41 protein-coding genes are annotated in these 50,340 nt (G+C 60.6%); 19 read left to right on the top strand and 22 right to left on the bottom strand.

The annotated features are described in order from the left end of the window. Positions 1-782: sulfate adenylyltransferase subunit 1 (locus tag AC1DYC_RS30750; protein WP_477411430.1), on the bottom strand; the 782-nt coding region annotated here is incomplete at its 3' end. A gap of 1,338 nt (positions 783-2,120) precedes the next feature. Here AC1DYC_RS30750 and AC1DYC_RS30745 point away from each other — a divergent pair. Further along, positions 2,121-2,870 (top strand): LuxR C-terminal-related transcriptional regulator, encoded by a 750-nt coding sequence (locus tag AC1DYC_RS30745; protein WP_477411429.1) that lies wholly within the window; start codon positions 2,121-2,123, stop codon positions 2,868-2,870. A gap of 146 nt (positions 2,871-3,016) precedes the next feature. Here the strand turns inward: AC1DYC_RS30745 and AC1DYC_RS30740 are convergent, their stop codons facing one another. After that, positions 3,017-4,084 carry a DNA-directed RNA polymerase subunit omega gene (locus AC1DYC_RS30740; protein ID WP_477411428.1) on the bottom strand — a complete coding sequence of 356 codons (1,068 nt, stop codon included), beginning with the start codon at positions 4,082-4,084 and terminating at the stop codon, positions 3,017-3,019. Between the two features lie 555 nt (positions 4,085-4,639). On the opposite strand from AC1DYC_RS30740, the gene AC1DYC_RS30735 reads away from it, so the two are divergent. Then, positions 4,640-5,227 (top strand): sugar transferase, encoded by a 588-nt coding sequence (locus AC1DYC_RS30735; RefSeq protein WP_477411431.1) that lies wholly within the window; start codon positions 4,640-4,642, stop codon positions 5,225-5,227. Positions 5,228-5,345: 118 nt separating this feature from the next. Here AC1DYC_RS30735 and AC1DYC_RS30730 read toward each other — a convergent pair whose 3' ends face one another. Further along, positions 5,346-5,588: a hypothetical protein gene (locus tag AC1DYC_RS30730; RefSeq protein ID WP_477411427.1), complete on the bottom strand. Its 243-nt coding sequence runs from the start codon at positions 5,586-5,588 to the stop codon at positions 5,346-5,348. 411 nt (positions 5,589-5,999) lie between these two features. Here AC1DYC_RS30730 and AC1DYC_RS30725 point away from each other — a divergent pair, with 411 nt between their 5' ends. The 6 genes from AC1DYC_RS30725 (at position 6,000) to AC1DYC_RS30700 (ending at position 11,747) form a co-directional block, all read left to right on the top strand. After that, on the top strand, positions 6,000-7,280 hold the full coding sequence (locus AC1DYC_RS30725) for an O-antigen ligase family protein (protein WP_477411426.1): 1,281 nt from the start codon (positions 6,000-6,002) through the stop codon (positions 7,278-7,280). Continuing rightward, entirely contained in the window at positions 7,228-8,157 is a 930-nt protein-coding gene (locus tag AC1DYC_RS30720) for an ATP-binding protein (protein WP_477411425.1), read from the top strand. The genes AC1DYC_RS30725 and AC1DYC_RS30720 overlap by 53 nt, the downstream gene beginning before the upstream one ends. Before the next feature lie 8 nt (positions 8,158-8,165). Beyond that, entirely contained in the window at positions 8,166-9,155 is a 990-nt protein-coding gene (locus AC1DYC_RS30715) for a hypothetical protein (RefSeq protein ID WP_477411424.1), read from the top strand. Positions 9,156-9,268: 113 nt separating this feature from the next. Then, on the top strand, positions 9,269-10,429 hold the full coding sequence (locus AC1DYC_RS30710) for a PqqD family peptide modification chaperone (protein ID WP_477411423.1): 1,161 nt from the start codon (positions 9,269-9,271) through the stop codon (positions 10,427-10,429). Further along, positions 10,426-11,421: a nucleotidyltransferase family protein gene (locus AC1DYC_RS30705; protein ID WP_477411422.1), complete on the top strand. Its 996-nt coding sequence runs from the start codon at positions 10,426-10,428 to the stop codon at positions 11,419-11,421. The genes AC1DYC_RS30710 and AC1DYC_RS30705 overlap by 4 nt, the downstream gene beginning before the upstream one ends. Positions 11,422-11,504: 83 nt before the next feature. After that, positions 11,505-11,747: a hypothetical protein gene (locus tag AC1DYC_RS30700; protein WP_328824793.1), complete on the top strand. Its 243-nt coding sequence runs from the start codon at positions 11,505-11,507 to the stop codon at positions 11,745-11,747. 178 nt (positions 11,748-11,925) lie between these two features. Here AC1DYC_RS30700 and AC1DYC_RS30695 read toward each other — a convergent pair whose 3' ends face one another. The 9 genes from AC1DYC_RS30695 to AC1DYC_RS30655 all read right to left on the bottom strand — a co-directional run bounded on the left by AC1DYC_RS30695 (position 11,926) and on the right by AC1DYC_RS30655 (position 26,573). After that, complete coding sequence (locus AC1DYC_RS30695; protein WP_477411421.1) at positions 11,926-15,369, bottom strand: hypothetical protein; 3,444 nt, start codon at positions 15,367-15,369, stop codon at positions 11,926-11,928. A gap of 140 nt (positions 15,370-15,509) precedes the next feature. Next, positions 15,510-17,015: a lipopolysaccharide biosynthesis protein gene (locus tag AC1DYC_RS30690; RefSeq protein ID WP_477411420.1), complete on the bottom strand. Its 1,506-nt coding sequence runs from the start codon at positions 17,013-17,015 to the stop codon at positions 15,510-15,512. 158 nt (positions 17,016-17,173) lie between these two features. Further along, positions 17,174-18,052 (bottom strand): sulfotransferase family protein, encoded by an 879-nt coding sequence (locus AC1DYC_RS30685; RefSeq protein ID WP_477411419.1) that lies wholly within the window; start codon positions 18,050-18,052, stop codon positions 17,174-17,176. 353 nt (positions 18,053-18,405) lie between these two features. After that, positions 18,406-19,779 carry a polysaccharide biosynthesis/export family protein gene (locus AC1DYC_RS30680; RefSeq protein WP_477411418.1) on the bottom strand — a complete coding sequence of 458 codons (1,374 nt, stop codon included), beginning with the start codon at positions 19,777-19,779 and terminating at the stop codon, positions 18,406-18,408. A gap of 130 nt (positions 19,780-19,909) precedes the next feature. Then, complete coding sequence (locus AC1DYC_RS30675) at positions 19,910-21,130, bottom strand: glycosyltransferase (RefSeq protein ID WP_477411417.1); 1,221 nt, start codon at positions 21,128-21,130, stop codon at positions 19,910-19,912. Positions 21,131-21,199: 69 nt separating this feature from the next. Next, entirely contained in the window at positions 21,200-21,640 is a 441-nt protein-coding gene (locus tag AC1DYC_RS30670; protein ID WP_477411416.1) for a GFA family protein, read from the bottom strand. A gap of 256 nt (positions 21,641-21,896) precedes the next feature. Beyond that, the gene (locus tag AC1DYC_RS30665) at positions 21,897-23,519 is read right to left on the bottom strand and encodes a nucleoside/nucleotide kinase family protein (RefSeq protein WP_477411415.1); all 1,623 of its coding nucleotides are present in this window, start codon (positions 23,517-23,519) and stop codon (positions 21,897-21,899) included. A 378-nt stretch (positions 23,520-23,897) separates the two neighbouring features. Then, on the bottom strand, positions 23,898-24,461 hold the full coding sequence (gene nusG, locus AC1DYC_RS30660) for a transcription termination/antitermination protein NusG (protein ID WP_477411414.1): 564 nt from the start codon (positions 24,459-24,461) through the stop codon (positions 23,898-23,900). Positions 24,462-24,476: 15 nt separating this feature from the next. Then, on the bottom strand, positions 24,477-26,573 hold the full coding sequence (locus AC1DYC_RS30655) for a GumC family protein (protein WP_477411413.1): 2,097 nt from the start codon (positions 26,571-26,573) through the stop codon (positions 24,477-24,479). Positions 26,574-26,987: 414 nt separating this feature from the next. Between AC1DYC_RS30655 and AC1DYC_RS30650 the strand changes: the two genes are divergently transcribed. From AC1DYC_RS30650 to AC1DYC_RS30625, 6 genes are all read left to right on the top strand, one after another. Beyond that, positions 26,988-27,452, top strand: a complete 465-nt coding sequence (locus AC1DYC_RS30650) for a hypothetical protein (RefSeq protein WP_477411412.1) — start codon at positions 26,988-26,990, stop codon at positions 27,450-27,452. Between the two features lie 399 nt (positions 27,453-27,851). Continuing rightward, on the top strand, positions 27,852-28,559 hold the full coding sequence (locus AC1DYC_RS30645; protein ID WP_477411411.1) for a Crp/Fnr family transcriptional regulator: 708 nt from the start codon (positions 27,852-27,854) through the stop codon (positions 28,557-28,559). Positions 28,560-29,112: 553 nt separating this feature from the next. Beyond that, the gene (locus tag AC1DYC_RS30640; protein ID WP_477411410.1) at positions 29,113-29,547 is read left to right on the top strand and encodes a hypothetical protein; all 435 of its coding nucleotides are present in this window, start codon (positions 29,113-29,115) and stop codon (positions 29,545-29,547) included. A gap of 65 nt (positions 29,548-29,612) precedes the next feature. Then, positions 29,613-31,358, top strand: a complete 1,746-nt coding sequence (locus AC1DYC_RS30635) for a type I secretion system permease/ATPase (RefSeq protein WP_477411409.1) — start codon at positions 29,613-29,615, stop codon at positions 31,356-31,358. Between the two features lie 9 nt (positions 31,359-31,367). Further along, the gene (locus tag AC1DYC_RS30630) at positions 31,368-32,714 is read left to right on the top strand and encodes an HlyD family type I secretion periplasmic adaptor subunit (RefSeq protein ID WP_477411408.1); all 1,347 of its coding nucleotides are present in this window, start codon (positions 31,368-31,370) and stop codon (positions 32,712-32,714) included. A 654-nt stretch (positions 32,715-33,368) separates the two neighbouring features. Further along, positions 33,369-33,623, top strand: coding sequence for a hypothetical protein (locus AC1DYC_RS30625; protein WP_477280030.1), 255 nt, complete (start codon positions 33,369-33,371; stop codon positions 33,621-33,623). 36 nt (positions 33,624-33,659) lie between these two features. Here the strand turns inward: AC1DYC_RS30625 and AC1DYC_RS30620 are convergent, their stop codons facing one another. Both AC1DYC_RS30620 and xseA read right to left on the bottom strand, forming a co-directional pair. After that, positions 33,660-34,778 carry a DmpA family aminopeptidase gene (locus AC1DYC_RS30620; RefSeq protein ID WP_477411407.1) on the bottom strand — a complete coding sequence of 373 codons (1,119 nt, stop codon included), beginning with the start codon at positions 34,776-34,778 and terminating at the stop codon, positions 33,660-33,662. Between the two features lie 69 nt (positions 34,779-34,847). After that, positions 34,848-36,458 (bottom strand): exodeoxyribonuclease VII large subunit, encoded by a 1,611-nt coding sequence (gene xseA, locus AC1DYC_RS30615; protein ID WP_477411406.1) that lies wholly within the window; start codon positions 36,456-36,458, stop codon positions 34,848-34,850. Positions 36,459-36,550: 92 nt separating this feature from the next. On the opposite strand from xseA, the gene AC1DYC_RS30610 reads away from it, so the two are divergent. After that, positions 36,551-38,764: a bifunctional diguanylate cyclase/phosphodiesterase gene (locus AC1DYC_RS30610; protein WP_477411405.1), complete on the top strand. Its 2,214-nt coding sequence runs from the start codon at positions 36,551-36,553 to the stop codon at positions 38,762-38,764. A 6-nt stretch (positions 38,765-38,770) separates the two neighbouring features. On the opposite strand, the gene AC1DYC_RS30605 is transcribed toward AC1DYC_RS30610, so the two are convergent. Further along, entirely contained in the window at positions 38,771-39,727 is a 957-nt protein-coding gene (locus tag AC1DYC_RS30605) for a LysR substrate-binding domain-containing protein (RefSeq protein WP_112561974.1), read from the bottom strand. Positions 39,728-39,962: 235 nt separating this feature from the next. Between AC1DYC_RS30605 and AC1DYC_RS30600 the strand changes: the two genes are divergently transcribed. Then, positions 39,963-40,253, top strand: a complete 291-nt coding sequence (locus AC1DYC_RS30600) for a DUF1127 domain-containing protein (protein ID WP_477411404.1) — start codon at positions 39,963-39,965, stop codon at positions 40,251-40,253. Positions 40,254-40,490: 237 nt separating this feature from the next. Here the strand turns inward: AC1DYC_RS30600 and AC1DYC_RS30595 are convergent, their stop codons facing one another. The 4 genes from AC1DYC_RS30595 to AC1DYC_RS30580 form a co-directional block, all read right to left on the bottom strand. Then, positions 40,491-41,522 (bottom strand): DUF937 domain-containing protein, encoded by a 1,032-nt coding sequence (locus AC1DYC_RS30595; RefSeq protein WP_477411403.1) that lies wholly within the window; start codon positions 41,520-41,522, stop codon positions 40,491-40,493. A 90-nt stretch (positions 41,523-41,612) separates the two neighbouring features. Continuing rightward, a complete protein-coding gene (locus AC1DYC_RS30590; RefSeq protein ID WP_477308869.1) occupies positions 41,613-42,986 on the bottom strand; it encodes a glutamate--cysteine ligase in 1,374 nt (457 codons plus the stop codon). Between the two features lie 143 nt (positions 42,987-43,129). After that, entirely contained in the window at positions 43,130-43,864 is a 735-nt protein-coding gene (locus AC1DYC_RS30585) for a 16S rRNA (uracil(1498)-N(3))-methyltransferase (protein ID WP_477411402.1), read from the bottom strand. A gap of 31 nt (positions 43,865-43,895) precedes the next feature. Further along, complete coding sequence (locus AC1DYC_RS30580) at positions 43,896-44,543, bottom strand: hypothetical protein (protein WP_477411401.1); 648 nt, start codon at positions 44,541-44,543, stop codon at positions 43,896-43,898. A gap of 87 nt (positions 44,544-44,630) precedes the next feature. Between AC1DYC_RS30580 and AC1DYC_RS30575 the strand changes: the two genes are divergently transcribed. Beyond that, the gene (locus AC1DYC_RS30575; protein WP_477411400.1) at positions 44,631-45,329 is read left to right on the top strand and encodes a type 1 glutamine amidotransferase; all 699 of its coding nucleotides are present in this window, start codon (positions 44,631-44,633) and stop codon (positions 45,327-45,329) included. A 275-nt stretch (positions 45,330-45,604) separates the two neighbouring features. Next, the gene (locus tag AC1DYC_RS30570) at positions 45,605-45,745 is read left to right on the top strand and encodes a hypothetical protein (RefSeq protein WP_006206855.1); all 141 of its coding nucleotides are present in this window, start codon (positions 45,605-45,607) and stop codon (positions 45,743-45,745) included. Here the strand turns inward: AC1DYC_RS30570 and AC1DYC_RS30565 are convergent. The 3 genes from AC1DYC_RS30565 to AC1DYC_RS30555 are packed head-to-tail and all read right to left on the bottom strand — an operon-like array spanning position 45,742 to position 48,507. After that, complete coding sequence (locus AC1DYC_RS30565; RefSeq protein WP_477411399.1) at positions 45,742-46,509, bottom strand: metallophosphoesterase; 768 nt, start codon at positions 46,507-46,509, stop codon at positions 45,742-45,744. The two genes, AC1DYC_RS30570 and AC1DYC_RS30565, sit on opposite strands and share 4 nt — an antisense overlap. 55 nt (positions 46,510-46,564) lie before the next feature. Further along, positions 46,565-47,701 carry an alpha-hydroxy acid oxidase gene (locus AC1DYC_RS30560; RefSeq protein ID WP_477411398.1) on the bottom strand — a complete coding sequence of 379 codons (1,137 nt, stop codon included), beginning with the start codon at positions 47,699-47,701 and terminating at the stop codon, positions 46,565-46,567. A gap of 8 nt (positions 47,702-47,709) precedes the next feature. Beyond that, positions 47,710-48,507: an FCD domain-containing protein gene (locus tag AC1DYC_RS30555; RefSeq protein ID WP_477411397.1), complete on the bottom strand. Its 798-nt coding sequence runs from the start codon at positions 48,505-48,507 to the stop codon at positions 47,710-47,712. A gap of 262 nt (positions 48,508-48,769) precedes the next feature. On the opposite strand from AC1DYC_RS30555, the gene AC1DYC_RS30550 reads away from it, so the two are divergent. After that, positions 48,770-50,092, top strand: coding sequence for a DUF3422 family protein (locus AC1DYC_RS30550; protein WP_477411396.1), 1,323 nt, complete (start codon positions 48,770-48,772; stop codon positions 50,090-50,092). The last annotated feature ends 248 nt before the right edge of the window (positions 50,093-50,340 follow it).

Here is a 50,340-nt window from a genome sequence, read left to right as displayed (position 1 = left end):
AAGCCGCGGAAGTCGAGATTGGGCCGGTTGACATACTGCACCGGAAACCGGAACGGCAATTCGACCGCGGCCTCGTCGACCGATACGGTTTCGAGATGCTCGATAAGCGACGGGCCGGAATACCACGCCGTCTTGTCGGAGCGGCTGGTGACATTGTCGCCATAGCGGGCCGACATCGGGATCGGCACGATCGTCTGGAAGCCGAGCTCGTGCGAGAACTGGCGATAATCCTCGACGATGCGGTCGAACACCGCCTGGTCGAAACCGACGAGGTCGATCTTGTTGACGGCCAGCACGATGTGGCGGATGCCGAGCAGCGAGGCGATGATGGAGTGGCGCCGGGTCTGGCGCAGCACGCCCTGGCGCGCATCGATGAGCACGATAGCGAGATCGGCGGTCGAGGCGCCGGTCGCCATGTTGCGGGTGTACTGCTCATGGCCGGGCGTGTCGGCGACGATGAACTTGCGCTTGGGCGTGGCGAAGAAGCGATAGGCGACGTCGATGGTGATGCCCTGCTCGCGCTCGGCCTCGAGGCCGTCGACCAGAAGCGCGAAGTCGATGTCGTCGCCGGTGGTGCCATGCTTGCGCGAATCGCGTTCGAGCGCGGCAAGCTGATCCTCGAAGATCTGCTTGGTGTCGGACAGAAGGCGGCCGATCAGCGTCGACTTGCCGTCGTCGACCGAGCCGCAGGTGAGGAAGCGCAGCAGCGACTTCTTCTCCTGTGCCGCCATGTATTCGCGGATGCCGTCGGTGGGGGCGAGGCTCTTGGCCACGTGGCGCATGGCTAAAAGTATCCCCCGCGCTTCTTGTCGAGGCGCAATTTCATGCGCTCGTCATCTCTGGAGATTAGCATGCCATCGCGTTCCATCACCGGCCGTACCTGGGTGAATAGCGCCTACTGCGGTGGAACAGGAACAGGTTAAGGATCGGCGTACGGCGGCTGTCATCCACGGCAGTCCGCCGCGCGATGCAATCCCAAAGGCGGCCCCGCAATATGCCAGGCGATCCGATCTCATCCCTGATGGGCATGGTCATCTCCAAGCCTATCACTAGCTCTTCATAACCCTCCTGCTCGCGGCTGTCTTCTCACTATCTGCGCTTCTGGGAGATCAGGTAAAGAGCGCGTCCGTGAAATGGTCCAATCGATGGGTCAGGTCCGCCTAACTCGAATTGCAAGGCTTCCTGTCATGAAGGCCCTGTGGCGAGGAGCCATCCCATGCCAATGACGCTGACTATCGTTGCTGCCAGCCCCGATGTTAAGCCCGTCCGCCGTGGGGCCAAATGCGACCCATTATGGGTCAGCACGCCTGGCACCGCAATTGCGTTGATAGGGTGTGGGCTAGGCGAGGGCCCGTCGTCTCGCAAATGGGGCGGCGGGCCTTTGGTCAGCGAGGATTTGGATGGAGCGGCCCGGCACCCCCTTGTTGGGATGGGCTAGGACACCGGGCCTAACCGACGGGCAGTTTGTGAGAAACCGCGCCGGGGGCTGGGGGACTATATGCGATCATCCCGGATATGTGCAAAGCATACGAACGAGGTACGGACGTGCGCTGGTCCCTGAAGGCCTGGGAAGTGGCGGTCTCCCTGCCAGCATAGACTACGAGCTCTTTCTGGTCCTGCGCGCATATCTCCTTTTGACCTACGACGATTTAGCTTCGAGCAGCATGGGCTGCGCCTAAGGGAGTGTGGACCGGCAGCGGTCAGTGCGGTTCCATAAAATTGCGGCCCGATTCCTCTCCGAATCGCAAGTTCGCACCACTGATGCCGAGACCTTCCGCATACACTTTTTGGTGTGGAATCAAGCCTGCACAATTCGTGGCTGTCAGGGGCTGATATATTAGCTAGCTAAGATATAATTACAAATTGTTAACCAGGATTAATGCGTCTTATCCACAGCATCGTAGTATGCCTTGCAGGTTGGGTTACCTCTAAAGGGCAGGGAAGCCATACGTCCGCGCGTTGGGGCGGCGTATGCCCTACTCCTTAAATCCATTCCTAAGACCTAGGCAGCCTGACACACGATAAATGAGCGTATCAGTTCACGCTGACAAGCTTTTGCGAGGGAGCCAAACCAAAAGGAGGAAAGGCAAAGTCAGCGGCGGAGAGGAGCAGGTAAGTCGATGGAACACCAAACTTCCGATTTTTCGAAGCACGCGACAAGACCGCTACACAACGGGCCGGACGCAAATGGCCTTATCAAGTCCGATCTAGAAGACGGACATCGAGGCGAAGGTCTTGTGATGATTGTGGACAAGCGAGCACTTGAGCGTGAATGCCTTGCCCGTGGCCTTGTCGAACACAATCCCACTTTGCGCGTTAGCGCGGTAGGATCGCTCGACGAAATCCAGCACACTGCCGGAGAAACGGAGCCGTCTGCGATCCTCATCATCCTTGGTTCCAGAAAGGTCTCCGACCCGACTAGCCGGGCGGAACTTACGCATTTCATTGCCGAGATTGGCGCCGTACCCGTAATCGTCGTGGTGGATTCCGACGAGCCGGCGGAGGTTCTCGCCGCACTCGAATGCGGCGCCCGTGGCTACATTCCCACAAGCGTGACGGTGAAGGTCGCTGCCGAGGCCATTGGTCTCGCTCGCGCCGGAGGAATCTTTGTACCTGCCAGCTGCGTGCTGGCGCTCCGAGAGCTCATCCACTCGTCCGCAAACGGTGCCCGTCCGCTCGCCGGTATGTTCACCATACGTGAGGCGGCGGTCGTGGAGGCGCTCAAGAAAGGCAAGGCGAACAAGATAATTGCCTACGAACTCAACCTCTGTGAGAGCACCGTCAAGGTGCACATCCGCAATATCATGAAAAAACTGAAGGCTACGAATCGCACGGAGGTAGCGTACAAACTTAGACAGATGTTGCTTTGAAGGCTGCCTCGATCGGTCTCGCCTGGTCTACCAGTACAACTGCTGGATGCGTAAACGGGCGGGACCAGCGGGTCGCCGTTCTGATCTAACAGAAGGTCGATCGTCTCGTCCGAGCCTTTCGCGAGACAGACACTCTCGGCGGGTGTTTAGGTACGTTCCCGGCCAACCGTCGTGGACCCTGCCTTCACCAGAAATCCAACGCTGCCCTCTGCGAGCTCCGCGCCCCGAAAAGCGGCTTCGGCGGCCTTCAATCCACCCGTCAGTCTGCGGACCATTGCAGCTGGTCCGAGTACGTCAGGTGGAAGGCCTGGCGGACCACCGGTAGGGCGCTTCGGTGGCCAGAGTCTGAGGCCGAAATAGCTGGCGGCCGAGCGATCGATCCCGCCACTGAACTGCACCAGCAGCGCTTGGCGCGAGTTCCGGGCAATACGGCCTAGGCTGTTGATGTCCATTGGTGGTTTGTGGGAGGGCGTCATCGCGACCACGATCACATCCCATGCATCGCCGGTCAGGAGCTCGGGGTGCGAAAAAACGCTTACACTGGCCCCACCCTCGCGTAGTGTATGCTCAAGGGATGGTGCACAGGGCGTGTCGCAGACGATGGCAATCCTCGCGGCACGTTGATCGACACCGGCATCGCCGAGCAAGATGCAGCATACCCGCGCGAACTCCGGCAGCAGGTCTATAGCTGGGTGGCTGAGATTGGGAGCGGCAACCTTGATGCCGGCCTCGTCACAGGCGTCGAAGTCCACGACGCCCGGCCGCAGCTCCCATGGTTCTGCCATCAGCGAAACAACTGCATGCGAGGGCAAGAGTTCGATGAGCGATCTCGAAATCGGCCCGACCTGGAGAGAGTAGGTAACGATGTCGACATCCTGCCATTTGCGGCTGTCGATGCGGTTCGCCACTTCAACGCGTTCGGCGACCTTGGCCTGTTTGGCAAATGCCAACGTAGCGTCCGCAGTTGCCGCGAAGCTCGGATGTCTAGAGGAGATGCGGGTGAGCGCAACGACACGTCTGGCATTGGCGAGCGCCGCCACTGTGGCGGTCACCGCCTGGTATCCTGTCGCGGCACCAACGACCACGGTGAGGCCGGAGAGATCGAGATCAAGCGAGGCTATTTGCTTGCGCACGATAGCAAGTACTCCGGCAATGTCGATTTCCGAAACATCAACAGCAAACGACTTTGCGGGAAAATCACGTGACGAAGGCATCAACCCAGGCACCACGTTGGGCGCTCCACAATATCGGATAGGACGGTGGTATCCTTTGAGCGATCAACTGCCTGCGGGGTCCTAAAGTGCGATGCATGTGTACTTCCTGCATTGACGGACGCCTAGCGGCCCTGCGCATTTAGCAAACGTGGTTCCTTTATATCCTATCCTTGCGAGAGCGTGACGGCCGGAACTTGGTTGGCGCTTTGACCTTATGATCGCCGAACGAATTAGAATCCAGTTCTGCAATACTGCCGAACCTGGCGATCTGCTACTGCAGCAAATGGATGCAGGTGATACGCCGTTTGATCAGAAGGCTTACCGATGTACGCCGCCGACGCGCCTATCAGGCAAAGGTGTAAAGAGCGCAGGGTATGGCGCTACCTCCTTTGCTTCTCTTGCCGACAATGACAAGCCACAGTGAAGTGGGCCAACATCAGCAGCATTTCTTGGTAAGAACCCGTGACAATCAGCGCATTCGATATAAAGCGCCGCAGGCCCGGCATCCGCATACGACAAACCGTCCATCCGCTTGGAGGCCGGCCCAAGAGGATGATGGACGTGTCTGTCGCATTGATCGCGCTTGTTCTCGCTGCTCCGGTGATGCTGGCGGTTGCCCTTTTGATATTGGTGACCGACGGGGGACCGGCGGTATTTTCACACACCCGGGTAGGTTTCAACGGCAAGCGCTTCGCCTGCTACAAGTTCAGGACCATGGTGGCCAACTCGGAGCGGGTTTTAGCCGACTATCTCGCGAGCAATCCCGAAGCCGCCAAGGAGTGGGAGCAGAATTGGAAATTCAAGAACGACCCGCGCATCACATTCCTGGGGCGTATTCTCCGAAAGTCGAGCCTGGATGAGCTGCCGCAACTCATTAACGTGCTGCGAGGCGAGATGAGTTGCGTCGGTCCTCGTCCGGTCGTTCCGGACGAATTGAAACGTTACGACTCCTGCGCGATCGACTACTTAAAAACCCGGCCGGGGCTAACCGGCCTGTGGCAGGTGACAGGCAGAGACGCAATGGACTATCCCAGCCGTGTCGCCATCGACAGCCGGTATGTGCGGGAATGGTCCCTATGGGCCGATGTCGTTATTCTCGTGCGGACTGTTTTCGCCGTGATGAAATTCGACCGTGCGTCTTGATGAGCGCGTCGCAAATTTCTGCCTTATGCTGTCGTCGTCCCAAAATCGCAGCGTGCTTTTGCGACCGCAACGGCGAACAGATGCGGCGCCGGGGCGGCGAAACGGCACCCGCAGACCGTCACTGCTCACGTGACATGCCTCGGCGCCAGACGACGCCAAGGAAGAGACCGAGCAAATAGGCGCACTGCAGAACGACAACGAGAAGTAGGATTGAAAGCAGGCGGTGCCAATCACTGCCAATTCCACCTGCAAGGGCGCCGCCTACGACAGTCACCGCGGTCATGATGATGAGCGCAGCTGCTCGAAAACGCAATCCCAGCAGAATGCCGATTACACCGACCGCGACAAGGCCCCAAAGCACGGCGATCTCCTATGGGTGGAAGACTCAGTGTGCCATATCCAAGTCTCCCACATCTGCGAATCGGCACCAACACTCAATCCGACCGCGCGGTCTCGCCGAAGCTCAATCAAGGGGCGGAAATCGCTGCAACTCCGCCGCTTGCACAAAAGGCGTAGAGCACCCTGTCCAAATGCCCCCTTTTCGCTCATTTCCTTGTCCTCCCGCCGAGCCTACGCTGCTTGTAAATAGGTATGCGGAGATTCACCCGCCATGCGGCAGCATGCAATGAAAATATAAGGCGCGCAGGGAACGCTGAGCCTATGTTTATCGGTGCTGCTACTCAGGACAACAAGGCGCTGGACGTTGCGCGTTGGGGCAGGGCTGTGTCGGCTCGAAGTTCCCGCACAATGCTTTCGGTGTGACATCTCATCTATGCTGCAGGCATTCGTTCTTTTGCTGATCGTGTCCATCTGGTTCCCTGGCGCAACGCGGATTGCCGGGACGGATGGCTCGCTTTCCTTCTTGCTTGCTCTGTTCTGCGCCCTCTTAAGCGTCGTTGCCTATGCCGAAACGGCAAGACGACTCCATCGGGTGGAAGCGACCTTGGCGACTGCGGTGCTGACGATATCCGCTTTCATCATCATCCTGTCCCTGCTGTCGATGCTCTACGCAGACAATCCGCTCAGGACGATGCGCGCGGTTTTCGCACAAGTGTTTGGTTTCGCGATTATTCCAGCAGTCGCAGCGATCTCCACGAGACGCAAAGGTCTCGTGGCAGTCGACAGGGTTGTGATGGCGATAGTCATTATGAGCGTTGTAACATCCTGTCTTGTCGCAATCGGACTAGGCGATGCCAGATTCGCCGATCGGGCCGAAGGCTATTTCAAGCACTCGAACCAGCTCGGGATCGCCTTGTCGGCCGGTCTGCCGCTCATCGCCGCGAAGATGGTCTCATCTCGCAAGCATCGAGTTCTTCTCTTGGGCTGCCTCGTCGCGGTGCTCTTGGGTTTGGTGAAATCGGGTTCAAAGACAAACTTCGTTCTCGGTGTGGCGGGGCTCGGTGCATTCTTCGGATTATATAGTATATATCTAATCAGAAGAAAGAAGAGTCCGATAAAAATAATAGTCGGAACCGTTGTTGCTCCGATATTGTTCCAAGTGAGTCTGATGGCATTGCAGTCCCTGAACCCACGGGCTTACAACCTTCTGGCTCTTCAACTTTCCGGAGGCGAGGCGCATTCGGTGGTATCGCGACAGCGCCTGTGGTCCATATCGATAGATCTCGGCCTGTCGCATCCGTTCATGGGAGTGGGGGCAGGGCAGCCGGTGGGCGATATCGCTCCCCATAGCCACAATTTGTTCATCGACTTCTTCAGAACACTGGGAGTGCCCGGACTCGCTTTGGTGTCGATCATGGTTCTCGTTGTCTTGGCATATCTGGTTAGCGCCGTCCTCTGCACATTGTTCGGCAATGACAAGGGGAGCGACCAGGCGGCGCAAGTGAATGTGATGGTGCTCGGAGCGTCGGTTTCCCTGTGGAACTACATCGTCGCAAACCAGATGAGCGATTCCTTCGGTCCATCAACTGCGGCCTTCTTCTGGCTGCCGTTGGCTTTGCTCATCTTCTACCGCGGCATGCAACGATCATTGCAGACTGGTCTTGAGCGTCCAAAGTTGTACGCGGGGATCGGGTCCCAACTATTTCAACATTGAGCTGTTCTTCAACCTTCCGAAAATCAGCTTTGACCAGAACCCAATGATTACGCACACAGGTCGCGACCTGACGGCTGACTTGCCGCCAAGCGTCGAACCATGCGCGCTTCAAACAGACATCCGATTTGTGGAATTCTTTGGTCTCCCCGGAATTGGAAAGACGACCGCATCCACCCTATTAGCGCAAGGCCTACGGCGGTGCGGCCCGTTGGTAGCCGATGTGCAAGTAGCGTGGGAGGCCAGAAATTTCATCGGCCGCCAAATCTATAGGATCGGTATTATTTCACGAAGATTTAGGGATCGTGAGTTTCGCTCCCTGTTCGCGCGAATTGCGCGCTTTGTCATCGAAAGCGGGCAATCATCAATTGTCGATGCAGCCAAAGTCATCTGGAATCTTTCGTTTGTGGTTGCCTATGTCCAAAGCGAGAGAGCAGAAAATAATACCATTGCTATAATGGATCAGGGTCTGTTGCAGGGGTTCTTGTCCATTTTGCTTAAGAGTCGGAATCGAGCAACATCCGAGAAGTGGCTTGATATTCTGTTCGCCATTGGAGTGCACGACATAGCTTTTGTCCATCTGCGCGGCGAACTCGGCGTGGCACGAGATCGACTTCAGAAAAGGGGCGATCGGTCCTCGCGGATGCAAAGGGCATCTCCTGACTGCGACTTTGATCTCTGGTTGACGGCGGACCGTGCTTGCCGCGAGATTGCGGCCGATCTTGAGGGGGGGATGGGAACGGAAGATCACGCCGGCGTACTGGCGGCGGTCGCCGTGGAAAGGTTCGCATCACCCGAAGACGTCGCCGAAAGGGTTCTCGATGCTGTGCTCCTGGCCTGCCTCGAACGGCATCGGCTGTGCGATTCGGTAGGTCAATGAGCACGAGCATGGATCGTCGTTTATTCATGGGCGTCGCCGGCTTGTATCCTGTGATCGTCCTGTTGCCCGGCTTGTGCCAGGCCCAAGGTGGCAACGAGTTCGTTCTGGCAGGTGAGTATGGCTTCGAACAGCAATTGATCCGGAATCTCCAGCCGGGAGCAACTATCAACGCTCGCAATGCTGCCTTCACAGTTGCCAACAGCAGAAACATCGATCCCAGCGCGATGATGGGCTGCGACGAGGGGCCGTTGCCGGTCAATCGGTATCCTGTCGTCATCCGCAACTGCCCCGGCGTTCACTTTGTCGGCGGACGTTTCGACGGCCAGGTGCCGCTAACATCCGATTGGCGGGACACCTACTGCAATAGCGCGGCTCTGCTTGTCAGGGACGGAACCACCGATGCGACAATAGAAGGTGTCCGTGCGCGCCGCTGCTGGGACGGCATTCGTTTTGCCGAGCACGCCGACGGCTTTCGTCTAAAAGGATGCTGGCTCAGCGAAATCAGGGATGATGCCGTGGAGAACGACTATCTCCTCAGCGGCATCATTGAAGACTGCCTATTCGACGGATGCTTCTCCGGGATCAGCCTGGATCCTGCGTCAAACGAACGGGACGGAACAGGAGAAACCGTGCGGATCGATGGATCCCTAATCCGTATGCACGCTTTTCTCTCCAAGGGCGAAATCACACATCAGGCGCCGATCAAGGCTGTCGATCAGTCACCCAGGTTGAGGATCACGGAATCGGTTTTTGCATTGGCTGCCGCTAACATGCGTGGGTTCCGTCGCCTGGAAAGAACATGGCGGCTGACGATTGAAAGTCGGGACAACGTGTTGCTGTGGCTGCCCGATGAGTCAATCCCCTCCGCATTGCCGCTGCCGCCGTCTGGTTTCAGATTTCTGACGGGCGCCAACGCCCGCGAATATTGGAACAAGGCGCATCTCCAGTGGATCGAGACACACAAGGACGTGGTTCGGTTCTCCGACGAAATGCTGTGAAAAAGTCGTAGCCGTCGGGCAATGATCATCCCTGCGAAGATCATCCGAACTGGGAAGTCTTGTGGCCCTTACAGGCAACCTGCCTTGCAACAACAGCTTGGACCATCACCGCCATGAACCAGCACGAGGCGATTGACAGAAACGTGGTGTCAGGCCCCGCCGATCACGGTCATGGGACGTTTGTAATCCAGGGGCGGTTGGCACGCGTCAGGGGCCAAAACATCCTATACAGCCCGTCCCGGCAGGCCATTTTCGCCATCAACGATACTGCTGCCGACATCTGGCGCTCTCTGGAAGAAGGCATGTCACCGCAAGCCATTTCGGCCGAGATGGCGTGCGTTGGCGTTCATAGGCTTGAGGCAGACAGGCATGTCGAGGCTGCGCTCGGGGATTGGCAGCGGCTGAACCTGATACGGCCGTTCGCGCCTTTGTCTGCTTCGTCAGCTCAAAAGGCCGTGAGCCAGGTGGTCGCCGTTGCGGGCCTCAACATACGCATCGTCTATCCGGCAGCCTGCGCCTTTCCCGCGATCACCGTGTTTCGGCACCTTGAGGTCCAAAGAGAGACTGCCGACGTTCTGCTCGAGGTGGTCGGGCATGGGGGGCGGGTCCATCTGCTGAGGGATGGCGAGTGGATTTTGTCCTGCTCCCTCGACGAGTTACCCGTCATGCTGAAGGGGCAATTGCTGACCGAGGTTCTGGATCACGGCGCCTATGAACTTGCTCTCCATGCGGCAGCGCTTTTCAGAAATGAACGCATCGTTCTTCTTTGTGGCAATCCGGGCGCCGGCAAGACAACGCTGACCTTGGCATTGGTCCATGCAGGATTTGGCTTTGCCGCAGATGATGTGACGCTGCTGGACTCTAGGGGGCATGGGATTGGCCTTCCGTTTGCCCCGGCAGTCAAGGCGGGAGCATGGCCGCTGCTGGCCGAGTACTGCCCCGACCTCGGTGCGGTTCCAGTCTGTCGCCGCCCAGATCGCAAGCGTGTGCGGTTTGCCGTACCCAAGGCGTTCGTGCCCTTGCCTCCCGCTCCCCTACCTATCGGCTGTGTGGTCCTGCTCCGTCGGCGTCGCGACTCGAAAGCTAGCCTGGAGCCGGTCGATCCAGCTCACGCATTGCGCGGTCTTCTTAACGGCGCGCTTGCACCCGGCGGAGAGCTGAGCGGCACCGCATTTGACGTCCTGGTCCAACTCATCGGATCGGCGCGAACCTATTGCCTGGCCTATTCGAGGCTTGATGATGCAGTACAACTGATCACGAAAGCGTGCCGATGATCAGCAGGGGCGTCGCGCTACAGGCGTTGGTCGCCGGGCTGCGCGGCAGTCCGACCGACCGGACCGATTGGCGGGCCGTGATTGCTCTGGCCAATCACACCCTGCTCACACCCGATTTATTCTCGTCGCTCGCGCGCGCCGGACAGACCCACCATCTTCCGCAGGACGTGCGCGAGTACCTTCAGTTCGTTCACGACTGCAATCGGGAACGGAACCTGCGCTTGCGTATCCAACTGCATGAAGCCGTTGCGGCTCTCAACAGCCGCGACGTCGTTCCGTTTCTGCTCAAGGGGGCCGTTCCCCTGTTCCTTTCGCCGGCCGGCCGGGTTCCCAGCAGGATGACGAGTGACCTCGATCTAGCCGTCGAACCGCCCGAAGAGACGATCGCCCGAACCTGTCTCGAAAAGCTTGGCTACGTCGATGTGGCGGGCGCTCGAGGCATGGCCCGCCAGCAGGACGCCGGCATGCTTGAGCTCCGGACGAGCCGGGCAAACGGCTTTGACCCCCCCAAGCTCGTTCAGCGAGACGGCCTTCGGGTGAAGATTCCGTCTGCTCAGTCTCGCGCCCTGCACTGGATGGTGCACGACCTTCTCAAGGAGGGAGATTATTGGCGCGGAAGGATAGATCTCAGACACCTTCATGATCTGGCCCGATTGGCGGAAAGCGACGGCGTGGACTGGACGGTACTGCAGGCATCCATGTCGGATCGAAGCGCCCGCAATGCGCTCGACACTCAGCTGCTGGCCCTGCACCATTTCTTTGGGACCAGAATCCCGGCAAAATGTGCACAACGCCCAATGGTCCGTTTCCAGCATTGGAGGCGCATCTTCACGGCGACCCACCCCATCATCGGCGCCCCGTTGCGGCTGGCCGGCAATTTGATGTGGGGCACATGGCGGTTTTCACGCGCCTACGGGTTGGCGCGACGTCGACCGTCCGACCTCTTGCGTCGCATAGCTCGCACACTCTTCAACCCTAGTACGAAAATCTAAGCCTTTTGGAGAACTAGTGCCCCCGTATCAGCAAGCCTAATGTGAAAGCTGTGAATTTGAGAAAGTTTGTGAAGAGGTCTGACATGTCAACTGAAAGCACAAAACGCTCGGAACGAACGCCGGAAACCCTGGTCTCGGAGGCTCAAGCGCGCCGTGAATTTCTCAAGAAGGCGGGGCGTTTTGCGGCGGTTACGCCGCCGGCTGTGACGCTCTTGCTCGGCACAAGCTTGAACTCCAGGGCGATTGCCAAATCGGGCGGCTCAAAGCCGGGCAATGGATGGGGAGACAAGAACCATATTCACGTCGGCCCTCCCGGCCAGGCGTAAGCTCCTGGAGCATCTTGGTCGCTGAAAACAGCGTCTTGAGGACATAGGGCTCCAGCCTTTTCATTTGGAAGCCCGGACCAGCCTCACATTGCATTGACATCATTCCGAACTGCAATCAGCGCGCCTTTCGGCCGGCGTGACGTGCGCCGAGGGATTGAGCCATCACGCCGTGCCGGTTTCAGACGAGCCAATCATTAAAATGGAATTCATAGATTTTGCCGTCGTTCTCGGTTGGGTTCGCGTCATTGTCCACGCCCCGATCGACGATATAGAGGCTCATATGGCTCGGATCGTCGCTGCTTGGCGCCAGCGCCAATCCGGCCGGTTTTTTCGCGTGGGCCGAGGAGATATCGAGCGTACCCAAAAAATCCCCTGTCGTTGTAACCATTGCCACTGAGTTGCGCGACTGAATGATATAGAGGAGATCGTTGACCGGGTCATACGCGATGCTTTCATCACCCGGGGTTCCCAGCGCAGAAGCAGAAAAACTCGTCACGATGTCATCGCCGCCCGTACTCGCGACGCCGTCGAATTTGCCGTTCTGACCCGGTGCGACGGTGTAGATGTTGTGCGTTGTGCCATCCGCGACATACAGGACGCCACGTTTGGTATCATAGGCAACGCTTTCCGGATCCGTGCTGCCGAATGCTGACGTCTTGAACGAGGTCACGATGTCGTCGGACGTATTGTAAAGTCCATCATTGCCGGGGTTCAGTTCGTACACGCTCTTGGTGCCGGTATCGTCCGCGAAGAAGAGATGGTGGTTAGCAGGATTATAAGCGATCCCGGCGGGCTCGTCGGAGAAATTGATGGTCGTGAGTGTTCCCACCAGATTGCCGCCCAGGGTCGTTTGGTAGAGATTCTTGCCGGTAAAAATGGACATCTCCTCCACTTCGCTGTCGGCAACAAGCAGCGTGCCCAAGTGGGAGATATAGACGATATCAGTGGGGTCGGGGCTCGGCGGCGACCACAGCGAAGTCAGGATAGTATGGGCCAGGGTCACCGACGTCGGCAGCTGGTGGGCCATGACGTTGACGTTGAAGGCATGGGTATCGATGCTGCCATCGGACGAGGTGGCCGTGACGGTGAGGGCGATCGAAGGCTCCGACGTCGCGTTGAGCGTGCCGGTACTCGAACGCGTTATGACACCCGTGCTTGAATTGATGGTGAACCGCGAGTCGCCGATGCTGTAGGTGACCGTCGAGCCGGCATCGGGATCCGTGGCCGCAGCGGTAATCCCGATCGCTGTGCCGGCGGCGGCGTTCTGGGCAATCTGGTTGCCGGCTGGGTTGGCATCCGGCGAGGAGTTGAAGACGACCGGCTCAGGGCTGTTGAGGACGGCGAGGCTGAAGGCCCGGTTGGCGGTGCTTCCGTCGGACGAGGTTGCCGTCACTGTCAGATTGATCGACGGCTGGGTCTCAAAGTCGAGCGTGCCGGTGGCTGAGCGCGTGATGACGCCGCTGCTGGAATTGATTGCGAAGCGAGAGTCATTGATGCTGTAGGTGACGGTCGAGCCGGCATCGGGATCCGTGGCCGAGGCGGTGATCCCGGTGGGTGCACCTGCCGCAGCAAGCTCCGCGATCTGGTTGGCGGCGGGGTTGGCATCCGGCGAGGAATTGAAGACGACCGGCTCAGGGCTGTTGAGGACGGCGAGGCTGAAGTCCCGGTTGGCGGTGCTTCCGTCGGACGAGGTTGCCGTCACTGTCAGATTGATCGACGGGTGGGTCTCAAAGTCGAGCGCGCCGGTGGCTGAGCGCGTGATGACGCCGCTGCTGGAATTGATTACGAAGCGCGAGTCATTGATGCTGTAAGTGACTGTCGAGCCGGCATCGGGATCCGTGGCCGAGGCGGTGATCCCAGTGGGTGCACCTGCGGCGGCAAGTTCCGCGATCTGGTTGGCGGCGGGGTTGGCGTCGGGAGGTGCGTTGAAGGCCACCGGCAGCTGGTTGGCCGTGACGTCGACGTTGAAGGCATGGGTATCGATGCTGCCATCGGATGAGGTGGCCGTGACGGTGAGGGCGATCGAAGGCTCCGACGTCGCGTTGAGCGTGCCGGTGGCTGAGCGCGTGATGACGCCGCTGCTGGCATTGATGGCGAAGCGAGAGTCGTCGATGCTGTAGGTGACGGTCGAGCCGGCGTCGGGATCCGTCGCTGAGGCGGTGATCCCGATCGCCGTGCCGGCGGCGGCGTTCTGGCCAATCTGGTTGGCGGCGGGGTTGGCGTCCGGCGAGGAATTGAAGGCGACCGGCTCAGGGCTATTGAGGACGGCGAGGGTGAAGACCTGGTTGGCGGTGCCTCCGTCGGAGGAGGTTGCCGTCACTGTCAGATTGATCGACGGCTGGGTCTCAAAGTCGAGCGTGCCGGTGGCTGAGCGCGTGATGACACCGCTGCTGGCGTCGATGGCGAAGCGTGAATCGTTGAGACTATAGGTAACGGTCGAGCCGGCATCGGGATCCGTGGCCGAGGCGGTGATCCCGGTAGGTACACCTGCCGCGGCAAGCTCGGCGATCTGGTTGGCGGCGGCGTCGGCGTCGGCCGGGGTGTTGAAGGCCACCGGAGCGCCGGATGCAGGCAGCAGATATTCGATGTGCAGCAGCGGAGCGCCGGTCGGCGAATATTCGTAGGAATCGGCCGTGCGCGTCCCGGTGCCGGTAACTATAAATGCCATGTCGTTGAGCGCCGCCCAGCCCGAGCGGTTGACGATCTCCTGCACGATCGTCGACAGGTCCGGCGAGCGCTCGGCCAAGCCGTGGGCGCCGACCGTGGTCCACGGGTCCGGCGTCCAGGCGGCGGACGCGTCCGTCGTCGCGCGTGAGGACACGTTGAAGCTGACGCTGGTGAAGGCGCTCGCGTCGTCGGCATCTTCGCCCTTGATCAGCAGCGAGGTCGCGCCGGTCTTTACCTCATTGGCCTGGAACTGGATGTAGGCGCTGGTGATGGTGGCGCCTTGCGGTATGTCGATGCCGGTGAAGCGGATGCCTACCGTCTGGCGGGTGCTGCTGTCATAGCCCAGTTCCAGATCGTTGGTGTTGGTTGAGATCGCGCCCGAGCCCTTCTGCTCGACATCGTCGCCGGCGGTCGCCACCCTTGTCTCGAAGATCGGGTCGATCGCACTGGAGCTGGTAGCGAGGAGGCTGCTGGTGGTGACCGCGGTGCGCGTCGAGACCGTGCCGATGTCAGCAAATGCCTCAGGGATAGTGGTGGTGGAGGTCAGAAAGCTGTCGGCGTGACCCTTTTCCACATTGTGCCACAACCCAGAGGCCTTCGCCGCAAGCCTGTCGAGAAGCATGCTGTCCAGATGAATGCCAAGTCTGGCTGCCGCCTCGGTGAGGCCAGTCAGTTTCAATCCGCCCTCGCTCCCCCATGCCGGCGTGATCCGATGCTCGGAGACGAGATCGAGCTGGTTTGCGGCGGGATCAAAGCTGGTGGTGTGACCGCCCTTGCCGGTTTCGGCACCGAGCCCATCGCCAAGCTCGGAGAGTACGCGCGGAGACTCGCTGCCGCTCGCTGATCCGCTTGGCTGGGTCCAATTGTCAATGTTCAGCCAGTCGAAGGCGTCGATGCCGAATTCCGTCATCAAGAGTTTCGCGTCACCCCAGGGAAGCTCAGGCAGTTTAGCCATGTTGGATTTCCTTTTCGCACTTCTCTCGATTAAATCCGGAATCGCCACGTGCCCGACGGGGCGTCAGTTCCGATACCCGATCGAGCATGGCGACGGTAACGCAGCGCACGAAAGCCGCGGCCCAAATGTTCTGTCGTGGACTAGTCAGTTGCCTTCTTCATCCTGGGCCAGGCGGGCGCCACCGCAGCGAGCAAGCGCAGCAATGATTGCCCGTCCCGCCCAAGAAACAGCGAGGGCAGGATCCAGCACAGCAGCAAGCCCCCGGCAGATGCCAGCAATGCCGTATCGATGAGCAGGGGAAGAGGAGATAGATGGAACTCGCGCAGCCATTCCACCAGTGCCCAGACTCCGGTTCCGACAACGCCCGCGAGCGCGAGCCCGGGCAGGTGTGCCACAAGGAAGTCCCCCCATGTCATCCCGGTCACGCGGAGGCTCAATTGTGCCATGAGCAAGAAGTTGATCCCGAAGGCCGCGCCGACGCCGAACGCCACGCCCTCGAGGCCCCAGAATTGCCCTATGAGGGAGCCGGCGAAGACGCCGATGGTGAAAACTGCCTGGCGCCAGGCGCGAGCGTAGACCGTTCCTGTTGCGCGCGATACGGAATCGCTGAGCTTGTAGCTCGTGCGGAACAGCATGCTGAACGCTAAAATCCGGAGCGGGTCGACTACCCCTATCCATCCCCGCCCGAGAATGACCGCAACCAACTCCGGCGCGACGATCGCCACGACCACACTGGCCGGCAGGACAAGCAGAGCGCAACCCGCGACTGCGCTGCGATAGGCACGCGCAAGCCGCGCGGGCTGCTCCTGGACCAGCGCCATGGTCGGGAACAGCACCCGATCAAGAACCTGCCCGACGATGACCGCGGGCGTCGTCATCAGTTGTGACGACAGGCCGTACAGTCCAAGTGCATCGGCGCCGAGCCATCGGCCCACGACAAGCCTGTCCGCTTGGGTGGCGAGGTAATTGCATACCCGGGCAATGGTGAACCCGCTCCCGAAATAGAGCAACTCGGTGATGGCGTGTCGCTCCAGCAAAGGCCGCATCGGATGTGGCTGGCCAGCGAGCAGCACGACCATGCGGATGAATTGCTGGATGAGGAGCGCGCCGACAAGGGCCCAGATGCCGAAGCCGAGCCAAGCCAGGATCGGACCGGCAACGACGTAGCCCGTCGCGAAGGCGCAGGCATCGACGAGCGCCAGCCAGCGGAATCGCAGCGCGCGCTGAGCTGCGGCCAATGCCACCATGGAAGCTCCTTGGAAAAGAAACACGAAGCAGATGGCACGAACGACCGGAGCCAGATCGGGGAGTCGAAGCAAGTCGGCAATTGCCGGTGCCATCGCCCAGACCAAAGCGGACACAAACAGGCCGAGGAGGCACGACATGGTAAAACCGACCCGAAGATGCCGCTCTTCCAGCACAGGTCGCTGGACGATCGCGGGGGTAATGCCAAGTCCCTGGAAGATCGCCGAAAACTTGATGACGATCAGCGCTGCGGAGTAAAGACCGAACTCATTGGGCGATAACAGCCGGGCCAGGATGAGAAGAGCGACAAGCTCCGCGACCGCGAGTGCACCCATGGACAAGGACGTCCAGAACATGCCCACGACACTTTGTTTTGCCAGCCCGCGCCTGTTGTTGCTCACGTCTGTCTCCACTCCTCGGCCCACCCAAACAGGGACCATTGCGTCGCCCCCTTGAGTCGCCGAGCGACGGCTCGGCGACGCGCCCGCAACGTCACGATCGCATTGGTCATGATGGGGCTCGGCCGCCGTGCCGACCGCCCGCGCCTTGCGCGCCTCACCTATTGAAGAAGCGACGGAATTTCGTAGCGATAGAACTCCATCTCATCCCGGACCTCTGGTATGATCGCCGTCAGGTCTTTCTTTTCGAGGCGGAGCCACTTCTGCTGGCGGCCGGGGTCAATCATCTCCTTGGCCTTGCGAGCGATATCGTCGGTGCAATTCAGCCCGCAATGTTCATAGATGCGGCGCAAGACCAACTCGGGATCCTGTATCAAATCCTCATAGCGAAAGGACAGCACGCGGCCGTTGCCCAGCTTCGCGAGATCTTCTCGAGCCCTTCGATTGCCACGCGCCCACTGGCGTGCGATCACCGTCAACTTTTCATGCTCCTTCAGATCCCGATCTATTCCATTGTAACGCGGCCCATAGACCGATGTGTATTTCCGTCCAAGCAGTCTTTTTGTGACTATCTGTTTTATAACATCTTTTGCGTAATAATGGATTTGTGTGACGGGAGTGATTTTCAAGAGGCGTATTAGTCCCTTGATAGACTTTGCCCGTTGCCACTTAAGCTCCATCGAGCTTATGTACGAAAATGGGTTCCGCGTAATATAGAGAAATATAGCCTCCGGGAAAATCTCGTGGACAAACGGCACGCGCAAGACGTTGGCAGGCGTGTTTTCCATGATTTGCCGGTCACCGTGCCGCGACTGATAGTCGAGGAACCGGCCGCGAATGTAACGAGCGACCCTATCGGTGGCATCGGTTTCGACGAATTCGTCATGACGCCGCGCCGGATCGGCGTATAGCCACAAGGTTTTTGGCTCGTACCAGGTAACGATGTCGGGGTGCAGCCCGATCAATTTTTGTGCAATTGTCGTCCCCGACCGGTAGTTGCCGATCAGAAAAATCGGAGGTTTCAGCTCTTTTTCTGTCATCACAAGTCTCCGTCGCTAAAGGGTGAGCCAGGATTACGCCGGTCCGCATGCCAAGCTGCGGATTGCACACGCGATGCGCGATCGGACGATGGGAGGGCGGCGACGGGCGCGATGTAACGTCTTGCAGAGCGCCGCCGCCCGGAGGAGGGATCCGCTCTGCTCCGTTTCGACATGGGAATTCGGCCGCCGGAGGCGGTTCCGACGACTGCCAGTGCTGTCCCAAAGATCATGTCAAAGTTCTGGAGATGAGATTCTTACCCGTCGGCCCGATCAAGACACGAAGCAGGAATGTTGCGGAGCAACAACGGCAGGCCTGCACCAAGCCGTGTTCGATGGGGCGCACCCCGTTGGTGCTATTGGCCGACAATGCTTGGCTGAAGTGCCGGGCCTTCGGCATTGGGTGCCGCCATTGTTCCGGACGTGTCCGGTGCGTAGAACCCCTTGTTGGCCACGATCGAAACCTCGATGACGTCGCCAGCTCTGACTTCCGTATTCTCATCGGCGACGATGTCGTGGGCGACTTTCTGGTCGCGCCTGAAAATCGAAATCTTCACAGAGCCTTGTAGGTCGTCGAAGGTCCTCTGTTCGCCATATGTGAAGATGAAGAGAAGCTTGTCGGCAACATACCTTATCTGACTTTGAATTTTTCCCAGCTCGACCTGCGTATCCTGCGTTTGCGAGATCAAGTCAATTTCATAACTCTGCTTCTTTTTTCTCAGCTCACTCTCCGAGTTCAGCATCGCCTGCTGCGCCTGCTCCTGCTGCAGTTCGGTCTGCGCAAGTTCGGCGCGATAGCTCGTATGGGCTCTTTCCGCTGTCATGACGTTCGAGTTGGTTATCAGACCTTTTTCTCGCAGCGACCGGGCAGACTGCAGTTCTTCAAGTTGAATGTTCGCGGTCTTTTCCCTTTCTTTTCGCGCGGCAGCGACCATATCTACTTCCTTCCGGGCCCGATCCAACGAGACATTCAGGTAAGAAATGTCGTCCCGATATGCGGTAAGGCGGGCGTCCAGTTGCGCTTGTTCGGACGCAATGATGTCGGCAATCAAGTGTCCGCCAAACTCGACCGGCGGATCCGCCGGAGCAACGAAGGATTTGTCCGCCCGGCTTTCCGCCTGAAGCCTGGCGAGCCGAACCTTCAGACGATATTCTTCGATCGCCAGACCTGCGCGTGCGCTGCGCAGATCAGCTATTTGCAGGGCCGGCTCCGTGTTTCCCACCACGGTGGCCCGAAAGCCGCCGGCTATGGTGAGTGCATGGCGAACGGTAATTCCGGGCTGAAACGGGTACGATCCGGGATGTGCCACCGTTCCGGAAATAAAGAATGGCCGGTACTGGCCGATCTCGACTTTCACGAACGGCTCGAGGATGAGCTTCTGCTGCTGAAATGCACGCTGAATGGCCTGGGAAAGGGCAACGCTGGTGAGGCCGCGCGCCTGAACATCACCCAGCATGGGAAGTGATATCGAGCCGCGATCATCGACCACGACGTCCAGCGGATAGGATTCCTCGCCAATCACGGATACCCGCAGGACGTCGCCCGTGTCGAATGTATATCCATCCGCACGGGATGCATCTGCGGTGAGCAGAACAAAGGCAATGGCGAGCCCACAAATCATTGCCAGCATGCGGCCGGCTCCAGGTTCAAATCCGGGAAAAAGCCGTCGGGCCCAATCCTTCACTCGCAAAAGCTTGGAAGGAAATTGCTGGTCAGCACGCAAACGCATCGTCGTACTCCGATTGTCTTGCCTGCCGTCAGGACCAATCGATATTCGTCGACCGGAGCGTGACAGCAGGTATTCGTTAAGTTGGAACGGTAGCCTTGGAAATCCGTGCTCCCTCGAAGGAGCAAAGGGATCAAAATTCATGCAGTCCTAAGGATTGCTTGGCGAGGCCATCGCGAATTTGGGTCTCGGTTGGCCTTGCGGATGAAAGGGCCGATTCAAGAACGGATTGATAAATCAACTCGACCCGATCACACATGGCATCCAGACCCCAGGATGAAAGGTCGGTGAGTTTCGCGCCATCAGCGAGTTGAGCGCGGCGGTGCTCATTTTGGAGAAGGTCGGCGATCGCAGCCGCTGCGGCGCCAACGTCTTCTTCGGGCGTCACAATTCCATTCACGCCATGCTTTACAACCTCTTCCACTCCCGGCAGATGCGAGACCACACTGGCTCGACCGCCCGCCAGATACTGCATCATGACGCGAGGTAGTCCTTCTCGCATCGACGTTAGCACACACACGTCTGCTAGACTGATCAGCCGCTCAGGCTCGCTATGGTGGCCGATCATACGAATGTTGTTTGCGAACTTGGATCGTTCAATCGCCGATTCAATAGTGGCCCGCGCTGGTCCTTCACCTGCCAGGATCAGTCGTACGTTCGGAATTTGGTGGACGACTTGCCCGAACGATTCAATGAACTCGACATGGCGTTTTCTCGGCTCCAGTGCAGCTAGCATCAGGACCACAGGTGGCTTTGGCTCTCCGACGGCCGTCCCCAGCAGCAGATGGGGGTCTTGCGGCCATTGCGCGTTCGCGAAGCGCGCCAGATCGAAGCCGGAGTGAACGACATGGTGCTGATCGGCGCTGCCCAGATGATTGGCGATGCAAATGTCGCGCATAGCCTGACTGACATCGATGAAAGCGCGCGTGAACTTCGCGGCCAGGCGTTCGGCACCCAGAAATATCAGCCTGCGCGCGCAGCCCACATGCACGAAAGGCAAAATGTGCACGCCATGGATGATGCAGGGGATATTGGCTTCCCTGGCAGCAAGCCGGCCGACGATACCGGCTTTGCTTTGATGTGTGTGCACGATGTCAGGCCGCCAATCGCGCATAAGGCGAGTGAGTTGCCCGAATGCAGACATGTCACGGGATGGTGAAATCGAATTGATGAGTTTTTCCAGGGTCACCACTCTGACGGCTCTGGCAACGGATGTCCGCAACCCCGGGTCATACTCCTCGCCGTGAACCAAAAGCACGTCGTGGCCGTGCCGCGCCTGAGCTAGACAGCAGGCCAATGTGTTCTCTTCAGAACCTGCCCGAAGCAGTCTGGTGAGCACATGAACGATCTTCATTTGCTTATACCTCAGGGGATTTGAATCCGGGGCGCGCATACGGGTGAAAGGGGAGCGCAAAATCAAATTTCACGCGGCCGCGACTTCCGACAGCGACCTCGGCGCCGGCACTTCTGCGCTGTTCGCCGCTGGCCGGTCGCGCTCGAACTGTTCGGTTCCGGGCAAGGCATGCAGCCAGGCTTCGCGTCTCGCGGTCCACAATTCATATTCGGGTACGAGATCGGTCGGCACGACATCGAAGCTGCCGATCGCCACCGCGGCTTCGGTGTCGTCGACGAAGGCGACGCGCCCGCCGCAGGTCGGGCAAAAGCTGCGCATGCCATAGGAGCTGACGAGGCCCGTCGCCTCGAAGGCCTCCCGCGGCCAGATGGCAAAGGCCGAAAAGGCCGAGCCGCCGGCCTTGCGGCAATCCTTGCAATGGCAAAGACCAGTGCGGAGCGGCGGACCGCGGACCAAGAACTGCACGCCGCCGCACAGGCAACTGCCGGTCCTGCGTATGGTGTCGAACATGGCAACCTCCGTCGTTGTGTGGAGCTGCGGGCCGGGTGGGACAGGTTCTCGTCCAAACAGAGCCATATTGGCTCGTTGGAGTCAGAGCCCCGTGCTGATCCCGGGATGAAACGGGCTCTAGCAGCGCGCCGCCATCGAGCGCGGGCGCTCGGCGGTCTTTCCCCCGCCTGGCAGGGAACACCGGTCGATTCGCGATGGCGCAAGGCCCTGTGTCAGGGACTGTTGGGGATTGGTCGATAGCCGCCAGGCCTTCCTCTCACAAAGACAGCCAGATATGCCTGAACAATTCGCGGCCGACCGCCTCGATGCCAGCGCTTGCGTCAATGGTTCGGATGGTCTTGTCCTTGGCTCGCAGCTCCGCCATCAGCGACAGCCGTGCATCGAAGGCTTCCTTCCTGATTTCTCCCGGCTTTCGCTGCTCGGAGACGGCAAAATCGGAAACGAGGTGCAAAGTAAGGTGTGGCCGGCACCCCGCCATCTTCTGATAGAGCCCCTGCTCGAGCCGGGCGAGAGCTGACAAGCCAGGGACGGAGAACAGGTGCGGTGGGATGGTTGGCCCGTCCAGATGTCCCCTGGCGAGCGCTTGCGGCCACCTGTCGCAAATGACGATCAGGCCGCGCGTCGCCCATCGATGCGCGCGTTTCACGACAGCGTATCGCTCATACGCGATCAAAACTGCCCACAATGCCAGCGCGGCGGAAGCAACTCCTCCCTTCGACCAATTTCGGCTGGCGGAATTGTTGCCACCTTGCTGGGCCAAGGACTTAAGGCGGCGTCTATGGGGAAAAACCAGAGTCTGCAACGCCTTGCGAAGCCACCATCCCTTGCCATCTCCGGTCCCGACGTATGCTTGCGCACACCCGAATTTCCATCGAAATATCTGTGTCAGCCGATCAACTTGAGTGCTCTTTCCCATGCCATCAGGCCCGACGAGCGCCACTACAAAGCCGCCAGCCGCAGGCCGTCTCTTTGGCGGAAATCTGCCGGGCATCCAGCGGTGGAGGCATCTCAACGCGAGATAGGAGGACTTGCGAACCATATGAATGAGGGCATCGGCGATTCCATAACGTCCCGTGTAACCACATAATTCCCGGATCGTACGCCGCAGCCTGGAAAGATCTCCACGGTGGGCGAGCAAACTGTCGGTGCTTTGCAGGAACCTGCACCTCGCCGATCGTCCGCCGCCAAACGTGTATTCCACTTCATGCTCGCTCGACAAAAACGGCAGACGTGCAAATTGGTCCTTCCAACCATCCTTAACTGTGATCCATTCCTTCCACGGCGGCCCCCAGGCCCTAAAGGCGAAGCGCGCAATTGCGATTCGAATCTCATCTTCGGGAGAGACGACGGGGACCGCTATGCCGTCGACACAAGTCGACTCCCATCGCGTAATCGCCGCATAGTCGAATATGGGATAGCGCTTGCGAAACTCCCAGCCGACCCGGACCCCGATATGCATATCGAGATGGAGATAGCGGCCATGCGAAAAGTCGGGCAGGAACCAGTCCTCCCGGCCGGCGCAGACATTGTCGTAGCAGGACAGGCTCGCGCTGCGACGGCCGTGCAGCTTGCTCACGATCGAGCAGAAGGCTGGGTAGTCCTGTTTGTCCAGAAGGACATCCAGATCGTCCCGCCCCGCAAGTCCATATTGCAGGGATGCGAGATCCTGAATTATTCCGTACTTCAGACCGCCCTCGTTGAATGCTCGAAACAATTCTGTGGCGATCGGCAGGACCGGCACCGTCTTGACGGGCAGGAAGGGGGCGCTTCCGTAGGTTTGTGTGAGACCTGCATCTGCCCTGCTTCCCGACGGGCTTGCGCCAACCACCTTGGCTGGCGCTGAAACACCCGCGCCCGGCGTCAACGCTTCGGTCCGCATGCTTGCCTTGGCCTCTGGAGCCCAGCGACGATACTGTTGCGGCTGCAGGCCATCCTGAGGCCCTCCAGGATCCGCGGGACGGTGCCTTCCGGGTTTGGATTTCCGTGAGAGTTGCAAGGGGTTTCCTCAGTTGATCGTCTCGAGATCCAATCGCTCATCGTAGCCGGAAAGTCGTCGAATTGGCGCCATATCCATCCATCGGCGGCTGACTGGTGGGACGTAGCATCCAATGTTCTCAATGCCGGCCTGAAGGCTGGAATGTCGGCTTTTGCAAGCTGCCGCATCGAGGGTGAATTGGGTGCCAATTCGTCCCTCCTTGCCCGATAGTCTCGGTATCTTCCGCGCAAAAATTGTTAGATTAAAATTAACGCATAGAATTCAAGAAATTGCCGAAAGTTTATCCCGATCGATCGTAATGGGAATCGACCGACTCATAATATTGAGGAGAATTCTGACTGCTCCAGAACTTCCGACATGGTCAAGAACGCCAAGCTGATCTGAAAACGGGCCGTCTACTATCCTAACTCTTTGACCTGGCATCAAGAGAATGTCCGGGTGCAAAATACCGTCCTCGTCCGTTGCTGAGATCAAAGACTCAATCACGCCATAAGGCGCAGGTATAGGCAGCCCTTTGCTCATCACGAGTTTTCGGACGCCGACGGTCGAGTTGATCGGGTACCAACTCTGGTAATGAACAGCCAGCGAGACGAACAGATAGCATTCGAAATACGCACTGGAGACGGTTCTAACAATGCGAGCGTGGCGGACGGTTCGTCTTCGCTTGGGTAAATAGGTTTGGAAGTTTTGCGACAATAGGTGCCGCTCCGCCAAGCCCTCCGAATGCTGGTGCGTCTGGACCACGAACCAGCGCGCGGCGTGCCCCTCGCGAATTTGTCCGCCCGGTTCAAGAGAGCGACTATAACATAGGTTAGCGTGCTGCATGGCGAAATATTTTCTCTAGTTGAGATAGTAACTGTCCGAAACACTACTTTCCAAAGACGTGTAAGGGCCATATTTCGGAAGCTTTGGTTCCTCCACCATTGTTAGGGCGATGCCGGCAATCTTGGACCGGCCGCCAAGATGGCGAATTCCTTCGGCAACGGCCTCGCGCGAGGTTTCACGCCACTTCACGACAAAGAGGACTTTGTCGACATACCGCGCCAGGATCGAGGCATCGGCCGCAGGTCCAACAGGTGGTGCGTCAATGATCACCGTGTCGAACCTCCCGCGAAGCTCGTTGAGGACCTGGCGCATTCGCGCGGAAGCGAGAAGGGCAGGCGGATTGCGGGTCCTTGCGCCGGCAGGGAGAAGGGAAATCCCCGAGCGTTCGTCCCGATGAATCGCGTTTGCAGCTCTCATCGGCAAAGTCAGAACGTCGACCAACCCGACCTTATCCGCCATGCCGAAGAAAGCCGTGGCAGCAGAAAGCCGCAAGTCCGCATCGACGACCAGAACCCGTTCGCCGTCGGCCGCGGCGGAGCAAGCCAGGCTCAATACCAAGGTTGTCTTTCCTTCGCCGGGCATCGCCGATGTCACCAGCATGAGGCGGGGGGATCGGACCAGTTCCGGTGTCGCTTCGATCCCCAGACGAAGCCGCCGCACGGCTTCGCTATACCTGGATAGTGGTCTGCGTTCGAGATAGGCCACAGGCTGAGCTTGCGACTGGCCATCTCTCGACCAGCCCGACATCCTTGGCATGGACGCAAGAACCGGAACTGCCAACTCGTCCTCTATCTGCTTCTTTGCCATGAAGCCGGAAGCGAAAAGTTCACGAAGAACGGCGCCGGCGCCCCCGACGAAGAGGCCGAGGACAAGTCCCAGGGCCGCAAAAAGAGGCCTGTTCGGGAAGCTCGGCGAATCCGGAATACCCGCGTCGGTGATCACACGCACGCCGCTGTTGAGGAGGGTGGACTTCTCCTCGGTGAGCTTGGCGCGTGACAGGAAAGTCTCAAAGAGTTCCTTGTTCGCGGCGGCAATCCTCTCCAGATCGCGCAACTGGACGCCGACCTGCCCTTCGATTTCGGATCGGTTGGATACTGAATCCAGGGCTCGAGCCAGAGAAGCTACCCGGGCCTCTGCGGCATCGACTTCATTCTTCAGATTGCCAATGAGACGCTGTACTTCGGCGGCGATCTGTCCTTCGATGTCGCGGCGCTCTGCCTGAGCTGTCATGACATCTGGATGCCGATCCCCATATTTCAATTTGAGGTCGGCTTCCCGTCGTGTCACTCCAGAGAGCTGAGCCCGAAGTGCGCTGATGACCACGGATTGCAGTACGTCCGGTATCGACTGGATGTCGCCTCCGCTAGTCTGCAATTTGTCAACTTGTTGAAATTGTGCCCGTTTCTCCGACAGTTCGGCGCGCGCGTTAATCAACGCGACATTCAATTCGGACAGCTGCTGGTCAGTCAAACTGCCTGCTGGCGTCGCCAACAAATTGTGATCGATCCGAAACTTCTGGACGGCTTGTTCCGAAACGCTCAGTTCCGCTCGCAGAGATGCCGCCCGCTCACTGAGCCATGTGGACGCTTTCCTGGCCCCTTCGTAGCGAGACCTTACGCGATCAGCGAGATAGGCTTGGGATATGGCGTTCGCCAGAGAGGCTGCTTTTCCCGGGTCGTAAGCGGTCACTGAAATCTCAATAACATCCGCCATCCCGACACGCGAGACTCCGAGCGCGCCTTGCAGCCATCCCAATGCCCCCAATCCGATCTTGGGATCCTCCGTCAGCTTTTCGCTGTCGATGACCTTCTGCAGGAGCGATGCGGATCTCAGAACCGCAATCTGACTTTCGATGAATGTCGAATTGTCGGCAAAATCAGAATTGGAATAATCCTGCGGAGTCATATAGTCGATTGGGGAATCGAGTAAGATTTGTGCAGTCCCTGTATACGATGGTGGAAGCACATAGGCGGCAACAACAAATATGCCAAAGGTGACCGCCGCAATGCTGCACACGAGTTTCCATCGGCGGAGGAAGAAATCAAGAATTTCCCTGACGTCCAGCGGTAGCAACTCTCGGGTTATGATCGGATTATCCGTTGGACTTGCCATCTCCGAATCCTTGCGATCAGCAGCACAACTCCGCCCCTCCAGCCGTCGGCTGAATTTGCTTCACATCGAAATAATTCGGGCAACCGCCTGTTTAAGCGCAATAAAGACACATGACAGGGTTGGTTCCCGCCATTCGGCATGTCCAAATCGCTCCCGCCCGACGACCGGTAGCATCGCCGGCCAGTCCGAAACATAACAGCTTCGCGGACATCGTCGCCATTACCATTATTGAGTAGTAAATCGGCTAAAGGTCGATCTGGTCTACCCGACAAGGCTTTCAGACCTTAGGACATTCGCTGGGAAATCTGTCGCTCTTCCGCGAGGTCTGCCACCACCGACCACTATCAGGCGCGCAGGAAAATCTACGCTCCAGGCGCCGAGCAAGCGGCCGGCCTCGTCCAGCCTGAGGTTAATATGGATACTTACAGTGACGTTGTTCCGAGGCTTGTGGATTGGGCGGCCATCAGACCGTTGTCCATTCTGATGCTGTCTGCAACCTGGCCGTTGATGCTTCTTCTGAATAGGGGCCGGTTGCTGGTCTACGGGGCCCTAGCCTTTTTTATTGGAACCGGGGCCCTGATTGTATTCGGCATCGAAAGGCCCGCGGGAGCAGCCGTTGTCGTTTTGGCCTACAGTTTGCTGGTTTCAGTTGCCTTGCTTTCCACCTGCAGGCGACTTGCCCAGATAGAAAACCGCCTTGAATCGGTCATATCGGCACTCGACGACCTGGAGGTGGCCGAAGAAAGATGGCAGACTTACAACGCCCAACGTGCCCTGCGACGCCGGAAGTCAACGGCCAAGCCAATGCAGCAAATCGTTTTGACTGGCGCAACGCAGGGTCTCGAAAGAGATAACCAGGTAGTCGCCGGCCCGCCTTGACAAGAATTGCAGCCTCCCGATCCGCGAGTGGGATTGGCTATTCCGGCTTCAGCTCGACCCGCGGTACCCGACGGACTTACAGAAAAGCGTCAAGCAGGGCCGCTATCAGTTGAACGGTTCTAGTTCGCGAGGGCATTAATCGCGATGACCAGCGTTGGTCGACTTTCATTCCAGTGGTTTCCACGCTCGCTACGGCGGGACGAAAGTTGCGCGATCCCTTGGAAGTCGTTTGTGCCAGGGCGCCCGACGGGTACACCAAAAGTGGTAAGGTTGTGCCCAATAGTGGTAGGCTGCGACGCCATTCGGCTAAATCGATAGAGGGAACTTTTTATCCAGTTAATGGTTTGCAAGTCCGTGTTGATCGAAGGGGCGATCATGGGGTGGGGCAATTAGGAGAAAATGGACTTATCAAAACAGGCTTTTGGACTGGCGAGGGGACCTACGCTTGCTGACGCGAGTTGGGAAAAGGGATTCTCTGTTCTCCCGGGGGCTGTGCGCCGACGTTATCCAGCGAATACGACAATTGCACGCGAGCATCAGGCCCGATCCCTTGTCCTGGTAGTGACTGCGGGATGGGCCGCATTCGTCAAGACATTGCCGAACGGCTCGCGTGTCATCGTCGATTTCGCGCTTCCTCGCGAAATTGCCTTGATTGAGTTCAATGGACAACGAGCCGAGACGGTAACGGCTCTTTCTGATGTGACTGCGATCGAGTTGATCGGTCCTGTCCGTACTTGTTTGTCGCGCTATCCGCAGGCCATCTGCGAGACTATCCTGCTAGCCGAGGCAAGGCGACACTCCAGGGTTACGGAGCATCTGGTCGGAGTCAGTAGAAGGGGGCCAGTGCAACGCACAGCTCACCTTCTTCTTGAACTGGCCTGCCGCACACATCGATCAGCATCGACATATCCGGACCGCTTTGAATGCCCGCTGACGCAGGCCGAACTGGCCGACGCGTTGGGGCTTTCGGCTGTGCATGTAAGTCGCGTATTGAAGGATTTGCGGGAAAGCGGATTGGCTTCATTCCGCAATGGTGTGGTCGAGTTGCATGACCATGCGGGACTTATCAAAACAGCCGGATTTGATCCGTCTTACATTTCGACTTGAGGTCAAGCGTAGTGCTGGTCTCCGCCCGGCAACCGGATCGATCCTCTGGGTGGTCACGCCACGCCCTCTTGCTTGTTCAGGTCGGTAACGTACCGCGCCGCACGCGCTACCCGAAGTGTAGAGGAAATGGCCGGTGGAGGGCCTGCGGGGGGACGTGAGGACCGCACCGGCCACTACTACGGCGAGCTTGAGGTTACGCAGCCGCACTTTTCAATTTACAGGCACATTAGGAACCGAGCAATTAAGCCTATCGGTTGTGCCCGCTGATATCGGGATCGTCCGACCGCCTTGGCAAGCTTTCTTTTCGATAACAAACTTTGTCATGTCCAATCGGTCTTCTAATCCGATCGGGAGGCGCGTGCGACCGATCAATCCACGCTCCCTGATCAGCGGTAGCAACTGCTGAAGAATCCCTCACGGAGGAACGCCGCTCCTCGCCCGAGGAGCCTCTGCATTCTAGTTCTTTTGCGTTGTGAGCTCATCCAAGTAGTGGAATGGACTGCGTGCCATATGAGGTCGTAGCGTTCTTTTTTTGCCAAGGCTGGGGAGCCGTATGATACCGCTGCAAATCAAAGAACTGTTGGAAGTTGGGGTATACCGGCGAACCATCAGGGCACTCGACCACGCCTATGAAGTCGACATAGCAAAAGCGCGCACGCTGGCGGAGCGGGAAAAGGCTGAGTACCGACATTATTGGGAAACGCTGCTGTACTATGAACAGATTGCGGAGATAAAAACGCGGCGAATCCTCCGGAAGGCGGATCGCCTCAATGTCCCGATTGGCTACGCGGGCGACAACAGCCCAATGTGGAGGAGATCGTCCCAGCTTAACAGCTGGATTCTGACGCCTCTTGGTTACTCTGAAGTCCAATATATGATCCGCCAACAATGCAAAGATCGCCGACAGCTCGCCACCACCTGGTCTGGCGTGTTCGTCGGCCCACTCACCCGGCTAGCATCCGTTTGGCTGTTTGTGCGGGGGCAGTAAGCTGTACAGGGAGTCAGTTGCGCTGGCTCTCTTCACCAAGGCTCCGCATGAGGGGCAAACTCGGGATGCCCAGTTATTCGAGAAGAACGGTGCTGTCGAGAAGCATGGTCGAAATGGGCCTCTTCTCCGCGGTGATGAACACCCTGGTGCTAGTTCTGCCCCTCTACATGCTGCAGGTATATGATCGGGTTTTGCCTGCAGCCAATCTGGACACTCTCGCCTACCTGACCTTACTTGCGCTTTCGGCGCTCTTACTCTTCGGAGCACTCGAAGTCGTTCGAGGAATATATGCGAGCCGGCTCGCCGCGCGGCTCGATGTTGCGTTGGGTGCATCGTCTTTTCTCGCAGCAATGAGCGGTCCACGCGCCGGACTCGGTGATGTCCAGGCCTTGCGCGACTTGGCGACGCTGCGTGGGTTCATCGCTTCGCGCACCATCTTCTTCCTATTCGACCTCCCTTTTGGGCCTATCTTCGTGGGCCTGCTTTATTTCATCCATCCGCTGCTGTTCCTGGTAACGGTGATCGGCGCGGCTCTCATGGTTTCCATCGCCGTGCTGAACCAGGTCGCGAGTTCGCGGCCCGGCAAGGAGGCGGCGGAGAATCTCAGTGCCTCAATGAATTCGGCGCAGGCCTTCGCGCGAAACTTCGAAACGGTCCGCGCACTCGGCATGGTGTCCAACGCGATAGAGTTCTGGGGTGCCCGTTTTTCCGGCTCGCTGCAGGCTTCGGATGGGCTCGCTCGCATCAACGCATTTTATGGCGGCGTGTCTCGCACCACGCGGTCGGTTCTGCAAATCGCGATACTAGGCGTCGGCGCATATCTGGTTCTGCACAACGAGATGACCGCCGGGATGATATTTGCGTCCTCGATGATATCCGCGCGCGCCTTGCAACCTCTTGACCAGATCGTTGGAAGTTGGAGGCAGATCACCGACGCCAATCTCGCATGGAACAGGCTTTCTGCCATGCAATCCGGGCCCGCCAACCAGGAAAACGTCAAGTTGCCGACCCCTGAAGGAGTGTTGAGCGCGGATCAGATAGTCTACCACCTTCCTGGATCGGCCGATGGCGCACTACCACTCATAAAGCGAGTGACTTTCGAAGTCGCCGCTGGCGAAACCATCGCCATTGTCGGCCCGAGCCAGGCCGGAAAATCGACGCTGGCGCGGCTCATCGTCGGCGCCATTGAGCCCCGCTCTGGCGCGATCCGTGTCGATGGCGGCGATATTCGAAATTGGGATCCGGAGGAGCTTGGCCGGCATATCGGCTACCTTCCGCAGGATGTGGAACTCTTCCCTGGAACCATCGCCCAGAACATTGCGCGCTTTGAGCCGGACGCACCTGACGAAAAGTTAGTCCAAGCGGCCCAGCAGGCGCAGGTACATGAACTCATCCTGGGGCAGAGGAATGGATACTCGACAGTGATCGGGCCCGCTGGTGTTCGCCTCTCAGGCGGCGAGCGTCAACGCATCGGCCTTGCGCGCGCCTTTTACGGCGATCCCAAGATCCTGGTGCTCGACGAGCCTAATGCTAATCTTGACACCTATGGCGAAGCCGCGCTTGAGCGTGCCATCATCCAGGCACGTTCACGAAAAACAACGGTGCTTGTCATCACCCACCGGCCTTCCCTTGCAGCCAAATGCGATAGCATCCTCATGCTGCGCAATGGCCAGGTCGAGATCTATGGTTCGACCAAGGCCGTGCTCGACAAACTTGCCGAGCGACAGGGGCAAGCAAAATCGCCCGCAGCGTCCCAGTCGCGTGACAACGAAGGAGTGGTGCCCTTCCGTCACCCACACGCGTGGAGATAAAGGTCGCCAATGACGGTTCCTAGCCAAACCATCGAGACGGGTGCCAATACGTATCGCTGGCAACGTGACGTCGATACACGCACGGATCGGATCACGCTGGCGGGGTATGGAAGCGTGGCCGTTTTTTTGCTCGGTTTCGGATTCTGGGCAGCCACTGCACCGATTTCCGGGGCAACGATTGCGCCGGGTGTGGTCGCGGCAGCAGGACAGAACGTCATGATCCAGCACCTCGAAGGGGGTGTTGTCAGCAGCATTAGAGTCCGTGAGGGCGACAGGGTCTCAAGAGGCCAGGCCCTGATCGTGCTCGATCCCACGGTGGCGCAGTCTCAGCTCAACCGTGTTCTCAAGCAGTGGGTCGCACAGAAAGCTGAAATTGCGCGGCTCGAAGCAGAGCGGGACGGGTCGGAGAAAATCGTCCTGCCCGGGGACCTGGGAGCCTATTCTGGCGCTTCCGAATTAAGTGACGTCTTTGCAGAGCAGACCAAGGAATTTCAGGCCCGCTTGGCGCGTTACGCGGCGGAACAGGCGATCCTGAGGCAGCGGGTGTCAGCCCTTCAGGAGGCGGTTATCGGCCTGACGGCGCAGAAAGATGCGGCGGAAAATCAACTTGCCATCGTCAACGAGGAGACGGAACGAAAAAAACGCCTGCTGGAAAGAGGGCTGACAAATCGCTCTGAATACACTGATCTTCTGCGTAGCACCGCAGAGCTGGTTGGCCAGGCAGGATCTCTGGAAGCGCAGATCGCCAGTTCGGCGACCCAGACTGTGGAAGCGCGTCAGCAGATTGAACGGCTCACAACAAGCCGGGTCGAGGATGCTGTCACGGAATTGAACAAAGCGCGGGCGCAGGTCGCGGATCTCGAAGAACAAATCAACGCTGGCCGATCGGTCCTGGACCGGACGACGATCCGGGCGCCGGTGGACGGCATCATCGTTCGATCGCTCTACAATTCCGAAGGCAGTGTCATCCGTGCGGGGGAGGTGGCGATGGAGCTTCTGCCGACCACGAACGAACTCATCGTCGAGGCGAGGATAAAGCCCGAAGACATCGACTCAATTCGGGTCGGGCAGGACGCAAACATGATGTTCACGGCGCTCAATGCGCGCACGACGCCGAAAGTACCTGGAAAGGTGTTCTACATTTCGGCGGACCGGCTGATAACACCCAGCACGGGGATGCCTTACTTCACCGTCCGGCTTAAGATGGCCGACAAGCTGCCACCTCAGGTCAAGCCCGAGCAGATATATCCAGGCATGCCGGTCGAAACATTCATTTCAACCGGCGAACGGACGTTTCTGGCTTATCTGACCAAGCCCCTGGTGGATTCGTTCCAGCGCGCCTTCCGTGAGAGATAGGCCCAGCTGCCTGCTGGAATCGCACCTTTCACATGTGAAGCGGGCGCCGGATCAATCCGGCGCCCGCTTCATCACGGTGGCGGGCTTTTTTGTTGTATTAGTGGAACGGCATATAAGGCCGTAGGTTGTGTACGCAGCAGCACCGCTGCTGGCCAAGGTCCGCAAGACTTGGCCGGGCCCGCGTCCTGCCTTGGTCGCGGGCCCGCAACTGCACGGCTGCGTCAGACCACTTTGGACAAGAGGCCGCTTAGCTCGGCGCGGCGGAAGGAAGCAGCATGGCGCGTGGAGTCGACATTGCATAAGGATGTCACTATATAGCGGCGGCTTTGACCGCGTACCTCTGGTTGCGCCCACGAAGCAGCAGTAAATGTGCTGCGCATTGTGATACCTATTGTGATACAAATCGGTCTTGAAAACCGGGAAAAAGCAAATAGAAACAGCAGCATAGGGTCGCAAGCGATCCCAGCCAACGGTACCACTCAATCAAACAATCAGAACGTGCTCCTTGAACCCTTCCCCTCCTTCGGCTCCTCGGACCTCGGACAAGTTCAACTTGCCCGGCGAAGCCGACTCGGTTCGAATGGCAGCATGCATCCTTTACCGGGTGCGGACGTTTACGATTACCAACCGGCATAGCCGCCAGGGAAAAGCAGTATGAGTGAACATGCGATCGAGTTTTTGCGCGGGTGGATCGGTGAAAAGGTCCACTGCCAGCACTCGCCGGTAAAGATCGAGAAGCAGGCCGAGACCCTCGCCAAGGAATGCGCCGCCAAGGCGGCCGAAGTCGGCATCCCGCTGGAAGATATCCAGGAAGAAGTCGGCGACATTCAGGAACTGATCGCTTCGCGGCTCGAAGAGGCGGCCGAGGCCGACCAGGGCAACGCGAATCCGGGCAAGCCTGCCGAATGAATGTCAGGCCCGGCCGCAAGAGCCGGGCGCTCCCATTTACCCAAACCGATCCTTCAGCCACGCTTTCGGCAGCGCCGGCACGAAATTGCCGTCGCGCCCGTCCATATCCTCATTGGCGACCATCGCATTGAGGATCGCTTCCTCTACACCCTGCACCACCGCATCGAAGAACGGGTCGATATCGACGTCCGGGATGAAATCGGCGTTTGCCTTTTGTCCTGATTGCGCAAGTGCGGCATACGGATTGGCGGTCGAGAAGGCGAGAAAAATGTCGCCCGAACTGTGGTAGCCGAAGCCGCCGGTCATGGCGATGCCGAGCGGCACGCGCCTTGCCAGCCGCTTCATCTGGTGCGGCAGGAAGGGCGCATCGGTAGCGACGATGGCAATGATCGAGCCCTTCTCGGCGCGCTGCGTGCCTTCGCGGATCGCCGGCTCCACCAGATCGGACCCGACGCGCGCGCCGCGCAACGTGAAATTGCGCCGCTTGCCGAAATTCGCCTGCACGAACACGCCGACCGTATGCCTGACGCCTTGCCATTCGACGAGGCGCGAGGCCGTGCCGGAGCCGGCCTTGAAGCCGAAGGCGATCATGCCGGTGCCGCCGCCGACGCTCCCTTCCTCGATCGCTCCGCCCGCAGCCCCGTCGAGCGCGGCTTCGACATGCTCGAAGCCGACATGGTGACCGTTGATGTCGTTCAGGAAGCCGTCAAAGGTTTCCGCCGCCACCGGCAGCCCCCAGCCGCTGTCGAGTGCGGCCGGCAGCACGCGTTGCATCCAGCGCAGAGTGCCGTCGCGGGTGACGCCGCAGGAATGGGTGTTGGTGATGGTGACCGGCAGGTTGAAGGCGCCGACCTCCTCGATGATATGCGAGCCTGTCAGCTCGCCATTGCCGTTCTGGCTGAACACGCCGGCAAACACCGGGGTGGCGAGCTCAGCCAGCGGCCGCGGCAGGATGGCGGTGACGCCGGTGCGCACCGGTCCTGTGCCGACATCGAGCGGTCCATCGCCGGAGATCAGCGTCGCATAGCCGACGCTCACGCCGGCCACGTCGGTGATGGCATTGAAGCGGCCCGGCGTGCCGTCGAAGGCAATGCCGAACGCACGGGCGCGCGGCTTGCCGGCCGGCGTTTGAAGATGCGGGTCGTGTCCGGTCATGCCGTCCTCCAGAGCAATTCCAGGAAAAGTGTTAGACGGTTTTCCGTTTCCTCGAAACGATGAACCGCTCTAGAAAAGCGAGCCCTGATTGCCCGGTTCTTTGGGTTTGCTGGGGGCAGCCTTGGCAGGCGCGGGCTTGCTGGCAGGCGGCACGGCCGCTGGTTTGGCAACTGCCTCCTGCTGCCCTGTCCCGCCGGTCGCAACGGCGTCCGTGGTGCCGTCGGCGAACTCGATTTGCAGGGCTGCCCCCGGCGCGACATCGGCAGCCAGCTTGATCACCACGCCTTCGGCGTCTTTGACCAGCGCGAAGCCGCGCGCCAGCACCGCCTTGTGCGACAGCGTTGCCAGCAAGCGGTCGGCCTGGGTCAATTGCCCGCGCAGCCGGTCGAGCCGTCGTGACACGGCATGATCCTGACGGCGTGTCAGTCCCGCCAGCGCGTCCGCCTGCAATTTCTGCCGCCTGACAATCGGCGCTGGCGACAACCGCTTTGCCGTGCGCGAAAACCGGGTGCGCCGTTCGCGCACGATGCCGAAAAATGCCGCTTGCGCCCGCGCCAGATCGCGGCCGGTCAGCGTGCGGGCCTCGTTGATGCGTCGCGACAGGGTGGCCGGCGTCAGCCGCTGGCCCTGAAGCTTGGTCCGCTTGCGCTCGATGCTGACCGACAGCGCCCGGCCGAGCCGGCTGGTCGCCTCGTCCAGGCGCCGGCGCGGCAGCGCCAGCAACTGGTCGGGCGAGGGGAGCGCTCGGGCGGCTGCACGCGAGGCCTGCCGCTTGCGTTCGAAATTGCGCAACACCGCCGCCTTGAGCCGCGCACCGAGACTGGCAAGCGTCGCTTCGAGATCCGCCTTCACCGGCACCGCGATCTCCGCTGCACCGGTCGGCGTCGGCGCCCGCATGTCGGCGACGAGATCGATCAAGGTCCAGTCGGTCTCGTGGCCGACGGCCGAAATCACCGGGATGCGCGAGGCGGCGACGGCGCGCGCCAGGCCTTCATCGTTGAACCCCCAGAGATCCTCGAGGCTGCCGCCGCCGCGCGCCACGATCAGAAGATCTGGCTGCGCAATGGCGCCATCCCAGGCCAGCGCGTTGAAGCCGTTGACGGCGGCGGTCACTTCGGCTCCCGCCGTGTCGCCCTGCACTCGCACCGGCCAGACCAGCACATGCAGCGGAAAGCGGTCCTTGATGCGGTGGATGATGTCGCGGATCACCGAACCGGTCGGCGAGGTGACGACGCCGATGGTGCGCGGCATGAACGGCAGCCGCCGCTTGCGGCCGGCGTCGAACAGCCCTTCGGCCTGCAGCCGACGCTTACGCTCTTCCAAAAGTGCCATCAGCGCGCCGGCGCCGGCCGGCTCGAGATTGTCGATGACGATCTGGTAGTTGGATTTGCCGGGATAGGTGGTGAGCTTGCCGGTGGCGATCACCTCCATCCCCTCTTCGGGGCGGAATTTCAGCCGGCTCATCGTGCCTTTCCAGACCACGGCATCGAGCCGCGCGCGGTCGTCCTTCAGCGTGAAATAGGCATGGCCGGAAGAGTGCGGCCCACGATAGCCCGAGATTTCGCCGCGCACCCGCACATGGCCGAAGACATCCTCGACCGTGCGCTTCAGCGCGCCGGAAATCTCGCTCACCGTGTATTCGGTGGCATTGGTGCGTGATTCGGCTGTTGCGTCGCTCATCGGCCGATTGAGCGGCTGTTGTCGCCCCGCGTCAAGATTCCATAACTTGATCTTAAGCCCGGCTTGATTGACTTTGAGGCAAAGGAGGACGCATGAGCGCACGCCCGAACAACAGCCCGTTGACGCACCAGGTCACGCTGACCGTGCTGATGCTCGCCGCCTTTGCTTTGGCAATGGTCGTCGGCTTTGGCATATACGCGACCGCGCAAGCCGATCATGTCTCGCTCGAACGGCAGAAGATCTTCCTCGCCAATGGCCTGAAGGATCAGATCGCAGCGGTCGCGCGCGAGCAGGAAAGCGTTACCGTCTGGGACGATTCCGTGATCAACACCAAGGCCGGCAATCGGACCTGGATAGAGGAAAATCTCAGCGTCTGGATGTACTCCTACTACGGTCACAACCGGGTCTATATACTCGACGCCGCGAACCATCCGGTCCACGCCATGCGGGAGGGCAAGGTGCTCGACCCGTCCGTCTATGGCGAGGACGAGCCCGCGATGCAGCCCACCATCGAAAAACTGCGCGGCATGATCAGCCGGCCACCGAAGGCTGATGCTTCCGGGGCGCCGACGAAGATGGTCGCCGAGGATCTGGTGTCGCTCGGTGGCAAGCCTGCAATCCTCAGCATCATGCCCCTGGTGCCCAGTTCGGATCGCGTCAGCCAGGCGCCGGGAAGCGAGTATCTGCATGTGTCGGCCGAGTTCCTCAACGATGCGGTTATCGCCAAGATTGCTGAAAAATACCTGCTGGATGGCGCCCATCTGCTGACGCTGTCGCAGCCGACCGGCTCTGCCGCCATTCCGCTGCTCGATTCGCGCGGCGTCATCCTCGGCTATATCGGCTGGGACCAGGAGCGCCCAGGCCTGACGCTGGTACGCAAGGCGGCCCCGGCCTTGATCATCGGCCTGCTGCTCGCGGCAAGCGTGCTCGCCTTCCTGCTCCGGCGTCTGCGCCGTGCATCATGGGCGCTGCAAACCAGCCAGGACCAGGCGCAATATCTCGCCTTCCACGACATGCTTACCGGCCTGCCCAATCGGGCACTGTTCGAGGACCGGCTGCGGCGTGCCTTGCTCAGCTCAGGCACCGATGCCGGCAAGGTGGCGCTGCTTTACCTCGACCTCGATCGTTTCAAGCATGTCAACGACACGCTCGGCCATCCGGCCGGCGACGAGCTCGTGCGCCAGACCGCCGCCAGGCTGCAGCATACGGTTCGCGACGTCGACACGGTGGCAAGGCTGGGCGGCGACGAATTTGCTGTGATCCTGCTCGATGTCCGCGACATCAGGAGCGCAGAAGACATTTCGGAGCGGGTGCTGCAAAAATTGCAGGAGCCGTTCAAACTGATGGACGATCAGGTCTTTGTCGGCGCCAGCATCGGCATTGCCTTGTCGACGGGGCCAGATGCCGATGCCGACGACCTGCTGCGCAAGGCCGACATCGCACTCTACGAAGCCAAGAGGAATGGCCGCGGACGTTACCAGGTCTTCGCCGGCGACATGGACGACCTTTTGCTGCGCAAGCGCAAGGTCGAGAGCGAGCTGCGCAATGCGCTGAACGGCGGCACCGGCATCAAGCTCGCCTACCAGCCGGTCTTTGCCAGCAACGGCAGGACCATTGTCGGCGCGGAGGCGCTGATCCGCTGGGCACACGACGTTCATGGCGCATTGCCGGCGGCGCAGTTTATCGCCATCGCCGAGGAACGCGGCATGATCGGACAGCTCGGCGCATGGGTGCTGCTGGAAGCCTGCCGCTTCGCCGTCCGCACCGAATTGCCCTGGCTCGCCGTCAACGTGTCGCCGCTTCAATTGCGCGACGCCGGCTTTGCCGAAGAGGTTGCCTCGATCCTCGCCGAGACCGGACTGGCGCCGGAGCGTCTGCAGCTCGAGATCACCGAAAACGTGCTTTTGGAAAATAGCGACGCGGCCAGAACGACGCTCGCCAACCTGCGCCGGTCGGGCGTCGGCATCGTGCTCGACGATTTCGGCACCGGCTATTCGTCGCTGAGCTATCTGCGCCGCCATGCCATCGACAAGCTCAAGATCGACCGCTCCTTCGTGCGGCTTCTCGATGGCGACGGCAATTCGTGCGCCATCGTCAAGGCGCTGATTGATCTTGCCGGCGCCCTCGAGGTCGAGGTCACCGCCGAAGGTGTCGAGACCGAAGCGCAGAAGGGGCTGCTGGTCGCCATGGGTTGCCAGCAGCTGCAGGGCTATCTCCTGTCGCCGCCGCTGGAGCCGGCGCAATTGCTGGCGCTGCCCGGCCTGTCGTCGGCCAACGCAACGACAGAGGAGGCCGCTTCGGCCTGATCGTCCCTACCAGCCCGGCAGAATCTGGTTCGGCTTGCTCCGCTTCATCTTGGCGAAGGCAAGTGCCGCGAAATCGAAGCTTCCCGTCTCTTCGCCGAGCGGCACGGAAATGTTGTCGAGGCTTTCCGAGATATGCCGCGCCAGCGCATCGACGATTTCAGGCCGCGAGGTCTGGCCGCGCATGATGCCAATGCGGCAGTCGGGCAGGGCGCCGAAGCCGTCGGCTTCGCCCAGCACCCGCATGCCGGGGCGTAGCGCGCATTCCGGCAGCACGGAGATCGCCAGGCCCGACAGCACCGCCGCGGTGATGACGGTGGCCGAGAAGCTGGTGAACAGGATGCGATAGTCGCGGTTCTGCCGGTCGAGCACATCGACGGCGGCGCGCCGCCAGATGCAGTTCGGCCGGCCGAAGGCCATCGGCAGCACTTCCTGTTCATGCGTGGCATGGTTGGCCGAGGTCACCCACAGAAGCGGTTCGCGCCGCACCACTTCCGACTGGCCGCGTGTATCGTTGTGCGTCACCAGCGCCAGATCGAGGTTGCCGCGCTTGATATGCTCGACCAGGCCCGGTGTCGGCTCGCAGATGACGGTGAGCTCGACGCGCGGGTTGGAGCGTGTGAAGCGCGCCATGATCTCGGGCAGGAAGCGGTCGGCATAATCGTCGGGCGTGCCGATGCGGATGGTGCCTTCGAGCCGCCGGTCGTCGAAGGCGGCCAGCGTCTCGCGGTTGAGATAGAGCAGGCGCCGCGCATAGGACAGCAGCTTGTCGCCTTCCTCGGTCAGCCTGTTGGTGCGGCCGTCCTTTTCGAACAGCGGCTTGCCGATCCGCTCTTCCAGCCGGCGCATCTGCATCGACACTGCCGACTGGGTTCGAAGCACTTCCTCAGCGGCGCGGGTGAAGCTGCCGGTATCGGCAATCGAGATGAAGGTCTGCAACTGGTCGAGATCGAGTGGCGCTTTCATCGGGTCCAATCCATCACTAGCGTTGATGCTAAAGATTAGAAACATTCGTTGGATTAATCAATCGCGTCGTGGCAAATTCCCTGACATCCACATGAAGCCACTGCATGTCGCCCAAAAGTGGGCCCCGGTTTTGGGGCAACGACATGCACCACTTTAAGTGAATCGAGACCGGAACGGCGCTCTTCCCAGGCACCGTTTGCCCGGCTTCGTCCGCTCGACTCCGAAGGAGACTGACATGACCACGATCGATTTCGCCACCGAGACCTCGCGCATCACCTCGCGTCCGGCCGTTGCGACGCGCGTGGGCAACGCGCTTCTCAACGCCTTCCAGGCCTGGAAAAATCGCCGCGCCTTCTATCGCCTCGGCGAGATGTCGGACGCCGAACTCGCCGATATCGGCCTGACGCGCGCCGACCTCCATGTCGCCATAGATGTGCCGTTTGGCGGCGATCCGACCGTGAAGCTGCGTGCGATCGCGAGCGATCGTGCGGACACGATCGAAGATCTCGCCCGTAAGGTAGCGTGATATCAGGCGCCGTGTTTCGGCTGCCGTGAACCTTTTATCGGCTTGCGGCAACCAAGAACTATCGCAGGCTTCCCCACTCCCTGCCGGATCCCCGCCGGCCAGCCTGCATATTGCCCGGTCCTCCTCCAGGACCGGGCTTTTCTTTTAGGGCTCCGTCGTCATCCTAAGGTCTGCGCCGCGTCGCTTCGCACCTTGCTTCGCCCTAGGATGACGAAGTCTCGACGGTCAGCGACAGGCCTACCGCCGGTCCATGTCCCGCTTGAACTGATCGAAGATCGTTTCCACGCCCTTCTGATACTCGTCGCGCTGCTGGGCGCCAGTCTCGAACATCTTGCCGAAAATATCGTCGAACGGGTTGCGTGGCCTGCCGCTTGGATTGGTCTGCGGTTGCGGCGCCTGGCGCTGCTGTGGCGCCTGCTGCGGCTGGGGTGCTTGCGGCTGCTGCGGCGCCGGCTGTCCACCGGGCAGGCCGAAGCCGCCGCCACCACCTTGCCGCAGCATCTCTTCGAAAATCTTGCCCAGCGGGTTGTCGCCGTAAGGGCTCTGCGACTGTTGCGGCTGCGCCCGGCCCTGCGGCTGTTGCGTCGCGCCGCCGCCGAACATGTCCTGCAACACCTTGCCGAGTGGATTGTCGCCATAGGGGTTGGGCGCCTGCTGCTGGCTTTGCGGCTGTTGCGCGCCGCCGCCGAACATGTCCTGCAGCACTTTGCCGAGCGGGTTCTCGCCGTACGGATTGGGTGCCTGCTGCGGCGCCGGCTGTGCGCCGCCGCCGGCTTGCCGCATCATCTCTCCGATGATGTCGCCGAGCGGATTGTTGCTGCCGCCGAAGCCGCCGGCGGCCTGCATCTGGTTTGTCGTTTGCTTGAACAGTCCGCCCATCACCATCGAGGCGATGGCCGGCAGCATCTGCTGCAGGATCTGCTGGCTGACGCCGGTCGCCTGCGCCGCCTGGCTGGCCACGGCGCGCGATAGCTCCTTGGAGCCGAACAGATGCCCCAGAATGTCATTGCCCTCATTGACGCCTTGCGGCGAGAAAGCCCTGGTCGCGTCCTCGAAATATTTGGCGTGCTGGCCACTTGCCATCGCCGTCATGAAGGCGCCGAGCCCGTAGGGGTCGGCCGTGTTGCGCTGCAACCCTTGCGAAAAGGCCGGCAGCAGTGCGGCGACCGCAGCCTGCGTCTGCTGCATCGAAAGCCCGTATTGCTGGGCAAGCGCCTGCATCCCGTTGCCGTTCTGGGCCTGCGCCAATATGTCGAACAAGGTAGGCATAGGGTTCTCCTCCGGGAAATCCTCGAGGGAGAGCCTAGTTCGTTTCGATGTTCGATTGAAGCGGCTTTTGCCGCCGCTCAAGCCGCGCCGTTAATACGCATATTCCATGAACACCGGCTCGATCGAACCACCCCAGCGCGTGTGGTAGGCCGACAGCATTTCCTCAGCACTGGTGGTGCCCCGCGCCACGACTTCGTCGAGCGTATTGAGGAACGAGGTCTCGTCATAGCCGTCGCGGTTTTTCTTGCCGCGGTTCTTCAACCCCATGCGCGAAATGACCAGCACGTCGCGGGCGATGTCGCGCAGCGTCGTGTTGCGGAAGGGCGCCGAAATGCCTTGTTCCGGCACTGCATTGCGCATCGCCAGCGTCTCTTCATAGGTCCAGCTCGCGGTCAGCGCCTCGGCGGCGTCGAGAGCGGCCTCATCGTAAAGCAGTCCGACCCAGAAGGCCGGCAGCGCGCAGATGCGCCGCCACGGTCCGCCATCGGCGCCGCGCATTTCAAGGAAGCGCTTCAGCCGCACATCCGGAAACAGCGTCGACAGATGGTTCGCCCAGTCGCCCATCGTCGGCAGCCCGTCCGGCACCTCATTGCGCGCGGCACCGGCCATGAACTGGCGGAAGGTGATGTGCGTCATGTCATGATAGTGGCCGTCGCGAATGACGAAATACATTGGCACGTCGAGCGCCCATTCGACGTAGTCGGCAAAGCCGAATTCGGGCGAGAAGCAGAATTCGAGCAGGCCCGAACGCTGGTTGTCGGTGTCGCGCCAGATGTCGCCGCGCCAGCTCTGCAGCCCATTCGGCCGGCTGTCGGTGAAGGGCGAATTGGCAAACAGCGCCGTCGACAGCGGCTGCAGCTTCAACGACACCTGCATCTTGCGGCGCATGTCGGCTTCGCTTTCGAAGTCGAGGTTCACCTGGATGGTGCAGGTGCGATACATCATGTCGAGACCCTTGGTGCCGACCTTGGGCATGTAGCGGGTCATGATCTCGTAGCGCGATTTCGGCATTTTCGGCGTCTCGGCCAGCGACCATTTCGGGCTGCCGCCGAGGCCGAGGAAGCGGATGCCCATCGGCTCGGCGATCTCGCGCACCTGCGCCAGATGCGCATTGCCCTCGCGGCAGGTCTGGTGGATCGACTCCAGCGGCGCGCCGGAGAGCTCGAACTGGCCGCCCGGTTCCAGCGAGATGGCGCCCTGGCCGGTCGGCTCGACCAGGCCGATGATGCGGCCGTCGTCGATGATCGGATCCCAGCCGAGCTTGTGCTGCATGCCTTCGAGGATGGCGCGGATGCCGCGCTCGCCGCCATAGGGCACTGGCGCGTTGCCATCGACATAGAACGGGAACTTCTCGTGCTCGGTGCCGATCCGCCACTTGTCGCGCGGCTTGTTGCCTTCAGCCAGATGCTCGACGAGTTCGTCGATGCCTTCGATCGGCCGGAAATCCGTAGTGTCGCGCGCCATTTGGGCCCCCTCTGCGGTTCTCGAAAGACCGCCGGCGCTAGATGGACGAAATGTCAGTAGTCGATCAAGCAAAAAATCCTGAGCCACAGGTCAACAGGAATTGAACGTTACCGCCCCGCCTGTCTCTTGCAATAGCCGACGTCTCACCAGTCTCCGATGGTTGCTTGCATCACAGCAAACGCGGCGACCGCTGCTGTGTCGGCGCGCAGGATGCGTGGGCCGAGCGGGATGGCGGTGACGAAGGGGAGCGCCCGCAGCATCTTGCGCTCCTCATCGGAGAAGCCGCCCTCAGGCCCGACCAGCAGCGCCAGCTTCTTCTCCGGCACAGCCTGCAGTGCCGGCAGCGGATTGTTGGTCGAGGCGTCCTCGTCGCAGAAGATCAGTCGCCGTTCCTTGTCCCAGCCGGAGAGCAGGCGCTCGAACTTTTCGGCCTCACGTACTTCCGGCACCGCCAGGATGCCGCATTGTTCGGCCGCCTCGACGACATTGGCGCGCAGCCGGTCGATGGAGGGTTTTGCCACCTGCGTGTGCTGGGTGATCACCGGTTGCAGGATGCCGGCGCCCATCTCCACTGCCTTCTGCACGAGATAGTCGAGGCGCCCCTGCTTCAGCAGTGCGAAACAATAGACGAGATCAGGCAGCGGCGGTTGTGGCCGCTGCAGCACCAGCACCTTCAGCCGCACCGCCTTCTTCGACTTGGTGGCAATCGCCGCCGACCACTCGCCGTCGCGGCCGTTGAACACCAGGATTTCGGCGCCTTCGCCAAGTCGCAGCACATGCATCAAATAATGGCTCTGCTGCTGGCCGGCATCGAATTCGATGTCGGCTGCGAGATCGTCCGGCACGAAAAGCCGTTGCATCTTGTAATTGGCGCGCATCGCCGAGGAATGGGCGAGGCGGTGTCTGGCGTCAAGCCTTGGCCGAAGGATGCCATACCGGCTCAAAGCCCTGCCGCAGCACCGAAACGGTTGTCGCCGGTGTCAGCAGGAGCAATGGCCGCCCGGCAAGGCTGTCGAAGGCGGCCGGATCGCCATAACCGGCGAACGACCAGGGCAGTGCCTTGCCGCCGCGCAGCGCATAGGCGGTGCCGCCATCGGCGATCATTGCCCCGTCGGGCAAGCCGGCAAGCTCGTCGACGGTGATATCAAGTGGCTTTCCACCAGAAGCCAGCCGCTCCTTGTGCAACTTCTTGTCGACCATCGGTGCGCGCGGCTCGGCTACGCCGAGGGCTTTGCCAAAGCGGCCGACAAAATCCGTGGCGCGCTCACGCCGGCAGTAGAAACAGGGCCGGTGCCCGGCCGCCAGCGCCGTCACCTCGTCGAGGAAGAATAGCTCGGTCCAGCCGGCCTTGCCACCCGGCCGATTGCGGCCCATCGGCTCGCGCCGCACATTGCGGAACTGGCACACGCAGATGATCCAGGCCGGCAAGGCCCAGTGCTTTTTCAGCAAAGTCTTCGTTTCCGGGTCGTGGATGATGCCGCGATTGCCGGTAAACAGGCCGCGCTCGGATACCGCATGGATAGCGCCGAACGGATCGACCCGGTTTTGCAGTGGCATAGCTCTCTCCCGAATGCGTATCTTGGCTGCGATGCTGGCGACATGATATCGCTCGTCGCGTCATTTCATGTCAGCAGGGTTTTTTCGATGCGGGTGCTGGTAGTCCAGAACTACGACAATACCGGCCTTGGCCAGGTCGGCGCGGCACTAGCCGAAGCCGGCGCCGATCTCGACCTGCGCCGGCCCTACAAGGGCGATCCGCTGCCGGAGGACGCCACCGGACACGATGCCATGGTGGTGCTTGGCGGCGGCCAGAACGCGCTGGCCGACGATGACTATCCCTATTTCCCGGCGTTGCTCGACCTGACCCGCGATTTCGCCGCCAAGGACCGCTCGGTGCTCGGCATCTGCCTCGGCAGCCAGTTGGTTGCGCGGACCTTCGGCGGTAAGAACCAGGTCGGCGGCGCCACGGAATTCGGCTGGCACAAGGTGTCGCTGACACCGGAGGCCAAGGCCGATCCGGTGCTTGGTGCGCTCCCCCAGGATTTCCCCATCTTCGAATGGCACGACGACACCTTCGCGCTGCCTGCAAATGCGGTGCGGCTTGCCGGTAGCGAAATTGCCGAGAACCAGGCGTTTCGCATCGGCCGCGCTGTCTACGGCTTCCAGTTCCACTTCGAAGCCGACCGGCCGATGGTGAAGGACTGGAGCACATCCTTCGCACCGCTCATTGCCGAGCGCCATCCCGACTGGCACGACCGGCTCGATGGCGAAATGGCTCGCAACGGAGCGGACGCCGATGCCGCCGGCCTCGCCATTGCCCGCGCCTGGGTGGCGACGATCTGAGCCCAGCGGGCGCGGCCGTTGCATAATTGGCACGCGGCGGGGAATCCGCCGGGGACAACGTCTTTCATCCTTGGTTTGTGGCCGAACGCTATCCTACAAGGCGCGCGCTCTGCATCGGCAATGCAACCGCGATGAACCTTCTGTGTGCTCCGCGCGACACACCGCCGATACAGAATCGACCTACAAGCGCGAAATCGTCGAAACTTTGAGACGAATTCTCCGTTTCAACGCATTGGTAACCGCCTCGTGCCCAGATGCAGGAAGTTCAACTAGAGATGACGTCCGTGAAAGCAGCGCTTCTGTCCTTTGTCATGCTCTCTGCCATCGTGCTGTGCGGTCTCGGCATTTATTCCGCCGATGCAGCCAACAACCATCAGGCCGTCGACGGCTACGGCGTCACCGCCGCGCTTCGCTAAAACGCCTTTCCTTCCACAGTCAGGATACGCTTGTCCGCGCCGTCTACGGCGAGCGCGCTGAGCATGCCTGACTGCCAGGCGAGCGTGTCGACATTGACGCGGTTGGGCATCACCTCGGCCTCTGGCACGGGGGTGTGGCCGTGCACGACCACCTTCGGGTAAAGCCCCGGGTGGTTGTGGAAGACGTCGCGTATCCAGATCAGGTCCTGCGGGTTCTGGCTCTCCAGCGGCACATCCGGCCTGATGCCGGCATGGCAGAAGAAGAAATCACCGAAGCTTATTGAAAACGTCAGCGACCGCAGGAAGTCGACATGGGCCTGCGGCACGGCCTTGACCAGCGCGGCGTGTCCCCGCCGCACCGTTTCTGCCTTGCCGAACCAGCTGATATCTCCAATCAGATCAACGCCATAGGATCGTGCCGTCTGCACGCCGCCATAGCGCATGAACAGCCCGTCCGGGTCGGGTTCGTCGAGAAAATCGAGGAAGCCGATATCGTGGTTGCCGGCGAGCATCAGATGCCGTGGATCGCGTTTTTGCGCCGCGATCAGGAAATCGAGGACGCCTTTGGACTCGAGGCCGCGGTCGACATAGTCGCCGAGGTGGATGACGCGCCAGTCGCTGGTCGGCTTGTATTCAAGCTCGCTCTCGATGCGGCGGTGCATGGCTTCGAGCAGGTCGAGCCGGCCATGCACGTCGCCGATCGCGTAGAGACGCATGCCGTCCGGGGCGCGCGCGTCAAGGTAATGGATACCGGTCTCGGTCAAGGCTGGCGTCGTCTCCGTGATCCAGCGAGGCTAGGACCAATCGGTGAACAAGGTCCTAGCGCCGCAACTGATCCTTGCCCATGTCGGTCACCAGGCGTTTGCCGCACAGCGCCAGCGTGATGTCCATCTCCTTGCGGATGATCTCCAGCGCCAGGGTGACCCCTTCCTTGCCCATGGCGCCGAGACCGTAGAGGAACGGCCGGCCGATATAAGTGCCCTTGGCGCCGAGGCACAGCGCCTTGAGCACATCCTGGCCCGAACGGATGCCACCATCCATATGCACCTCGATCCTGTCGCCGACGGCATCGGCGATTTCTTCCAGCGCCATGATCGACGACGACGCCCCGTCGAGCTGGCGCCCGCCATGGTTGGACACGACAATCGCGTCGGCGCCGGTCTTGACCGCCATCAGCGCGTCCTCCTTGTCGAGAATGCCTTTCAGGATCAGCTTGCCGCCCCAGCGCTCCTTGATCCAGGCGACATCCTTCCACGACAGCTGCGGGTCGAACTGTTCGTTCGTCCACGACCCCAGCGAGGAGACATCTCCGACGCCCTTCGCGTGGCCGACAATGTTGCGGAAGGTGCGGCGCGGGGTAGCCGCAATGCCCATCAGCCAGCGCGGCCGCATGGCGATGTTGGCAATGTTGGCCAGCGTCATCTTGGGCGGCGCCGACAGACCGTTGCGGATGTCCTTGTGGCGCTGTCCCAGGATCTGCAGGTCGAGCGTCAGCACCAGCGCCGAGCATTTCGCCGCCTTCGCCCGGTCGATCAGGTTGAGCACGAAATCCTTGTCGCGCAGCACATAGAGCTGGAACCAGAACGGCTTTTTGGTCACCGAGGCGACATCCTCAATCGAGCAGATGCTCATCGTCGACAGCGTGAACGGCACGCCGAATTCTTCCGCCGCCTGCGCCGCCAGCATCTCGCCATCGGCATGCTGCATGCCGGTCAGCCCTGTCGGGGCAAGCGCCACCGGCATCGCCACTGTCTGCCCGATCATGGTCGATTCCAGCGAACGGTTGCTCATGTCGACCAGCACGCGCTGGCGGAATTTTATCTTCTGAAAGTCTTCTTCATTGGCGCGGTAGGTGCTTTCCGTCCAGGCACCGGAATCGGCATAGTCGAAGAACATTTTCGGCACCCGCCGGCGCGCCAGATCCTTGAGGTCTGCAATGGTGAGGATGTCGCTCATGGTGGTTCCTAACCTGTTGTCTTCATGCCGTCGCCGGCGTCGGAGCGTTGCTTGAGCCTGAGCCGCGACACGCGCTGCCAGTCGCCGCTGCGCTCGGCCTCGAGCATCGAGCGCTCGACATAGGAGATGTGGTCCATCGCCGCCTGGCGGGCAGCTGAGGGATCGCCGGCCTTCACCGCTTTGTAGATCGTGCGGTGCTGGGCCAGCAGCGCCTCGCGCGCGCCGGGCACGGTGAACACCAGCAGCCGGTTCTGGAACACGCCTTCCGACAGCAACCGGTAGCAGGAGCGCAAAGTGTGCAGCAGGATGATGTTGTGCGCGCATTCGCAGACCGCGTGGTGGAACTCGACGTCGATCTCCGCCTCGTCGTCGAAATCGCCGGTGCGATGCGCCTCGTCCATGCGCGCCATGATGCGGTCGAGCAGCGCAATGTCGTCCGCTGTCGCACGCCGCGCCGCATATTCGGCCGCCACGCCTTCGATTTCGCGGCGGTATTCCAGATAGTCGGTCACCGCCTTGCGGTGCATCGAGATGAGGTCGGTCACCGGCCTGGTGAACAATTGGCCGATGACATCGGCGACATGGGTGCCGCCACCGGCCTTGGTGGTCAAAAGCCCGCGTCCTTCCAGCGCCTTCAGTGCGTCGCGCAGGATCGGCCGCGACACGTCGAACTGGCGCGCCAGTTCGCGTTCGCCCGGCAGCCGGTCGCCGGTGCGCAGCACGCCTTCGAGGATCAGGCTTTCGATCTGCTGCACCACCTCGTCGGCGGTGCGAGAATGCTCGATCCTGGAAAAAATATCGCTCAACGGGGCGCCTGGGAAATTCTGCCTGGAGCATGATGCCGAAAAGTGTGAAGCGGTTTTCGGACGACATCATGCTCTGCTTCTATGGCGCAGATTAAAGCCGCTGTCGCCAACTGGTCAAATTATTTATCCAATTCGCCCGACATGGTCGCTTCCCGTGCCGCGCCGGCGAAATCGCTTCGGCTAAACTTTGCTGTTTACGCGCCTCTTCTGATGTCCCAAGACGGCGCGACAACACGAAGGGTCGAGAACAGGGGGACCAGCCGTGTCGGACGAGACGTCCAATCTCGAATTCCAGCCGCGCGCCCAAGGCAGCGTGATGGGCTTTCCCGCGCATGAGGGACGGCCCGGCGCGCTTGGCGAGGTCCATGCCCGGCCGCATCCGCTGATCGACAAGCCGCGCGTGCTGGTGCAGCTCGCCTTCATGACCGAAGGTGGCTCCGGCGTCGACATGGCCGTGCTCTCCGAACTGTCGCGGCGCCTCGGCATCGCCGCGCCCGACCGTCACGCCCGCCATCATGCCATGAAATGGGGCAAGGGCACGCTGCGCTGGGAGCGGCATACCGAATTCTCGACCTATCTGTGGGAAGGGCCGCTTGCCGAAAGCAGCAGGGCGCAGGAAGACTCGCCCTTCGGCAACGGCTTTTCGCCGCCGGGAACCGTCATCTCCGGCATCCGGCTCGAAATCCGCAAATGGACGCAGGCGAGCGAGAAGCTGATCGCGGCCTTTGACCCGACGAGCCTGTGCTATTCGCTGGTCGAGCGCGGCAATGCGGCCATCATCACCGACTTTCGCCAGGATGGCGACGGCCTGACCCGCATCCTGGTGCTCGACCGCGGCCTGACGCCGGCGCGCACCGGCGCCCTGTCACAGCGGCTGATCGACATCGAGACCTATCGGACGCTTGCCATGCTCGGCCTGCCGCTGGCGCTGACGCTGTCCGGCCGCGCCCGCCGCATCGAGGACCGCCTGGCGCAGACCACGCTGGAAATGAAGGTCACTGAAACCCGCGACAGCCAGACGCTGCTCGCCGATTTGACCGAGCTTGCCGCCGAACTTGAGGCCGATGCCGCCTCCAGCCTCTATCGCTTCGGCGCCAGCCGCGCCTATGACGGCATCGTCGTCGAGCGGCTGGAAGCGCTGGAGGAGGAGGCGGTGCCCGGCTACGACACCTGGGGTGGCTTCCTGCAGCGGCGCGTCGCACCCGCCATGCGCACCTGCCGTTCGGTCGAGGAGCGCCAGGCCAACCTGTCGCGCAAACTGACCCGCGCCACCACGCTGCTGCGCACCTGGGTGGATGTCGAGGTCGAAAAGCAGAACCGCGACCTGCTGGCCTCGATGAACAATCGCGCCCGCCTCCAACTGCGCCTGCAGCAGACGGTCGAAGGTCTCTCCGTCGCCGCCGTCTCCTACTATGTCGTCGGCCTGATCTCCTATCTCGCCAAGGGCGCCTCGATCTTCGGCCATGCCTTTGCGCCTGAAGTCGTCACTGCCGCCGCCGTGCCGGTCGCCATCCTGCTGGTCTGGTGGGGCGTGCGTCGGGTGAGGCGCATGCACTCCGAGCCAGCGAAACATCCCGGCGAGTAATCTCCCCCCTTGAGGCAGGGGAATCGCATATGGCGATTTTGGGCTTGAAGTTGGCTTGAGAAGAGATTCTTTGGGAAGGCAGTCTTAGCGAAGGAGCGACTGCCATTTCCAGCCTTGAGAGCTATTTCGGCGCGGTGCCAGATCCGCGTGCGGCCAACGCCACGCACCGGCTAGGCGATCTGATCGTGATGATGATCGCCGCAAGCCTGTGTGGCGCAACCAACGCGACGGAGTTTTCGCTGTTCGCG

The sequence above is a fragment of the Mesorhizobium sp. P2_E7 genome, assembly GCF_056403855.1.
Note: the sequence above shows the minus strand (reverse complement) of the source record. Positions and strands in the feature narration are given on the sequence as shown.

Excerpts from the sequence above, each read along its gene's own strand:
- AC1DYC_RS30745 (WP_477411429.1), top strand. The coding sequence starts at position 2,121 with ATGGAACACCAAACTTCCGATTTTTCGAAGCACGCGACAAGACCGCTA.
- AC1DYC_RS30740 (WP_477411428.1), bottom strand. The coding sequence starts at position 4,084 with ATGCCTTCGTCACGTGATTTTCCCGCAAAGTCGTTTGCTGTTGATGTT.
- AC1DYC_RS30735 (WP_477411431.1), top strand. The coding sequence starts at position 4,640 with ATGGACGTGTCTGTCGCATTGATCGCGCTTGTTCTCGCTGCTCCGGTG.
- AC1DYC_RS30725 (WP_477411426.1), top strand. The coding sequence starts at position 6,000 with ATGCTGCAGGCATTCGTTCTTTTGCTGATCGTGTCCATCTGGTTCCCT.
- AC1DYC_RS30715 (WP_477411424.1), top strand. The coding sequence starts at position 8,166 with ATGGATCGTCGTTTATTCATGGGCGTCGCCGGCTTGTATCCTGTGATC.
- AC1DYC_RS30710 (WP_477411423.1), top strand. The coding sequence starts at position 9,269 with ATGAACCAGCACGAGGCGATTGACAGAAACGTGGTGTCAGGCCCCGCC.
- AC1DYC_RS30705 (WP_477411422.1), top strand. The coding sequence starts at position 10,426 with ATGATCAGCAGGGGCGTCGCGCTACAGGCGTTGGTCGCCGGGCTGCGC.
- AC1DYC_RS30700 (WP_328824793.1), top strand. The coding sequence starts at position 11,505 with ATGTCAACTGAAAGCACAAAACGCTCGGAACGAACGCCGGAAACCCTG.
- AC1DYC_RS30695 (WP_477411421.1), bottom strand. The coding sequence starts at position 15,369 with ATGGCTAAACTGCCTGAGCTTCCCTGGGGTGACGCGAAACTCTTGATG.
- AC1DYC_RS30685 (WP_477411419.1), bottom strand. The coding sequence starts at position 18,052 with ATGACAGAAAAAGAGCTGAAACCTCCGATTTTTCTGATCGGCAACTAC.
- AC1DYC_RS30680 (WP_477411418.1), bottom strand. The coding sequence starts at position 19,779 with ATGCGTTTGCGTGCTGACCAGCAATTTCCTTCCAAGCTTTTGCGAGTG.
- AC1DYC_RS30675 (WP_477411417.1), bottom strand. The coding sequence starts at position 21,130 with ATGAAGATCGTTCATGTGCTCACCAGACTGCTTCGGGCAGGTTCTGAA.
- AC1DYC_RS30670 (WP_477411416.1), bottom strand. The coding sequence starts at position 21,640 with ATGTTCGACACCATACGCAGGACCGGCAGTTGCCTGTGCGGCGGCGTG.
- AC1DYC_RS30665 (WP_477411415.1), bottom strand. The coding sequence starts at position 23,519 with ATGCGGACCGAAGCGTTGACGCCGGGCGCGGGTGTTTCAGCGCCAGCC.
- nusG (WP_477411414.1), bottom strand. The coding sequence starts at position 24,461 with ATGCAGCACGCTAACCTATGTTATAGTCGCTCTCTTGAACCGGGCGGA.
- AC1DYC_RS30655 (WP_477411413.1), bottom strand. The coding sequence starts at position 26,573 with ATGGCAAGTCCAACGGATAATCCGATCATAACCCGAGAGTTGCTACCG.
- AC1DYC_RS30650 (WP_477411412.1), top strand. The coding sequence starts at position 26,988 with ATGGATACTTACAGTGACGTTGTTCCGAGGCTTGTGGATTGGGCGGCC.
- AC1DYC_RS30645 (WP_477411411.1), top strand. The coding sequence starts at position 27,852 with ATGGACTTATCAAAACAGGCTTTTGGACTGGCGAGGGGACCTACGCTT.
- AC1DYC_RS30640 (WP_477411410.1), top strand. The coding sequence starts at position 29,113 with ATGATACCGCTGCAAATCAAAGAACTGTTGGAAGTTGGGGTATACCGG.
- AC1DYC_RS30635 (WP_477411409.1), top strand. The coding sequence starts at position 29,613 with ATGCCCAGTTATTCGAGAAGAACGGTGCTGTCGAGAAGCATGGTCGAA.
- AC1DYC_RS30630 (WP_477411408.1), top strand. The coding sequence starts at position 31,368 with ATGACGGTTCCTAGCCAAACCATCGAGACGGGTGCCAATACGTATCGC.
- AC1DYC_RS30625 (WP_477280030.1), top strand. The coding sequence starts at position 33,369 with ATGAGTGAACATGCGATCGAGTTTTTGCGCGGGTGGATCGGTGAAAAG.
- AC1DYC_RS30620 (WP_477411407.1), bottom strand. The coding sequence starts at position 34,778 with ATGACCGGACACGACCCGCATCTTCAAACGCCGGCCGGCAAGCCGCGC.
- xseA (WP_477411406.1), bottom strand. The coding sequence starts at position 36,458 with ATGAGCGACGCAACAGCCGAATCACGCACCAATGCCACCGAATACACG.
- AC1DYC_RS30610 (WP_477411405.1), top strand. The coding sequence starts at position 36,551 with ATGAGCGCACGCCCGAACAACAGCCCGTTGACGCACCAGGTCACGCTG.
- AC1DYC_RS30605 (WP_112561974.1), bottom strand. The coding sequence starts at position 39,727 with ATGAAAGCGCCACTCGATCTCGACCAGTTGCAGACCTTCATCTCGATT.
- AC1DYC_RS30600 (WP_477411404.1), top strand. The coding sequence starts at position 39,963 with ATGACCACGATCGATTTCGCCACCGAGACCTCGCGCATCACCTCGCGT.
- AC1DYC_RS30595 (WP_477411403.1), bottom strand. The coding sequence starts at position 41,522 with ATGCCTACCTTGTTCGACATATTGGCGCAGGCCCAGAACGGCAACGGG.
- AC1DYC_RS30590 (WP_477308869.1), bottom strand. The coding sequence starts at position 42,986 with ATGGCGCGCGACACTACGGATTTCCGGCCGATCGAAGGCATCGACGAA.
- AC1DYC_RS30585 (WP_477411402.1), bottom strand. The coding sequence starts at position 43,864 with ATGCGCGCCAATTACAAGATGCAACGGCTTTTCGTGCCGGACGATCTC.
- AC1DYC_RS30580 (WP_477411401.1), bottom strand. The coding sequence starts at position 44,543 with ATGCCACTGCAAAACCGGGTCGATCCGTTCGGCGCTATCCATGCGGTA.
- AC1DYC_RS30575 (WP_477411400.1), top strand. The coding sequence starts at position 44,631 with ATGCGGGTGCTGGTAGTCCAGAACTACGACAATACCGGCCTTGGCCAG.
- AC1DYC_RS30570 (WP_006206855.1), top strand. The coding sequence starts at position 45,605 with ATGACGTCCGTGAAAGCAGCGCTTCTGTCCTTTGTCATGCTCTCTGCC.
- AC1DYC_RS30560 (WP_477411398.1), bottom strand. The coding sequence starts at position 47,701 with ATGAGCGACATCCTCACCATTGCAGACCTCAAGGATCTGGCGCGCCGG.